Annotated in this window: 62 protein-coding genes; 47 read left to right on the top strand and 15 right to left on the bottom strand. The window is 69.6% G+C overall.

The annotated features are described in order from the left end of the window. Nucleotides 1-119 precede the first annotated feature (119 nt). From rpsH to rplO, 6 genes are read left to right on the top strand one after another with little or no spacing between them, the layout of a single operon-like run. Nucleotides 120-518 carry a 30S ribosomal protein S8 gene (gene rpsH, locus ACWGKT_RS28680; RefSeq protein ID WP_235456328.1) on the top strand — a complete coding sequence of 133 codons (399 nt, stop codon included), beginning with the start codon at nt 120-122 and terminating at the stop codon, nt 516-518. Nucleotides 519-542: 24 nt separating this feature from the next. Then, the gene (rplF, locus tag ACWGKT_RS28675; RefSeq protein ID WP_235456326.1) at nt 543-1,082 is read left to right on the top strand and encodes a 50S ribosomal protein L6; all 540 of its coding nucleotides are present in this window, start codon (nt 543-545) and stop codon (nt 1,080-1,082) included. Between the two features lie 3 nt (nt 1,083-1,085). Continuing rightward, nucleotides 1,086-1,469 carry a 50S ribosomal protein L18 gene (gene rplR / locus ACWGKT_RS28670; protein ID WP_073901437.1) on the top strand — a complete coding sequence of 128 codons (384 nt, stop codon included), beginning with the start codon at nt 1,086-1,088 and terminating at the stop codon, nt 1,467-1,469. 39 nt (nt 1,470-1,508) lie between these two features. Beyond that, a complete protein-coding gene (gene rpsE, locus ACWGKT_RS28665; protein ID WP_009190144.1) occupies nt 1,509-2,114 on the top strand; it encodes a 30S ribosomal protein S5 in 606 nt (201 codons plus the stop codon). Beyond that, entirely contained in the window at nt 2,114-2,296 is a 183-nt protein-coding gene (gene rpmD, locus ACWGKT_RS28660; protein ID WP_003974250.1) for a 50S ribosomal protein L30, read from the top strand. The genes rpsE and rpmD overlap by 1 nt, the downstream gene beginning before the upstream one ends. Before the next feature lie 2 nt (nt 2,297-2,298). Beyond that, nucleotides 2,299-2,754 carry a 50S ribosomal protein L15 gene (rplO, locus tag ACWGKT_RS28655; RefSeq protein ID WP_023547373.1) on the top strand — a complete coding sequence of 152 codons (456 nt, stop codon included), beginning with the start codon at nt 2,299-2,301 and terminating at the stop codon, nt 2,752-2,754. 172 nt (nt 2,755-2,926) lie between these two features. Here the strand turns inward: rplO and ACWGKT_RS28650 are convergent, their stop codons facing one another. Beyond that, on the bottom strand, nt 2,927-3,340 hold the full coding sequence (locus ACWGKT_RS28650) for a hypothetical protein (RefSeq protein ID WP_356148666.1): 414 nt from the start codon (nt 3,338-3,340) through the stop codon (nt 2,927-2,929). A 332-nt stretch (nt 3,341-3,672) separates the two neighbouring features. Here ACWGKT_RS28650 and secY point away from each other — a divergent pair, with 332 nt between their 5' ends. The 15 genes from secY (at nt 3,673) to ACWGKT_RS28575 (ending at nt 17,867) form a co-directional block, all read left to right on the top strand. Further along, complete coding sequence (secY, locus tag ACWGKT_RS28645) at nt 3,673-4,986, top strand: preprotein translocase subunit SecY (protein WP_235456324.1); 1,314 nt, start codon at nt 3,673-3,675, stop codon at nt 4,984-4,986. Then, a complete protein-coding gene (locus ACWGKT_RS28640) occupies nt 4,986-5,651 on the top strand; it encodes an adenylate kinase (protein WP_356148662.1) in 666 nt (221 codons plus the stop codon). The genes secY and ACWGKT_RS28640 overlap by 1 nt, the downstream gene beginning before the upstream one ends. 125 nt (nt 5,652-5,776) lie before the next feature. After that, nucleotides 5,777-6,613 carry a type I methionyl aminopeptidase gene (gene map, locus ACWGKT_RS28635; protein ID WP_356148660.1) on the top strand — a complete coding sequence of 279 codons (837 nt, stop codon included), beginning with the start codon at nt 5,777-5,779 and terminating at the stop codon, nt 6,611-6,613. A gap of 213 nt (nt 6,614-6,826) precedes the next feature. Next, nucleotides 6,827-7,048, top strand: coding sequence for a translation initiation factor IF-1 (infA, locus tag ACWGKT_RS28630; protein WP_003948620.1), 222 nt, complete (start codon nt 6,827-6,829; stop codon nt 7,046-7,048). A gap of 61 nt (nt 7,049-7,109) precedes the next feature. Further along, entirely contained in the window at nt 7,110-7,223 is a 114-nt protein-coding gene (rpmJ, locus tag ACWGKT_RS28625; protein WP_003998809.1) for a 50S ribosomal protein L36, read from the top strand. A 189-nt stretch (nt 7,224-7,412) separates the two neighbouring features. Next, on the top strand, nt 7,413-7,793 hold the full coding sequence (rpsM, locus tag ACWGKT_RS28620; protein ID WP_116148529.1) for a 30S ribosomal protein S13: 381 nt from the start codon (nt 7,413-7,415) through the stop codon (nt 7,791-7,793). 65 nt (nt 7,794-7,858) lie between these two features. Then, nucleotides 7,859-8,263, top strand: a complete 405-nt coding sequence (gene rpsK, locus ACWGKT_RS28615; RefSeq protein ID WP_003956432.1) for a 30S ribosomal protein S11 — start codon at nt 7,859-7,861, stop codon at nt 8,261-8,263. 151 nt (nt 8,264-8,414) lie between these two features. Further along, nucleotides 8,415-9,437, top strand: a complete 1,023-nt coding sequence (locus tag ACWGKT_RS28610; protein WP_003966937.1) for a DNA-directed RNA polymerase subunit alpha — start codon at nt 8,415-8,417, stop codon at nt 9,435-9,437. A 125-nt stretch (nt 9,438-9,562) separates the two neighbouring features. Beyond that, complete coding sequence (gene rplQ, locus ACWGKT_RS28605; protein ID WP_235456320.1) at nt 9,563-10,054, top strand: 50S ribosomal protein L17; 492 nt, start codon at nt 9,563-9,565, stop codon at nt 10,052-10,054. An 87-nt stretch (nt 10,055-10,141) separates the two neighbouring features. After that, nucleotides 10,142-11,005, top strand: coding sequence for a tRNA pseudouridine(38-40) synthase TruA (gene truA, locus ACWGKT_RS28600; protein ID WP_453275979.1), 864 nt, complete (start codon nt 10,142-10,144; stop codon nt 11,003-11,005). A gap of 382 nt (nt 11,006-11,387) precedes the next feature. Continuing rightward, nucleotides 11,388-12,803, top strand: a complete 1,416-nt coding sequence (locus ACWGKT_RS28595; RefSeq protein WP_453276017.1) for a glycosyltransferase family 2 protein — start codon at nt 11,388-11,390, stop codon at nt 12,801-12,803. 2 nt (nt 12,804-12,805) lie between these two features. Continuing rightward, nucleotides 12,806-13,828 carry a glycoside hydrolase family 26 protein gene (locus tag ACWGKT_RS28590; protein WP_453276016.1) on the top strand — a complete coding sequence of 341 codons (1,023 nt, stop codon included), beginning with the start codon at nt 12,806-12,808 and terminating at the stop codon, nt 13,826-13,828. Next, nucleotides 13,825-15,660 carry an ArnT family glycosyltransferase gene (locus ACWGKT_RS28585; protein WP_453275978.1) on the top strand — a complete coding sequence of 612 codons (1,836 nt, stop codon included), beginning with the start codon at nt 13,825-13,827 and terminating at the stop codon, nt 15,658-15,660. Before ACWGKT_RS28590 ends, ACWGKT_RS28585 begins: the two co-directional genes overlap by 4 nt. Before the next feature lie 128 nt (nt 15,661-15,788). Further along, the gene (locus ACWGKT_RS28580; protein WP_453275977.1) at nt 15,789-17,090 is read left to right on the top strand and encodes a UDP-glucose dehydrogenase family protein; all 1,302 of its coding nucleotides are present in this window, start codon (nt 15,789-15,791) and stop codon (nt 17,088-17,090) included. A 3-nt stretch (nt 17,091-17,093) separates the two neighbouring features. After that, entirely contained in the window at nt 17,094-17,867 is a 774-nt protein-coding gene (locus ACWGKT_RS28575; RefSeq protein WP_453275976.1) for a polyprenol monophosphomannose synthase, read from the top strand. Nucleotides 17,868-17,906: 39 nt separating this feature from the next. Here the strand turns inward: ACWGKT_RS28575 and ACWGKT_RS28570 are convergent, their stop codons facing one another. After that, nucleotides 17,907-18,791 (bottom strand): hypothetical protein, encoded by an 885-nt coding sequence (locus ACWGKT_RS28570; RefSeq protein WP_356154166.1) that lies wholly within the window; start codon nt 18,789-18,791, stop codon nt 17,907-17,909. Between the two features lie 423 nt (nt 18,792-19,214). On the opposite strand from ACWGKT_RS28570, the gene rplM reads away from it, so the two are divergent. The 3 genes from rplM (at nt 19,215) to glmM (ending at nt 21,804) form a co-directional block, all read left to right on the top strand. Continuing rightward, the gene (gene rplM, locus ACWGKT_RS28565) at nt 19,215-19,658 is read left to right on the top strand and encodes a 50S ribosomal protein L13 (RefSeq protein WP_235456314.1); all 444 of its coding nucleotides are present in this window, start codon (nt 19,215-19,217) and stop codon (nt 19,656-19,658) included. A gap of 42 nt (nt 19,659-19,700) precedes the next feature. Beyond that, the gene (rpsI, locus tag ACWGKT_RS28560; protein ID WP_235456313.1) at nt 19,701-20,222 is read left to right on the top strand and encodes a 30S ribosomal protein S9; all 522 of its coding nucleotides are present in this window, start codon (nt 19,701-19,703) and stop codon (nt 20,220-20,222) included. A gap of 223 nt (nt 20,223-20,445) precedes the next feature. Beyond that, a complete protein-coding gene (glmM, locus tag ACWGKT_RS28555) occupies nt 20,446-21,804 on the top strand; it encodes a phosphoglucosamine mutase (RefSeq protein ID WP_356154163.1) in 1,359 nt (452 codons plus the stop codon). Here the strand turns inward: glmM and ACWGKT_RS28550 are convergent. The 5 genes from ACWGKT_RS28550 to ACWGKT_RS28530 form a co-directional block, all read right to left on the bottom strand. Next, nucleotides 21,801-22,748, bottom strand: a complete 948-nt coding sequence (locus ACWGKT_RS28550; protein ID WP_453275975.1) for a DUF389 domain-containing protein — start codon at nt 22,746-22,748, stop codon at nt 21,801-21,803. The two genes, glmM and ACWGKT_RS28550, sit on opposite strands and share 4 nt — an antisense overlap. Nucleotides 22,749-22,779: 31 nt before the next feature. After that, nucleotides 22,780-23,748: a type I pantothenate kinase gene (coaA, locus tag ACWGKT_RS28545; protein WP_453275974.1), complete on the bottom strand. Its 969-nt coding sequence runs from the start codon at nt 23,746-23,748 to the stop codon at nt 22,780-22,782. Nucleotides 23,749-23,901: 153 nt separating this feature from the next. Then, a complete protein-coding gene (locus tag ACWGKT_RS28540; RefSeq protein ID WP_453275973.1) occupies nt 23,902-24,504 on the bottom strand; it encodes a hypothetical protein in 603 nt (200 codons plus the stop codon). A 14-nt stretch (nt 24,505-24,518) separates the two neighbouring features. Further along, nucleotides 24,519-24,854: a hypothetical protein gene (locus ACWGKT_RS28535; protein WP_453275972.1), complete on the bottom strand. Its 336-nt coding sequence runs from the start codon at nt 24,852-24,854 to the stop codon at nt 24,519-24,521. Between the two features lie 207 nt (nt 24,855-25,061). Continuing rightward, entirely contained in the window at nt 25,062-25,484 is a 423-nt protein-coding gene (locus ACWGKT_RS28530) for a hypothetical protein (RefSeq protein WP_453275971.1), read from the bottom strand. A 145-nt stretch (nt 25,485-25,629) separates the two neighbouring features. Here ACWGKT_RS28530 and glmS point away from each other — a divergent pair, with 145 nt between their 5' ends. Further along, nucleotides 25,630-27,477 carry a glutamine--fructose-6-phosphate transaminase (isomerizing) gene (gene glmS, locus ACWGKT_RS28525; protein WP_356154160.1) on the top strand — a complete coding sequence of 616 codons (1,848 nt, stop codon included), beginning with the start codon at nt 25,630-25,632 and terminating at the stop codon, nt 27,475-27,477. Here the strand turns inward: glmS and ACWGKT_RS28520 are convergent. Together ACWGKT_RS28520 and ACWGKT_RS28515 are read right to left on the bottom strand one after the other, a co-directional pair. Further along, a complete protein-coding gene (locus ACWGKT_RS28520; RefSeq protein WP_453275970.1) occupies nt 27,438-27,662 on the bottom strand; it encodes a DUF397 domain-containing protein in 225 nt (74 codons plus the stop codon). The two genes, glmS and ACWGKT_RS28520, sit on opposite strands and share 40 nt — an antisense overlap. A 7-nt stretch (nt 27,663-27,669) precedes the next feature. Then, nucleotides 27,670-28,521 (bottom strand): DUF5753 domain-containing protein, encoded by an 852-nt coding sequence (locus ACWGKT_RS28515; protein WP_453275969.1) that lies wholly within the window; start codon nt 28,519-28,521, stop codon nt 27,670-27,672. 171 nt (nt 28,522-28,692) lie between these two features. Here ACWGKT_RS28515 and ACWGKT_RS28510 point away from each other — a divergent pair, with 171 nt between their 5' ends. From ACWGKT_RS28510 to ACWGKT_RS28470, 9 genes are all read left to right on the top strand, one after another. Next, nucleotides 28,693-29,172, top strand: a complete 480-nt coding sequence (locus ACWGKT_RS28510) for an ATP-binding protein (protein WP_453275968.1) — start codon at nt 28,693-28,695, stop codon at nt 29,170-29,172. Then, on the top strand, nt 29,169-30,095 hold the full coding sequence (locus ACWGKT_RS28505) for a hypothetical protein (protein ID WP_453275967.1): 927 nt from the start codon (nt 29,169-29,171) through the stop codon (nt 30,093-30,095). The genes ACWGKT_RS28510 and ACWGKT_RS28505 overlap by 4 nt, the downstream gene beginning before the upstream one ends. Before the next feature lie 9 nt (nt 30,096-30,104). After that, the gene (locus tag ACWGKT_RS28500) at nt 30,105-30,476 is read left to right on the top strand and encodes a holo-ACP synthase (protein WP_235456298.1); all 372 of its coding nucleotides are present in this window, start codon (nt 30,105-30,107) and stop codon (nt 30,474-30,476) included. A 46-nt stretch (nt 30,477-30,522) separates the two neighbouring features. Continuing rightward, entirely contained in the window at nt 30,523-31,953 is a 1,431-nt protein-coding gene (locus ACWGKT_RS28495; RefSeq protein ID WP_453275966.1) for an NAD(P)H-hydrate dehydratase, read from the top strand. A gap of 153 nt (nt 31,954-32,106) precedes the next feature. Continuing rightward, on the top strand, nt 32,107-32,973 hold the full coding sequence (locus ACWGKT_RS28490; RefSeq protein WP_453276015.1) for a L,D-transpeptidase family protein: 867 nt from the start codon (nt 32,107-32,109) through the stop codon (nt 32,971-32,973). A 48-nt stretch (nt 32,974-33,021) separates the two neighbouring features. After that, the gene (gene alr / locus ACWGKT_RS28485; RefSeq protein WP_453275965.1) at nt 33,022-34,206 is read left to right on the top strand and encodes an alanine racemase; all 1,185 of its coding nucleotides are present in this window, start codon (nt 33,022-33,024) and stop codon (nt 34,204-34,206) included. Nucleotides 34,207-34,313: 107 nt separating this feature from the next. Further along, entirely contained in the window at nt 34,314-35,567 is a 1,254-nt protein-coding gene (locus ACWGKT_RS28480) for an alpha/beta fold hydrolase (RefSeq protein ID WP_356154137.1), read from the top strand. Continuing rightward, complete coding sequence (gene tsaE, locus ACWGKT_RS28475; protein WP_235456292.1) at nt 35,533-36,054, top strand: tRNA (adenosine(37)-N6)-threonylcarbamoyltransferase complex ATPase subunit type 1 TsaE; 522 nt, start codon at nt 35,533-35,535, stop codon at nt 36,052-36,054. The genes ACWGKT_RS28480 and tsaE overlap by 35 nt, the downstream gene beginning before the upstream one ends. A gap of 131 nt (nt 36,055-36,185) precedes the next feature. Then, nucleotides 36,186-36,353, top strand: a complete 168-nt coding sequence (locus ACWGKT_RS28470) for a hypothetical protein (protein ID WP_356154133.1) — start codon at nt 36,186-36,188, stop codon at nt 36,351-36,353. 23 nt (nt 36,354-36,376) lie between these two features. On the opposite strand, the gene ACWGKT_RS28465 is transcribed toward ACWGKT_RS28470, so the two are convergent. Next, nucleotides 36,377-36,934, bottom strand: a complete 558-nt coding sequence (locus ACWGKT_RS28465; protein ID WP_453275964.1) for a hypothetical protein — start codon at nt 36,932-36,934, stop codon at nt 36,377-36,379. A gap of 113 nt (nt 36,935-37,047) precedes the next feature. Here ACWGKT_RS28465 and tsaB point away from each other — a divergent pair, with 113 nt between their 5' ends. The 7 genes from tsaB (at nt 37,048) to ACWGKT_RS28430 (ending at nt 42,927) form a co-directional block, all read left to right on the top strand. Next, nucleotides 37,048-37,704, top strand: a complete 657-nt coding sequence (gene tsaB / locus ACWGKT_RS28460; protein WP_356154128.1) for a tRNA (adenosine(37)-N6)-threonylcarbamoyltransferase complex dimerization subunit type 1 TsaB — start codon at nt 37,048-37,050, stop codon at nt 37,702-37,704. Beyond that, nucleotides 37,701-38,213 (top strand): ribosomal protein S18-alanine N-acetyltransferase, encoded by a 513-nt coding sequence (gene rimI / locus ACWGKT_RS28455; protein ID WP_453275963.1) that lies wholly within the window; start codon nt 37,701-37,703, stop codon nt 38,211-38,213. Before tsaB ends, rimI begins: the two co-directional genes overlap by 4 nt. Further along, nucleotides 38,206-39,309, top strand: a complete 1,104-nt coding sequence (gene tsaD / locus ACWGKT_RS28450; protein ID WP_453275962.1) for a tRNA (adenosine(37)-N6)-threonylcarbamoyltransferase complex transferase subunit TsaD — start codon at nt 38,206-38,208, stop codon at nt 39,307-39,309. The genes rimI and tsaD overlap by 8 nt, the downstream gene beginning before the upstream one ends. Then, on the top strand, nt 39,306-39,560 hold the full coding sequence (locus ACWGKT_RS28445; RefSeq protein WP_453275961.1) for a hypothetical protein: 255 nt from the start codon (nt 39,306-39,308) through the stop codon (nt 39,558-39,560). The genes tsaD and ACWGKT_RS28445 overlap by 4 nt, the downstream gene beginning before the upstream one ends. A gap of 450 nt (nt 39,561-40,010) precedes the next feature. After that, nucleotides 40,011-41,072, top strand: coding sequence for an LCP family protein (locus tag ACWGKT_RS28440; RefSeq protein WP_356154113.1), 1,062 nt, complete (start codon nt 40,011-40,013; stop codon nt 41,070-41,072). 160 nt (nt 41,073-41,232) lie between these two features. Next, complete coding sequence (locus ACWGKT_RS28435) at nt 41,233-41,589, top strand: YciI family protein (RefSeq protein ID WP_453275960.1); 357 nt, start codon at nt 41,233-41,235, stop codon at nt 41,587-41,589. Between the two features lie 66 nt (nt 41,590-41,655). Beyond that, entirely contained in the window at nt 41,656-42,927 is a 1,272-nt protein-coding gene (locus ACWGKT_RS28430; protein ID WP_453275959.1) for an RNA polymerase sigma factor, read from the top strand. A 35-nt stretch (nt 42,928-42,962) separates the two neighbouring features. Here ACWGKT_RS28430 and ACWGKT_RS28425 read toward each other — a convergent pair whose 3' ends face one another. After that, nucleotides 42,963-44,198, bottom strand: coding sequence for a class I SAM-dependent methyltransferase (locus tag ACWGKT_RS28425; RefSeq protein WP_453275958.1), 1,236 nt, complete (start codon nt 44,196-44,198; stop codon nt 42,963-42,965). Between the two features lie 111 nt (nt 44,199-44,309). Between ACWGKT_RS28425 and ACWGKT_RS28420 the strand changes: the two genes are divergently transcribed. From ACWGKT_RS28420 to groL, 4 genes are all read left to right on the top strand, one after another. Next, nucleotides 44,310-45,251 (top strand): polysaccharide deacetylase family protein, encoded by a 942-nt coding sequence (locus tag ACWGKT_RS28420; RefSeq protein ID WP_453275957.1) that lies wholly within the window; start codon nt 44,310-44,312, stop codon nt 45,249-45,251. Further along, nucleotides 45,248-46,090, top strand: coding sequence for a polysaccharide deacetylase family protein (locus ACWGKT_RS28415; RefSeq protein WP_453275956.1), 843 nt, complete (start codon nt 45,248-45,250; stop codon nt 46,088-46,090). Before ACWGKT_RS28420 ends, ACWGKT_RS28415 begins: the two co-directional genes overlap by 4 nt. A 203-nt stretch (nt 46,091-46,293) precedes the next feature. Continuing rightward, complete coding sequence (gene groES / locus ACWGKT_RS28410; protein WP_006130737.1) at nt 46,294-46,602, top strand: co-chaperone GroES; 309 nt, start codon at nt 46,294-46,296, stop codon at nt 46,600-46,602. A gap of 122 nt (nt 46,603-46,724) precedes the next feature. After that, nucleotides 46,725-48,353, top strand: coding sequence for a chaperonin GroEL (groL, locus tag ACWGKT_RS28405; protein WP_453275955.1), 1,629 nt, complete (start codon nt 46,725-46,727; stop codon nt 48,351-48,353). Nucleotides 48,354-48,485: 132 nt separating this feature from the next. Here the strand turns inward: groL and ACWGKT_RS28400 are convergent, their stop codons facing one another. The 3 genes from ACWGKT_RS28400 to ACWGKT_RS28390 all read right to left on the bottom strand — a co-directional run bounded on the left by ACWGKT_RS28400 (nt 48,486) and on the right by ACWGKT_RS28390 (nt 50,826). Continuing rightward, nucleotides 48,486-49,193 (bottom strand): ester cyclase, encoded by a 708-nt coding sequence (locus ACWGKT_RS28400; protein WP_453275954.1) that lies wholly within the window; start codon nt 49,191-49,193, stop codon nt 48,486-48,488. Between the two features lie 94 nt (nt 49,194-49,287). Beyond that, entirely contained in the window at nt 49,288-50,061 is a 774-nt protein-coding gene (locus ACWGKT_RS28395; RefSeq protein ID WP_453275953.1) for an SDR family NAD(P)-dependent oxidoreductase, read from the bottom strand. 96 nt (nt 50,062-50,157) lie between these two features. Further along, nucleotides 50,158-50,826, bottom strand: coding sequence for an MOSC domain-containing protein (locus tag ACWGKT_RS28390; protein WP_453275952.1), 669 nt, complete (start codon nt 50,824-50,826; stop codon nt 50,158-50,160). Nucleotides 50,827-50,906: 80 nt separating this feature from the next. On the opposite strand from ACWGKT_RS28390, the gene ACWGKT_RS28385 reads away from it, so the two are divergent. Further along, a complete protein-coding gene (locus ACWGKT_RS28385) occupies nt 50,907-51,806 on the top strand; it encodes a LysR family transcriptional regulator (protein WP_356154091.1) in 900 nt (299 codons plus the stop codon). Nucleotides 51,807-51,915: 109 nt separating this feature from the next. Here ACWGKT_RS28385 and ACWGKT_RS28380 read toward each other — a convergent pair whose 3' ends face one another. Further along, nucleotides 51,916-52,245: a WhiB family transcriptional regulator gene (locus ACWGKT_RS28380; RefSeq protein ID WP_235459677.1), complete on the bottom strand. Its 330-nt coding sequence runs from the start codon at nt 52,243-52,245 to the stop codon at nt 51,916-51,918. Nucleotides 52,246-52,626: 381 nt separating this feature from the next. Here ACWGKT_RS28380 and ACWGKT_RS28375 point away from each other — a divergent pair, with 381 nt between their 5' ends. Beyond that, nucleotides 52,627-53,238 (top strand): response regulator transcription factor, encoded by a 612-nt coding sequence (locus tag ACWGKT_RS28375; protein ID WP_003948568.1) that lies wholly within the window; start codon nt 52,627-52,629, stop codon nt 53,236-53,238. Nucleotides 53,239-53,314 lie beyond the last annotated feature (76 nt).

The raw sequence follows: 53,314 nt of genomic DNA, 5'->3' as shown, positions 1-53,314 counted from the left end.
ACGGTCGCCCGTACGACTTACTACGCCGTAGGTCCACCGCGCCGCACCCGTCCCGTCTCGGATCGGGGAGAGGGATGGCGCACCAGGAAACCCCGGCGAGAGAGGCCGAAGGCCAATTCATGACCATGACTGATCCGATCGCAGACATGCTTACGCGTCTGCGGAACGCGAACTCGGCATACCACGACTCCGTGACGATGCCGGCGTCCAAGATCAAGTCTCACATCGCGGAGATCCTCCAGCAGGAGGGCTTCATCACGGGCTGGAGCGTCGAGGACGCCGAGGTTGGCAAGAACCTCGTCCTCGAGCTGAAGTTCGGCCCGAACCGTGAGCGCTCCATCGCGGGCATCAAGCGGATCTCCAAGCCCGGTCTCCGGGTGTACGCGAAGTCCACCAACCTGCCGAAGGTGCTCGGCGGCCTGGGCGTGGCGATCATCTCCACGTCGCACGGGCTCCTCACCGACAAGCAGGCCGGCAAGAAGGGCGTGGGTGGGGAAGTCCTCGCCTACGTCTGGTAGCGGAAGGGAACGGAGGAAACAGCTATGTCGCGTATTGGCAAGCTCCCCATCACGGTTCCCGCCGGCGTGGACGTCACCATCGACGGCCGTACGGTCTCGGTCAAGGGCCCCAAGGGCACGCTGACCCACACCGTCGTCGCGCCGATCGACATCGTCAAGGGTGAGGACGGCGTGCTCAACGTCACCCGTCCGAACGACGAGCGTCAGAACAAGGCCCTCCACGGCCTGTCCCGCACGCTGGTGGCGAACATGATCACCGGCGTGACCCAGGGTTACGTGAAGAAGCTCGAAATCAGCGGTGTCGGTTACCGCGTGACGGCCAAGGGCTCGAACCTCGAGTTCGCGCTCGGCTACAGCCACCCGATCGTCGTCGAGGCGCCCGAGGGCATCACCTTCAAGGTGGAGAACCCGACCCGCTTCCAGGTCGAGGGCATCGACAAGCAGAAGGTCGGCGAGGTTGCGGCCAACATCCGCAAGCTGCGCAAGCCCGACCCGTACAAGGCCAAGGGCGTCAAGTACGAGGGCGAAGTCATCCGCCGCAAGGTCGGAAAGGCGGGTAAGTAAGCCATGGCATACGGGCAGAAGATCCTCAAGGGCGACGCCTACAAGCGCGCCGCGATCAAGCGCCGTCACATCCGGATCCGTAAGAACCTTTCCGGTACGGCGGAGCGTCCCCGTCTGGTCGTGACCCGCTCCAACCGCCACATCGTGGCGCAGGTGATCGACGACCTCAAGGGCCACACCCTGGCGTCCGCGTCCACCCTGGACGCGTCCGTCCGCGGTGGCGAGGGCGACAAGTCCTCGCAGGCCAAGCAGGTCGGCGCCCTGGTCGCCGAGCGTGCCAAGGCCGCCGGTGTCGAGGCTGTCGTGTTCGACCGTGGTGGCAACCAGTACGCCGGGCGCATCGCCGCCCTGGCGGACGCCGCCCGCGAAGCCGGGCTCAAGTTCTGAGCCTGCCGTAGCTAGCGGAAACAGAGAGAGGTAATTCCAATGGCTGGACCCCAGCGCCGCGGTGGCGGTGCCGGTGGCGGCGAGCGGCGGGACCGGAAGGGCCGTGACGGCGGCGCTGCTGCCGCCGAGAAGACCGCGTACGTTGAGCGCGTTGTCGCGATCAACCGCGTCGCCAAGGTTGTGAAGGGTGGTCGTCGCTTCAGCTTCACCGCGCTGGTCGTGGTGGGCGACGGTGACGGCACCGTGGGTGTCGGTTACGGCAAGGCCAAGGAGGTGCCGGCCGCCATCGCCAAGGGCGTTGAGGAGGCCAAGAAGCACTTCTTCAAGGTCCCCCGGATCCAGGGCACCATCCCGCACCCGATCCAGGGTGAGAAGGCTGCCGGCGTCGTGCTGCTCAAGCCCGCGTCCCCCGGTACCGGCGTTATCGCCGGTGGCCCGGTGCGTGCCGTGCTCGAGTGCGCCGGTATCCACGACGTGCTGTCGAAGTCGCTCGGCTCCGACAACGCGATCAACATCGTGCACGCGACCGTGGAGGCCCTGAAGGGTCTGCAGCGTCCCGAGGAGATCGCGGCCCGCCGTGGTCTGCCCCTGGAGGACGTCGCCCCCGCGGCCCTGCTGCGTGCGCGTGCCGGGGCGGGTGCGTGATGGCTCAGCTGAAGATCACGCAGGTCAAGTCCTACATCGGTAGCAAGCAGAACCACCGCGACACCCTGCGCTCCCTTGGTCTCAAGGGCATCAACACGCAGGTCGTCAAGGAGGACCGCCCCGAGTTCCGCGGCATGGTGCACACCGTCCGCCACCTCGTGACGGTCGAGGAGGTCGACTGATCATGGCGGAGCAGAACCCGCTCAAGATCCACAACCTCCGTCCCGCCCCGGGCGCCAAGACCGCCAAGACCCGTGTCGGTCGTGGTGAGGCGTCGAAGGGTAAGACGGCCGGTCGTGGTACCAAGGGCACGAAGGCCCGTTACCAGGTTCCGGAGCGCTTCGAGGGTGGCCAGATGCCCCTCCACATGCGCCTCCCGAAGCTGAAGGGCTTCAAGAACCCGTTCAAGACCGAGTTCCAGGTCGTGAACCTCGACAAGCTGGCCGCGCTGTACCCCGAGGGTGGCGAGGTCACCGTCGAGGGTCTGGTGGCCAAGGGTGCCGTTCGCAAGAACAGCCTCGTCAAGGTCCTCGGCCAGGGCGAGATCTCCGTGGCGCTGCAGGTGACGGTCGACGCCGTCTCCGGCTCCGCCAAGGAGAAGATCACCGCCGCCGGCGGTACGGTCACCGAGCTCGTCTGAGCCCGGGCGGCCCTGCCGCTCAAGCACCTGGGCCGGGCAGTTCCCTTCGGGGAGCTGCCCGGCCTTGCTGTATATCCGCCGGATGCCGGTGTGCGGCCCGTACGCGCACACGAAAGCCGGTGTCCGACGCTGACCGCGCGGACACCGGCTTTCGGTGGTCAGACCTGCCCGCTCACGCCTTGGCGGTGGTGGACTTGCAGTACTTCAGCCGGCCGTGGGCGCCCTTCTGGAGGCACACGGTGAGCGTCACCTTCTTCTCCTCCGGGATGTTGACGTCGTCGCGGAGCTTGCACTCGCCGTCGTTCTCGCCCTTGTCGGTCACGCTGTGCTTGTGACCGCCGTCCCAGGAGATCGTGGTCACGGTCCAGTAGCCGTCGTTGCGGTGGTCGCAGGCATTCCAGCGCTCCTTGGAGCTGCTGGGGCTGGCGTCGCCCGCGAAGTTGCCCATGCCGGCCTTGTGGCCCTCGGTGGTGTAGACCGACGCGTTGGTCGACGCGAAGGCGGGCGTGCCGGTGGCGGCCACGCCGAGCGTCGCGGTCACGGCGACGGCGGCCGTCGCCAACAGCTTGTGCGTCACAGTGCGCATGATGGAACCTCCCCGTTCCTGTGCGGGAGATCCTCCCGCACAAGATCATTTTTTCGATCCCCGGGAAACTATTCGGGTCGTTCGAACGTTGTCAAAGGTGTTTGAGTGGCTTGAGGGAAGATCCAGCCATCCGTGAGCGCCGTCGACCGGCCTTACGGGCAGGCGAACTTCACCAGGCTGCGTACGCACTGTTAGAGTCCTTGAGGTCCACCTGTGTCCGCGCGTGATGCGTCGTAGGGCGACGGGGTGGTAGAAAACATCGTTCGGCCCGCTGGGCCATGTTGATACGACTAGTCCCTGTCGCGCGCGCCGCGGGGGTCGCAGGAGGAACCGTGCTCACCGCGTTCGCCCGGGCGTTCAGGACGCCCGACCTGCGTAAGAAGCTGCTCTTCACGCTCGGCATCATCGTGGTGTATCGGGTCGGCACCCACATTCCGATCCCGGGCGTCGACTACAAGAACGTGCAGACGTGCATCGAGCAGGCCAGTGGTAACCAGGGCCTGTTCGGTCTCGTGAACATGTTCAGTGGCGGGGCGCTGCTGCAGATCACGATCTTCGCGCTCGGCATCATGCCGTACATCACGGCGAGCATCATCCTGCAGCTGCTGACCGTGGTGATCCCGCGCCTGGAAGCCCTCAAGAAGGAGGGCCAGGCCGGCACCGCGAAGATCACGCAGTACACGCGCTATCTGACGGTGGCGCTGGCCATCCTGCAGGGCACGGGCCTGGTGGCCACCGCCCGCAGTGGTGCCCTGTTCTCCGGCTGCCCGACCGCGAGCCAGATCGTTCCGGACCAGTCGATCTTCACCACGATCACGATGGTCATCTGCATGACCGCCGGTACGGCCGTCGTCATGTGGCTCGGTGAGCTCATCACCGACCGCGGTATCGGCAACGGCATGTCGATCCTGATGTTCATCTCGATCGCCGCCACCTTCCCGACCGCCCTGTGGGCCATCAAGAAGCAGGGCACCCTGGCCGGAGGCTGGATCGAGTTCGGCTCCGTGATCGCGGTCGGCCTGGTCATGGTCGGCCTGGTGGTCTTCGTCGAGCAGGCTCAGCGTCGCATTCCGGTGCAGTACGCCAAGCGCATGATCGGCCGCCGGTCCTACGGCGGAACGTCGACGTACATCCCGCTCAAGGTGAACCAGGCGGGTGTGATTCCCGTCATCTTCGCCTCGTCGCTGCTCTACATTCCCGCACTGGTCGCCCAGTTCGCGGGGGGCAAGTCGGGCTGGAAGACCTGGGTCGAGCAGAACCTGACCAAGGGCGATCACCCGATTTACATCGCTTCGTACTTCTTGCTCATCGTTTTCTTCGCGTTCTTCTATGTGGCGATCTCCTTCAACCCCGAGGAAGTCGCCGACAACATGAAGAAGTATGGTGGCTTCATCCCGGGCATCCGGGCTGGCCGACCGACCGCTGAGTACCTGAGCTACGTGCTCAACCGGATCACCTGGCCGGGTTCGCTGTATCTGGGTCTGATTGCTCTCGTTCCAACAATGGCGTTGGTCGGGTTCGGGGCGACGAACAACTTCCCCTTCGGTGGCACCAGCATCCTCATCATCGTGGGTGTCGGTCTTGAGACGGTGAAGCAGATCGAGAGCCAGCTCCAGCAGCGCAATTACGAAGGGTTCCTCCGCTGATGCGTATCGTCCTCGTCGGGCCGCCGGGTGCCGGTAAGGGAACGCAAGCCGTTCGCCTCGCCGAGAAGCTGAAGATCCCGCACATCTCCACGGGCGACCTGTTCCGGGCCAACATCAGCCGACAGACGGATCTCGGAAAGCTCGCGAAGTCCTACATGGACGCCGGAAACCTCGTCCCGGACGAGGTCACCATCGCGATGGCCAAGGACCGCATGGAGCAGCCGGACGCCGAGAACGGCTTCCTGCTCGACGGCTTCCCGCGCAACGTCTCGCAGGCGGAGGCGCTGGACGAGCTGCTCAGGACCGAGGGCATCAAGCTCGACGCGGTGCTCGACCTGGAGGTCCCCGAGGAAGAGGTGGTCAAGCGCATCGCCGGCCGCCGCATCTGCCGCAAGGACTCCAGCCACGTCTTCCACGTGACGTACAGCCCGGCCAAGAAGGAAGGCGTCTGCGACGTCTGCGGCGGCGAGCTGTACCAGCGCGACGACGACTCCGAGGAGACCGTCCGCAAGCGGCTGGAGGTCTACCACACGCAGACCGAGCCGATCATCGACTACTACAAGGCGCAGGGCTTGGTCGTCACCATCTCCTCGCTGGGTCCGGTGGACGAGATCACGCAGCGGGCGCTGGCGGCGCTCACGCGTGACGAGAACGACGAGAAGTAGATCTCGGGCCGTACCGGCCGCGGTGCCCTTCTCCCGGACCTGGTCCGGGGGGACCCCAGGGTGTCGCGGCCGTACTGTTGTGTACGTAATCGGTTGACGTGAGTGACGGAGAGCGCAGGCCCCCCATGGTGCAGATCAAGACCCCCGAGCAGATCGCGAAGATGCGGGCGGCGGGACTGGTCGTCGCCGCGATCCACGCGGCCACCCGGGAGGCCGCGGTGCCCGGAGCCTCCACCAAGGACCTGGACGAGGTCGCCCGCAAGGTGATCGCGGAGCACGGCGCCAAGTCGAACTTCCTCGGCTACGGCGGTTTCCCCGCGACGATCTGCACCTCGGTGAACGACGTCGTGGTCCATGGCATCCCGTCCGACGACGTCGTCCTCAAGGACGGCGACGTCATCTCCATCGACGCCGGCGCGATCGTCGACGGCTGGCACGGCGACGCCGCCTTCACCGCCTTCGTGGGCTCCGGTCACGCTCCGGAGCTGGTCGAGCTCTCCCGGGTGACCGAGGAGTCGATGTGGGCCGGCATCGCGGCCATGAAGCAGGGCAACCGGCTCGTCGACGTCTCCCGGGCCATCGAGACGTACATCCGCCGCCAGCCGAAGCCCGGCGGCGGCCGCTACGGCATCATCGAGGACTACGGCGGCCACGGCATCGGCACCGAGATGCACATGGACCCGCACCTGCTCAACTACGTCGACCGCCGGCGCGGCAAGGGCCCCAAGCTGGTGCCCGGCATCTGCCTGGCGATCGAACCGATGGTCTCCCTCGGCACCCCGAAGACCGAGGTCCTCGAAGACGACTGGACGGTCATCACCACCGACGGCACCTGGTCCTCCCACTGGGAGCACTCGGTGGCCCTCACCCCCGAGGGTCCGCTGGTCCTCACCGCCCCGGACTGCGGCAGGGCCAAGCTCGCCGAGTACGGCGTCACGGCGGCCCCCGACCCGCTCGCCTGACGAGGCCCCCGGGTCAAGGTTCGGGCCCGGCATCGCACCGGGCCCCTTTTCCCGTGCATACCGATCTTGTATGCCGGGCAGACTCCCCCGATTCGTGTTTCAGGGTGCGCTGACGTAGACTGACTCGTCGGCTCTCGTGCATCCGCATGTCCGCATGCGCCCGCAAGGGAAAGCAGGAGAGTCGATCAAGGTAGTCGATTCGAAGGGCGAAGCGTGGCCAAGAAGCAAGGTGCCATCGAGATCGAGGGCACTGTCGTCGAGTCTCTGCCGAACGCCATGTTCAAGGTCGAGCTCCAGAACGGCCACCAGGTCCTGGCACACATCAGCGGCAAGATGCGTATGCACTACATCCGCATCCTCCCTGACGACCGGGTCGTGGTGGAGCTGTCTCCGTACGACCTGACGCGTGGCCGGATCGTCTACCGCTACAAGTAGATCTTGCCCACGTCCCGTGTGAGCGGGGCTGCCGGCAACTGACCCGGAGAACCTCAATCCCATGAAGGTCAAGCCGAGCGTCAAGAAGATCTGCGACAAGTGCAGGGTGATCCGCCGTCACGGTCGGGTCATGGTCATCTGCGAGAACCCGCGCCACAAGCAGCGCCAGGGCTGACGCACGACCGATCCCTCTGCATCCATCGCAGAGATTCGCGCGACGCAAGCTGAATTTGTTCATACGCAGGGCCCAAGCCGTCACGGCTTGACACCCCCGGTCCGGAGGCCGGGGACCCAGTTCGTACCTGGTACGGCGACTGGGATCCGGTCCTGTGGAAGACCTCCGAAGATCACCAGGAGCCATTGAATGGCACGCGTTTCCGGTGTTGACATCCCGCGCGAAAAGCGCGTGGAGGTCGCCCTCACCTACGTGTTCGGCATCGGCCGGACGCTCTCGCAGGAGACGCTGGCTGCGACCGGCGTCGACCCGAACACCCGTGTTCGCGACCTGACCGAAGAGCAGCTGGTCGCCATCCGCGAGTACGTCGACAACAACATCAAGACCGAGGGTGACCTCCGTCGCGAGATCCAGGCCGACATCCGCCGCAAGGTCGAGATCGGTTGCTACCAGGGTCTGCGTCACCGTCGCGGTCTGCCCGTCCGCGGTCAGCGCACCAGCACCAACGCTCGTACCCGCAAGGGCCCGCGTCGCGCCATCGCCGGCAAGAAGAAGCCGGGCAAGAAGTAGTCCGCAGCGGACACCTGTCCACGGTCTTCGCTGTAGGACCGACCACCTCCCGTAGGAGTTAGTAGATGCCCCCCAAGGGACGTCAGGGCGCTGCCAAGAAGGTGCGCCGCAAGGAAAAGAAGAACGTCGCTCACGGCCACGCGCACATCAAGAGCACGTTCAACAACACGATCGTCTCGATCACGGACCCGTCCGGCAACGTGATCTCCTGGGCCTCCGCCGGCCACGTCGGCTTCAAGGGCTCCCGGAAGTCCACGCCGTTCGCCGCGCAGATGGCCGCCGAGTCGGCTGCCCGCCGCGCCCAGGAGCACGGCATGCGCAAGGTCGACGTGTTCGTCAAGGGCCCGGGCTCCGGTCGTGAGACCGCGATCCGCTCCCTGCAGGCCACGGGTCTTGAGGTCGGCTCCATCCAGGACGTCACCCCGACCCCGCACAACGGCTGCCGTCCGCCGAAGCGCCGCCGCGTCTGACGCACGGCCTTCGTCTGGCTCAGGGTCCGGGCGGTACGGCTCCGTAGGGGCCGTGCCGCCCGTACCCTTGCAGTACCCGCACTTTTCACGGGTGCGGTTTCCGTAGGGCGTCAAATAGCGGGCGTCCACGAAAGAAGGATCTGATCCACACATGCTGATCGCTCAGCGCCCCTCGTTGACCGAAGAGGTCGTAGACGAGTTCCGCTCCCGGTTCGTGATCGAGCCGCTGGAGCCGGGCTTCGGCTACACCCTCGGCAACTCCCTTCGCCGTACCCTCCTGTCCTCGATCCCGGGTGCCGCTGTCACCAGCATCCGCATCGACGGTGTCCTGCACGAGTTCACCACCGTGCCGGGCGTCAAGGAGGACGTCACCGACCTGATCCTCAACATCAAGCAGCTGGTCGTCTCCTCGGAGCACGACGAGCCGGTCGTGATGTACCTGCGCAAGCAGGGTCCGGGTCTGGTCACCGCCGCCGACATCGCGCCCCCGGCCGGTGTCGAGGTGCACAACCCCGACCTGGTCCTCGCCACGCTCAACGGCAAGGGCAAGCTGGAGATGGAGCTGACCGTCGAGCGCGGTCGCGGCTACGTCTCCGCCGTACAGAACAAGCAGGTGGGCCAGGAGATCGGCCGTATCCCGGTCGACTCCATCTACAGCCCGGTGCTCAAGGTCACGTACAAGGTCGAGGCCACGCGTGTCGAGCAGCGCACCGACTTCGACAAGCTGATCGTCGACGTCGAGACGAAGCAGGCCATGCGTCCGCGCGACGCCATGGCGTCGGCCGGCAAGACCCTGGTCGAGCTGTTCGGTCTCGCCCGCGAGCTGAACATCGACGCCGAGGGCATCGACATGGGTCCGTCCCCGACGGACGCCGCCCTGGCCGCCGACCTGGCACTGCCGATCGAGGAGCTGGAACTCACCGTTCGGTCGTACAACTGCCTCAAGCGTGAGGGCATCCACTCCGTGGGTGAGCTCGTCGCCCGCTCCGAGGCCGACCTCCTCGACATTCGCAACTTCGGTGCGAAGTCGATCGACGAGGTCAAGGCGAAGCTGGCCGGCATGGGCCTGGCCCTGAAGGACAGCCCGCCCGGATTCGACCCCACGGCCGCTGCCGACGCCTTCGGCGCCGACGACGACGCGGACGCGGGTTTCGTGGAGACCGAGCAGTACTGATCCGGTACTGAGCGTGTTCCACCTCCGGGGCCCGGAAGGGCCCCGGATCTCTGACAGACAACCGTCTGCTCAGATACTGACCCCGGTACCTGGTACGGCCGGGGCAGACACACAGGAGAAGAACAATGCCGAAGCCCACCAAGGGTGCCCGTCTGGGCGGCAGCGCCGCGCACGAGAAGCTGCTCCTCGCGAACCTGGCGAAGAGCCTCTTCGAGCACGGCCGTATCACCACCACCGAGGCGAAGGCCCGCCGCCTGCGCCCGTACGCCGAGCGTCTGATCACCAAGGCGAAGAAGGGTGACCTTCACAACCGCCGCCAGGTGCTCCAGGTCATCACGGACAAGGGCATCGTGCACACGCTCTTCACCGAGATCGGCCCGCGCTACGAGAACCGTCCCGGTGGCTACACCCGCATCACCAAGATCGGTAACCGCCGTGGCGACAACGCGCCCATGGCTGTCATCGAGCTGGTCGAGGCGCTGACGGTCGCCCAGCAGGCGACCGGTGAGGCCGAGGCCGCCACCAAGCGTGCGGTCAAGGAGGCCGAGGAGGCCAAGGCCGAGGAGACCCAGGTCGAGGAGACCGAGGCTCCGGCCGAGGAGTCCAAGGACGCCTGAGGCTCTGACGCGGGAAGCGGGTTCGCCCTTCGGGGCGGGCCCGCTTTCGCGTACCGGGGAGCGGTCAGAGCTTGAGAGGATCTGAAGGTGAGTGAAGTGAAGCCCGGCCACGTCCGCATCCGCCTCGACCTGTCGTACGACGGCGGCGGCTTCCACGGCTGGGCCAAGCAGGCCGGCGGCAGGCGGACCGTGCAGGGGGAGATCGAGGACGCCCTGCGTACGGTGACCCGTACCAGGGACACGATCTACGAGCTGACCGTGGCCGGACGCACTGACGCGGGTGTGCACGCCCGCGGCCAGGTCGCGCACGTCGACCTGCCCGCCGAGCTGTGGGCGGAGCACCACGAGAAGCTGCTGAAGCGGCTCGCCGGGCGGCTGTCCAAGGACGTACGGATCTGGCGCCTCGGCGAGGCCCCCGAGGGCTTCGACGCGCGCTTCTCGGCGATCTGGCGGCGCTACGCCTATCGCGTCACCGACAACCCGGGAGGCGTCGACCCCCTGCTGCGCAACCACGTCCTGTGGCACGACTGGCCGCTCGACGTGGACGCCATGAACGAGGCTGCCCGCGCCCTCCTCGGCGAGCACGACTTCGCCGCCTACTGCAAGAAGCGTGAGGGTGCCACCACCATCCGTACGCTCCAGGAGCTGAGCCTGGTGCGGGGCGAGGACGGGATCATCAGCGCGACCGTCCGGGCGGACGCCTTCTGCCACAACATGGTGCGGTCGTTGATCGGCGCGCTGCTGTTCGTGGGGGACGGGCACCGGGGACCGGAGTGGCCGGGCAAGGTGCTGGCGGCGGGCGTCCGGGACTCGGCCGTGCATGTCGTACGGCCGCACGGGCTGACGCTGGAGGAAGTCGGCTACCCCGCCGACGAACTGCTGGCCGCGCGGAACAAGGAGGCGCGGAACAAGCGGACGCTGTCCCGTTCGTCGGGCTGCGAAACTTGTTAGTTACCCCGCATTTCGCGGCAGTTATGCCCCATGTCGGGACTTACCCGGCGTAACGGGGTCGTTGATCTCTTAACAGTTTCCTACCTCTCGGATAAAGTTGCGTGTCCTGGCCATCTGTTCGCATGGGGTGGCCGGGGTTGGCTGGGGGGTCAACGGGCCGCAACGGTCCGGGGTAGGAAAATCAATGAGTTCAGTGGGTCCCGTGGGGACCGGGGGTCGTCGTGCCGTGCGCCAGAACGGCGGGCGGCGACGAGCAGGACGCGGTCAGAACGCCTCGCTGGGGCTGTTGCCGCTGCCGCCGACGGACAAGGAGAAGTACTCCTACGCACGCCGGAATCTGTGGATCCTGACGATCAGCTCGCTCGTCAGTTTCTGCTGTCTGGTGGTGAGCCAGTTCAAGCTGGCGCAGTCCACGCCGGTGCTGTGGATCTACACGCCGCTCCTCGTCTTCACCGTCGTCTACTACCTGGTGTCGCTGCGGGTGAACGGCTTCACCCGGGACTTCGACATCGCGTACCACCGGCAGCTGGTCCAGAACTGGCGGCCCGAGGTCTACCCGACGGTCGACGTGTTCCTGCCGGTGTGCGGCGAGCCCATCGAGGTGCTGCACAACACCTGGCGGCACGTGCGGGCGATGGCCGACCGGTACCCCGGTGTCTGCGTGCCGTTCGTCCTCGACGACGGCGCCAGCCCCGAACTGGAGGCGATGGCCCGAGACTTCGGGTTCCGCTACGGCACCCGGGACAACCGCGGCTGGTTCAAGAAGGCCGGCAACCTGCACTTCGGCTTCGGCCAGTCCGACGGTGAGTTCATCCTCATCCTGGACGCCGACTTCACCCCGCGCGCCGACCTGCTCGAAGAACTCCTGCCGTACATGCAGGACGACCCGCGCATCGGCATCGTCCAGTCGCCGCAGTACTTCCGCGTGCTGGACTCGCAGAACTGGATCGAGCGCGGCGCGGGCGCGGTGCAGGAGCTGTTCTACCGGTCCGTGCAGGTCTCCCGGCAGGGCAGCGACGGCGCGATCTGCGTCGGCAGCTGCGCCATCTACCGCCGGGCGGCCCTGGAGACCAACGGCGGTACGACGCTGATCGAGCACTCCGAGGACGTGCACACCGGCTTCGACCTGCGCGGTCTCGGCTGGGACCTGCGTTATGTGCCGGTCGCCGTGTCCACCGGCGTGTGCCCGGACACCGCGGGCGCCTTCTTCAACCAGCAGTACCGCTGGTGCTCGGGTTCGATGAGCCTGCTCGGCAGCCGGAAGTTCTGGCAGCGCAAGATCAAGTTCTCCAGCCGTCTGTGCTACATGTCCGGGTTCTTCTACTACATCCACACGGCGCTGTTCACCTTCGCGGCGCCGGTGATCCCGATCGTGCTGCTGCTGATGATGCCGGAGAAGCTCAAGGTCGAGCATCTGCTCCTGGTGCTGCCCAGCATCCTCTACACCACGATCATCTTCCCGATGTGGCACAAGGCGCCCTACCGCCTGGAGGCCTGGGCGGCCCGCATGATGTACGGCTGGGCGCACGTCTTCGCCATCTGGGACATCCTGCGCAAGAACCGCATGGGCTGGCAGCCGACCGGTTCCTCCGGCGCCAAGAAGAACAAGACCCGGCGCTTCTGGCTCGGCATGTGGGTCTGGAGCGGCGGCACGGCCCTGATCTGGGTCACCGCGGCGGTGTACCGGACGTTCACCATGGACGCCCCGAACTTCGCCCTGATCCTGTCCTCCGGGCTCTTCTACGCCCTCGTCGTGGGCCGCGTCCTGGTCCAGCCCCGGTCCGAGGTGACCGCTTGATGATGGCGAAACGTTTCTTCGGAATGCGGGCGCTGCTCGCGGTCTGCCTGCTCACCGTGCTCGCCCTCACCGGCTGCTCCCTGCTCGGCTCCGACGACGGCTCGTCCGGGACCGGGCACGGCACGTCCGGCGGGGCGGATCCCTCCGCGAGCGCGGACGCCGACCTCCCCTACGACGTCGTACCCCTGCTCAAGCCCGCCAAGAAGTACTTCGGGGCGGCCGTCGCCGGCGCGCCGACCTCCATGAAGTCCGTCGACGCGTACACGGAGATGGTCGGCAAGCGGCCCAACCTGATCGAGTACTACGCGGGCTGGGGCGACGGCTTCGACGCCAGCGGGGTGCGCCGCGCCTGGGCCGAGGGCGCGCTGACGCTGATGTCCTGGGAGCCCTTCGACACCCCGATCGCCGACATCGCCGCCGGGAAGTCGGACGCGTACATCAAGAAGTACGCGACGGCGGTCCGGAAGCTGAACCTGCCCGTGGTGATCGACTTCGCGGACGAGTTCAACGGCCACTGGGAGAAGTGGGGGACGCAGAGCACGACCCCCGCGCAGTACGTGGCCGCCTGGCGGCACATCCACAAGACGTTCCTGGACGCCGGCGCCTCCAACGTCATCTGGGCCTGGGCGCCGAACATCGTCAACCCGGTGCCGGACGTGCGGCTGAAGCCGTACTACCCGGGCGACGCCTATGTCGACTGGATCGGTCTGGTCGGCTACTTCACGACGGGCGAGGACAACGCGTTCGACAGCGTGTTCGGGCCCACTCGGAAGCAGATCCGCACCTGCACCAAGAAGCCGATGCTCCTGCTGGAGACCGCCGCCATGCCCGGCGAGCGGCGCCGTGCCGACGTCCGCAACCTGTTCGCGGGCGTCGAGGACGACGACGACATGATCGGCTTCATCTGGTTCAACCACAGGAAGCGCGCCGACTGGCGGCTGGAGGCGAGCCCGCTGGCGCTGAAGGAGTTCAAGCGCCTGGCCGCCGACGACCGGTTCGGCTTCGACGTACGGAAGCCGGCATGAACTCGCGCCCCGAGCACTACACGCCTCGGCCCTACGACCCCTACTCCGACGACGACAACGCGGCCGGCGGATGGTTCAACTCCGACGGGTACGTCCCGCGGCAGCAGCCGGGCCACGACGGTCAGGGCGTCCACGGCCACCAGGGCCATGACGTCCACCAGGGCCATGACGTGCCTGAGAGCTACGACTACGACCCCCGGGTCTACCCGTACCAGCAGCTGGACGACCAGCCGACCTTCGCGCTGCGCACGGTCGCGGAGCCGGAGCCTGAGCTGGAACCGGCGGAACCGGGTTACCACATCCCCGAGACCCCGGACGCGGGCTGGGACGACACCCCGAGCCGGCGCCGGGCCTGGGTCAGCCGCGGGGTTCTGGGCATCCTCCTGATCATCCAGACGCTCCTGTCGCTCAGGCTGTCCAACACGGCGTTCCAGGACGAGGCCCTGTACCTGGCGGCGGGCCACAACATCCTGGAGCACTGGGCGAGCGGCACCCCGCTGCACAGCGGCTACGAGTCGTACTTCTCCGGCTCGCCGATGCTCTACCCCGTGGCCGCGGCCTTCGTCGACGGCTGGTTCGGCCTGTCCGGGGCCCGGGCGCTCAGCCTGCTGTGCATGCTCGGCGCCACCGTGCTGCTCTACTCCTTCACCCGTCGCCTGTTCAACGAACGGGTCGCGCTGGTGGCGGCCGCGCTGTTCGCGGTCACCCAGCCGACGATCGTGCTCGGCTGGTTCGCCACGTACGACGCCCCGGCGATCTTCCTGCTGGCACTGTCCGCGTGGATCATCGTCCGCACCAACCGCGCCCCCGTGTTCGCCGTACTGCTCGCGGCACCGGTCATGGTGCTGGCGGTGGCGGTGAAGTACGCCTCCGCGCTCTACGTGCCCACCCTGATCGTCCTCGCGGCGCTGACCGCCTGGCACCACCGCGGGTGGCGCTGCGTCCCGCGTGCGCTCCTGCTCGGCGTCGGCACCGCCGCGCTGGCCGGGATCGGCCTCATGTACACCGACGTGCTCGCCGGTGTGCGGCAGACCACCACCAACCGTGCCCACGGCACCGACACCGCCTCGGCGCTGCTGGAGAAGTCCGCGCAGTGGGGCGGGCTGATGTTCGCCACCGCCGTCGCGGGCGCCGTCGCCTACGCGCTGCGCGGCCGGATGAACGAGTCTCCGCGCTCCTACGGTCTGAACGGCCCCGGCTGGCGCTGGCGCGCGCTGCTCGGCGTGACGCTGGCCGGGACCGCGCTGCTGGCACCGGCGTACCAGATCCATCTGCACACCGTGGTCTCGCTCTACAAGCACCTCGACTTCGGTCTGCTCTTCGCCGCCCCGATGGCGGGCGTCGGCGTGATCCGGCTGGTCGGCAAGCACTTCCGCTACCCGCAGCTCGGCATCATGATCTGGGTCAGCGCGCTGTGCCTCGGCGTCTCGCAGTCCGAGTGGCGGTTCGGGCTGTGGCCCGACTCCTCGGGCCTGGTCCAGGCGATCGAGCCGTACATGGAGCCCGGCGGCCGCTACCTCGGCGAGACCTACGAGGTGCCCGTCTACTACCTGCGGGACAAGACGAAGCACTCGCAGTGGACCTCCACCTACGGCATCGGTTACCCCGACAAGAAGGGCGTCGTCCACCACGGGAACGAGGGGTACCGCCTCGCCCTCAAGGACGGCTACTTCGACCTCGTCGTCCTGGACGGGGTGGCGACGCCGGGGCTGGACGCGTACATCGAGCGGCAGGTCACCAAGAGCGGCCACTACCGGCTGATCGGCAAGATCCCCTTCCGGCTCAGCTCGGGCGGCACCGGCGCCTACCGGGTCTGGGTGAAGACCGCCTGACGCCGCTCGCCTCCTCTTTTCGCCACTTTTCTCCACCCCTGAACAGGGGTCTTCTCCCCCCTTGGCAAGGGCTTTCTCCATCCCCGAGCAATCCCTGAGCAAGGGCCTGAACACGAAAGGCCGTATCCATGCGGCTCACCGTCATCGGCACCGGCTACCTCGGTGCCACCCATGCCGCCTGCATGGCGGAGCTCGGCCACGAGGTGCTGGGCGTCGACGTCGACCCCGACAAGGTCGCCGCGCTGCGGGCCGGGCGGGTGCCCTTCCACGAGCCGGGGCTGCCCGAGCTGATCGCCGAGCACACGGCTAGCGGCCGGCTGCGCTTCACCACCTCCTACGAGGAGGCCGGGGCCTTCGGCGAGGTGCACTTCGTGTGCGTCGGCACCCCGCAGCTCAAGGACTCCGAGGGCGCGGACCTGACGTACGTGGACGCCGCCTTCGCGGCCATCGCGCGCCACGCGGCGCCGGACGCCCTGCTCGTCGGCAAGTCGACCGTGCCGGTGGGGACGGCGGCGCGGCTGGCCGCGGTGTGCGACGCCGAGGTGGCGTGGAATCCGGAGTTCCTGCGGGAGGGCTTCGCCGTCGAGGACACGCTGCGGCCGGACCGGTTGGTGTTCGGGGTGGAGTCGGACCACGCCGAAACGATTCTGCGCAGGGTGTACGAGCCCGTCCTCGCCGCCGGGACCCCGGCCGTGACCGCCGACTTCCCGACCGCCGAGCTGGTGAAGACGGCCGCGAACGCCTTCCTCGCCACCAAGATCTCCTTCATCAACGCGATGGCCGAGGTCTGCGAGGCGGCCGGCGGGGACGTCACCCGGCTCGCCGAGGCGCTGGGCCACGACGACCGGATCGGCGGCCGCTTCCTGCGCTCCGGCGTCGGCTTCGGCGGCGGCTGCCTGCCCAAGGACATCCGCGCCTTCGCGCACCGCGCCGACGAACTGGGGGTCTCGCTGGCGTTCCTGCGCGAGGTGGACGCGATCAACATGCGGCGCCGGGACCGGGTGGTGGAGCTGGCGCGCGAGCTGTGCGGGGGAGACGTCCTGGGCGCCCGGATCACGGTTCTGGGCGCCGCCTTCAAGCCCGACTCGGACGACATCCGCGACTCGCCCGCGCTGAACGTGGCCGCCCGGCTGCGGCTCGACGGGGCCGACGTCACGGTGTACGACCCCGCCGCGACGGACAACGCCCGCAAGGCGTTCCCGCTGCTCGGGTACGCGCTGTCGGCCGAGGAGGCGCTGCGCGGGGCCGATCTGGTCCTGCATCTGACCGAGTGGCCGCAGTTCCGGGAGATCGACCCGGAACCGGCGCGGTCGCTGGTGCGCCGTCCGCGCATCGTGGACGGCCGGGGGGTGCTCGACGCGGACCGCTGGACCGCGGCGGGCTGGCGGTTCCGGGCGCTGGGTAGACCCGCGCCCCATGGGGAGGAATAAGGAATGGACGAGTCCTACCGGAACGCTCGGGTCACCGTGGTGATGCCGACGTACAACGAGGCGGCGAACCTGCCGCGGATGGCCGAGGCGGTGCTGGGTCTGCCGCTGGACGGCCTGCATCTGAAGATCGTCGACGACTCCAGTCCGGACGGCACCGGCCGGATCGCCGAGGAGCTGGCCGAGAAGTACAACACCGACGGCGCGCGCCGGATGAGCGTGCTGCACCGGACCGAGAAGGACGGGCTGGGGCGGGCGTACACGGCGGGCATGAGCGCCGCGCTGGAGGAGGGCGCCGAGTACGTCGTCCAGATGGACGCCGACGGCAGCCACCCCGTGGAGGCGGTGCCGCGGATGCTCGACGTGGCGGTGACGTCCGGGGTGGGCCTGGTGGTCGGCAGCCGGTACGTCGAAGGGGGGTCGCTGGACGAGGACTGGGGGGTCCACCGCGTCCTGCTGTCCCGCTTCGCGAACGCCTACGCCCGGGCCGTGCTCGGCACCCGGATCCGGGACATCACGGCGGGCTTCAACCTGTGGTCGGCACTCACCCTGCGGGACGTGGACCTGTCGTCCCTGGACAGCGCGGGCTACAGCTTCCAGGTCGAGCTCAAGTACAAGGCGGTCCGGGCCGGACACGACGCCGTCGAGATCCCGATCCGCTTCGAGGAGCGGACCGAGGGGGTCTCGAAGATGACGCTGCGCACGCAGCTGGAGTCGGCGGTGGTGCCGCTCCGGCTGCGCATCAAGCGCGGCTCCTGGAAGAGCTCCGCCAGGCCCTGACCGGGCCTGGCGGGGTCCGGGGGCGTGCGCGCCCCCGGCTCAGCCGTTCGCCGCGGCCGACGCCTGGGCCTCGCCCCGGCGGCGGATCTGCCGGAACGTGAACTCGGCCAGGTCGTCGCCGGTCGAGAAGACCTTCGTGTCCTTGGTCGTCACGTCCTTGCCGTTGGTGAAGCCGGCGACGGTGAAGTAGGCGTAGCGGCCGTAGAAATTGGTCGTCGACCGGCAGATCGCCGCGTTGCAGAAGGACTTCACGCCCTTGCCGTCGAGCGACTTCACGAAGCTCTTCCGGTCGGCCTGGCCTTTGGCCTTGGCGGCCTTGGCCTCGGTGTCGAAGACGGCGACGCCGACGGTCACCGCCACGCCGTCCTTGATGTAGCTGACCCGCAGCACGCGGGTGCAGCCGTTGGTGGTGAGGACCTTCGGGAGGCTGCCCCGCGTGGCCGAGGCGCAGTCCTTGGTGTCGGCCGTCGGGCCCTTCTTGTAGACCGTCTCGCCCATGGTCAGCTGGGTGCCCGGGAAGAGGGTCTCGGCGCTCAGCGGTGCCGTGTCCTTCTTCACGTCGGAGATGAAGTCCTTCGGGTCCAGCGGCGGCGGGGCGCTGGTCGGGTCGAAGGACGGCGCCGGATCGGAGGTGTCGCTCGGCAGCGAGGCGCTCGCGGGCAGGTTCGACGGCTGCCCCGACGCGTTGTTGTCGCCGTTCGCGGACACCATGGCCATGGCGACGGCGGTGCCTATCGCCACCGTCGCGAGCGCGCCGCCGCCGATGAACAGCACTCGGCGCCGCTTGTTGCGCGTCTCCGAGGCCTCGGCGAGCGCGGCCCAGTCCGGGGTCTGGTCGCTGCCGCTGCCGCTGCTCCAGGGCTGCTGTGACTGCGGTTTCCAGGGATCCCACTGGGACTGGGGTCCCCCCTGCCCATAACTCATGGGGCGCATCTTAGACGGGGTCCTGGGGGGACGGGTGCGCCTCTACTACGGGCGATAGGGGACTTATCAGTACTGGTCGGCGCATCTCAACCGGCCGGCATCCGAGGTCGAGGCCGTCCGGGCCGAAGCGGGGTACTGAGGGCGGCAGCCCCCAGTGACGGCGCCCTACACTGGGTGCACGGACAGGCGGAACCTGGCACGCATCGGCACCGTTTTGACCCAGCCGAGGCACCGCAGGTATTCTGCTTCTTCGTTGTGTATTGGCTTGGCTCTTCTCACGGACCTGGCCCTTACACCGGTCCACCGGGCCGATGACCAGCGACCTGCACGCGGTTTGCGTCACCGCAGTGCGGTCAGGGCTGTCGTGATCGTCTTCGGTGACCTTGTCAGGACCATTCACTGAAGAAGCGAAGGCTACGAACCGTGCGTACGTACAGCCCCAAGCCCGGCGATGTGACGCGCCAGTGGCACGTCATCGACGCCCAGGACGTTGTCCTGGGCCGTCTCGCCACCACCGCAGCGACCCTCCTCCGGGGCAAGCACAAGCCGATCTACGCCCCCCACGTCGACACCGGTGACTTCGTCGTCATCATCAACGCCGACAAGGTGCACCTCTCCGGCAACAAGCGGACCCAGAAGATGGCGTACCGCCACTCCGGCTACCCGGGTGGTCTGCGCTCCGTCCGCTACGACGAGCTGCTCGCCAAGAACCCCGAGAAGGCCATCGAGAAGGCCGTCAAGGGCATGCTCCCCAAGAACACCCTGGGCCGTCAGATGCTCTCCAAGCTGAAGGTCTACTCGGGCGACCAGCACCCGCACGCTGCCCAGCAGCCGGTGCCGTTCGAGATCACCCAGGTCGCGCAGTAAGTCCGGCCACCCCCTAAGACCGAAGAGAATCTGAGGAGAATCGTGGCCGAGACCACTGCCGAGCAGCCGCTCGAAGAGACCGAGCTCGTCGACATCGACAGCTACACCACCGAGTCCGAGGTTCCCGTCGAGGGCGAGTACACCTCGGAGTCCCTGGCCTCCCGCTTCGGCGAGCCCCAGCCGGCCGCCGGCCTGGGCCGTCGCAAGAACGCCATTGCCCGCGTCCGGATCGTTCCGGGCACCGGCAAGTGGAAGATCAACGGTCGCACCCTCGAGGACTACTTCCCGAACAAGGTGCACCAGCAGGAAGTCAACGAGCCCTTCAAGGTGCTGGAGCTCGAAGGCCGCTACGACGTCATCGCCCGTATCGCGGGTGGCGGTGTCTCCGGTCAGGCCGGTGCGCTCCGTCTGGGTGTCGCCCGTGCGCTGAACGAGGCGGACGTCGACAACAACCGCGGCCCGCTGAAGAAGGCCGGCTTCCTCAAGCGCGACGACCGTGCGGTCGAGCGCAAGAAGGCCGGTCTGAAGAAGGCCCGCAAGGCCCCGCAGTACAGCAAGCGCTGATCTCGCTGCCTGCTCGTACTCCGAACGCCCCGGCGGCACGCCACAGTGCCGCCGGGGCGTTCGTTTATCACACATCTTTGGGTCTAATGGCACAAGACGCTCAAAGGCTTGTGTGATCGGATGTTCAGGCATGGAATGCCTGGGATGCGGAGCCGAACCGACCGGGCATCGAACCAGCGAATGCCCGACGGCTTCCGAAACTGACGCTTCCTCAGGAGGACAAGTGGGACGACTCTTCGGCACGGACGGCGTGCGCGGTGTCGCCAACGCGGACCTGACGGCCGAGATGGCGCTCGGCCTCTCTGTCGCGGCGGCCCACGTACTGGCCGAGGCGGGCACTTTCGAGGGCCACAAGCCGACGGCGGTGGTCGGACGGGACCCGCGCGCGTCCGGGGAGTTCCTGGAGGCCGCCATGGTCGCGGGCCTGGCGAGCGCGGGCGTGGACGTGCTGTGCGTCGGCGTGCTGCCGACGCCCGCGGTGGCGCATCTCACCGGCGCGCTCGGCGCGGACCTCGGCGTCATGCTCTCCGCCAGCCACAACGCCATGCCCGACAACGGGATCAAGTTCTTCGCCCGCGGCGGCCACAAGCTCGCCGACGAGCTGGAGGACAGGATCGAGGCCGTCTACGAGTCGCACCGGCACGGCGAGCCCTGGGAGCGGCCGACGGGCGCGGGCGTCGGGCGGGTGCGGACCTACGACGCGGGCTTCGAGCAGTACGTCACCCACCTCCTCGGCGTGCTCCCGAACCGTCTCGACGGCCTGAAGATCGTCCTCGACGAGGCGCACGGCGCGGCCGCCGGCGTCTCCCCTGAGGCCTTCACGCGGGCCGGTGCCGAGGTCGTCACCATCGGTGCCGAGCCGGACGGCCTCAACATCAACGACGGCTGCGGCTCCACCCACCTGGACAAGCTCAAGGCCGCCGTCGTCGAGCACGGCGCCGACCTCGGCATCGCGCACGACGGCGACGCCGACCGCTGCCTGGCCGTGGACCACACCGGCGAGGCCGTGGACGGCGACCAGATCCTGGCCGTGATCGCGCTGGCGATGCGGGAGCGTTCCGCACTGCGCTCCGACACCGTCGTCGCGACCGTGATGTCGAATCTGGGCTTCAAGCTGGCCATGGAGCGCGAGGGCATCCACCTCGTGCAGACCGCCGTCGGCGACCGCTACGTCCTGGAGGAGATGAAGCAGCACGACTTCGCCCTCGGCGGCGAGCAGTCGGGCCACGTCATCATCCTCGACCACGCCACCACCGGCGACGGCACCCTCACCGGCCTGCTGCTGGCCGCCCGCGTCGCCGAGACCGGCCGTACCCTCCGGGACCTCGCCTCGGTCATGGAGCGGCTGCCGCAGGTGCTCATCAACGTCCCGGACGTCGACCGGACCCGCGTCGGCACCTCCGCCGACCTGGCGGCCGCGATCACCGAGGCCGAGCGCGAACTCGGCTCCACCGGCCGGGTGCTGCTGCGCCCGTCGGGCACGGAGCCGCTGGTGCGCGTGATGGTCGAGGCCGCGGACATCGACCAGGCCCGCACGGTCGCGGGCCGCCTGGCCGACGCCGTGAAGTCGGCTCTCGGCTAGAACCGCGGCGTCCTCGCCGTACGTTCCCGTTGCCTGGCCCAGAACCACTTCTGGGCCAGCAGCGTGAGCGTTCCGGCCAGAACGATGCCCAGCAGGTTCAGCAACAGCTGCTCCGTGGAGCCCCAGGCCTGCCGGTACTCGGTGAAGGCGAAGGCCACGGCGGCGTTCGCCGCCGCCGGAACGGTCGTCACCGAGATCGCCACGCCCACCAGGGCACCCGACTTCGCCGAAGTGAGCGACAGGGTGCCGGCGACACCCGCCAGGACGGCGACGACGAACGAGAACGCGTCCGGCCGGTAGATGAAGTTGGTGTTCGGCCGCTCGGCCTCCAACTGGACCTTGGTGAACAGGCCGACGGCGTCCATGAAGTATGTGAAGCCGACCGTCACCAGCAGGGCCACCGCGAAGCCCACGAGCAGCGCGTTCAGCGAGCGCGCCGCCAGCCGCGGGGCACGCTGGACGAGCGCCGTGCACAGGCCCGCGAGCGGCCCGAACTCCGGCCCGACCGCCATGGCACCCACGATCAGGATCGCGTTGTCCAGCACCACACCGCAGGCCGCGATCATCGTGGCGATGGTGAGGAAGGCGACGTAGGTGGCGGACAGCGTCGACTCCTCGTGTGTCGCGTCCTCCAGGTGCTCCCACAGCACCGCGTCAGCGCCCTCGCCCGGCGCCTCCTCCTCGGCCTTGTCGGCCCGCCTGGACAGCGACAGGTCGATGTTCTCGACCGCGATCGAGCCCTTCTCGTCGATGCCCAGCGTCCGCAGCGCCCCGAGGAGCTCGTCGCCCGCCTCCCGCGCCACGTCGCACATGACGACGTCTCCGGCCGGGTTGCGCGCGGCACCCAGCACCACCACGAGGTGAGTCGTACCGACCGTGCGCTCGATGAGTCGGACCACCTCGTCGGTGCGGTCGGCCGGGATGATCAGACGCAGATGCAGCATGACGCCTTTTTAACAGGCCTCCATGAACACGTCACAGCTTGCGCAGGCGCAGCCGCTGCACCTTGTGGTCCTGGCCCTTGCGGACGACCAGGGTGGCGCGGCCACGGGTGGGGGCGATGTTCTCGACCAGATTCGGCTTGTTGATCAACCGCCACTGCGTCCGGGCGTAGTCGAGGGCCTCCTCCTCGGAGACCTGCGTGTATTTGCGGAAGTACGAGTCCGGGTTCTGGAAGGCCGTTTGGCGCAGCTTCTTGAACCGGTTGAGGTACCAGCGCTCGATGTCCTCGGCGCTCGCGTCGACGTACACGCTGAAGTCGAAGTAGTCCGCGAGGCCGACCCGGGTGCGGCCGTCCTTGCCGGGCAGGGCCGGCTGGAGGACGTTCAGGCCCTCGACGATGAGGATGTCGGGGCGGCGGACGGTGAGCTTCCTGTCCGGGACGATGTCGTAGATCAGGTGGGAGTAGACGGGGGCCGTCACCTCGTCCTTGCCGGCCTTGATGTCGGCGACGAAGCGGGTGAGCGCGCGCCGGTCGTACGACTCGGGGAATCCCTTGCGTGACATCAGACCGCGGGCCTCCAGCTCCTTGGTGGGCAGCAGGAAGCCATCCGTAGTCACCAGTTCGACGCGCGGATGTTCGGGCCAGCGGGAGAGCAGGGCCTGGAGCAGACGGGCCACCGTGGACTTCCCGACCGCCACCGAGCCGGCGACTCCTATGACGAACGGGGTGCCCGATTGGGAGCCCTGCTCGCCGAGGAACGTGTTCAGCGCCCCTCTGAGTCCGTCGGTGGCACCGACGTAGAGATTGAGCAGCCGGGACAGCGGCAGATAGATGTCCCGCACCTCGTCGAGGTCGATGACATCGCCGAGACCACGCAGTTTCTCGACCTCCTCGGCGGTGAGTGGCAGCGGCGTCTTGTCGCGCAGCGCGCTCCACTCGGCACGGGTGAGGTCGACGTAGGGAGTCACCTCCGGCCGGGACCGGTGGGCGCTCCGGGGCATCGAGGAGACCGGAGAGATCACAGTCCATTGTTAACGGAGTTTGAACGGGGGTGCGGGTGGGGTGCGTCACGTGCGCTTGCCTACTGCGTACCGTGGCAGGCAAGCCGGACGGCGTTCCCCTCCGATGTGGTCTTGGAGAGGAACGCCGTCCTGCTATTGCTGTTCGACCAGGTACCTGACGAAGTCCACGACGAATTCGCCGTACTGGAGAGCCGATCCGATGGCTTCCAGCCTCGCGTACTGCTCGGAGGACAGCGAGGCGTCAGGGGCACTTCTGATGGCTCTCAGCAACACCCGGAACGCCAGCTCCGGGGTGCAGCGGCTCGCGCAGTCGGTGAGCGCCGCACGCACCTCGGCCGCCAGGAACTGCGCCCCCTCGATCTCGGCGACGACCGCGTCGAGGCATGCCATGCCGTCCTCCGTGTCCGCCCCCGTGAGCGGGCGCACATCCGGGTTCGCCGACAGCCGCGCGTCACACAGGGCGACGACCGTCCGCGTCCACTCGGCTCCTCCTCCAAGACTTTCGAATCTCGGTATGTACTGCGCTCCGGCTTCCCACAGCACCTCCAAAGTCGGTGACGGAAGGTTGCCGAGAATCCGTGCGTCACGGCGTACTGCCAGAGCCTCCTCGTCGACCGACTCCGCGAGATGTTTGGCGACGACGTCGGCAGCCGTGTCACCGTCGTGGGTCCAGTCCTGGTGGAAGAAACCCATCACCCACGACACACCGAAGTCGAAATCTGTGAAGCGTGGCATCGCGACTTACCTCCTCACGTCGGATAGCAATCCTGTACGTAGTAGCCGTTCGGGGGTCCCGGGGCTCGCACGAGCTTGATGTAGTACGCGTTGCCCGCCTCCTTCCAGGTCCCGTCCGGGTAGTAGGCCTTGCCAAGAGAGTTTCTCGTCCCGAAATATGCCTCCCAGTCCAGGTCCGGCCTCCTGGTCTTCTGAAGCCAGTTCCTGATTCGATTCGCATTTTTGGCCAATGCGTAGTCGACGACCTCCTCGACGGCGGCCAGCGCGCTCGTGCTGGGAATCGGGTCCCAGCGCGGGCTGATGCTCACATCTGTCAGGAGCGGTGTCGCCTCCCGCACCACCGGCAGCACGGCGTCCCGCAGATCGGTCCGCGAAGGGGGGCGGCACGGCGGTACCGGGGGCGACCTCTCTCAGGTGCTAGAGAATGCCGTACTGCTCACGCTGTCTCGCCATCGTGGGTTGCCCTGCCTTCGAAAGACGTCGGCGGGTGGACCCGCTCCGTCGCAGGGACGGGCCCACCCGCGGTGGATGTCGGCCGTTCACGCCGTGTCTCTCGGTCAGGCAGGCCGTGGTCCGATCAGGGCGGCCTCCACGGCGTCACCCGTCATCTCGATCAGTACGGCTTTTTCCCGCATGCCTGCGGGAAGGCGCGCATGCGCTTCGGTGCCGCAGAGGAATACACCCTCGCCCGGTTCGAAGATCACCGCTTCCAGCCGTGAGGCAAGTTCGGCCACGATGGCGAATACGCCGGGACCGGAATGCGGACGCTCCACCTGGATGCCGGTCTCGTCGACGAAGATCTCGGCCTCACTACGGTCCACGGCCCGGACCCAGTACTGCAGGCGTCCGTCCTCCATCACCGTGAGTGTCGGGTCACCGATGTCGTAAGGATCGAGAACCGCCCGAACGACATCCTTGTCCAAGGGGACGGGCGCGTCGCTGCCTTCGACGAACTTGTGGATCGACGGGCTGTAGCTCACAGAAGGCCTCTCTCTGTACTGGGTTGTTGGTCCCAGGGTCTCCTACGTCCCGCGCACCGGCGGCTTTCGTACTCTGGTGGGAATTTCCGATTTCGGGCACGCGGCGGCTACTTTCACACCGGCGTCGGCCCCTAGGCTGCGGCACATGTGCGGAATCGTGGGATACGTGGGGGCGCAGTCGGCGCTCGATGTCGTGATGGCCGGGCTGAAGCGGCTGGAGTACCGGGGATACGACTCGGCGGGCGTGGCCGTGCTCGCGGACGGTGGGCTGGCCGGTGCGAAGAAGGCCGGCAAGCTGGTCAACCTGGAGAAGGAACTGGTCGAACGGCCGCTGCCGACCGGTACGACGGGTATCGGGCACACCCGCTGGGCCACGCACGGCGGTCCGACCGACGCCAACGCCCATCCGCACCACGACAACGCGGGCCGGGTCGCGGTCGTGCACAACGGGATCATCGAGAACTTCGCGCTGCTGCGGGCCGAGCTGGCCGAGCGCGGCCACGACCTGACGTCCGAGACCGACACCGAGGTGGTCGCCCACCTGCTGGCCGAGGAGTACTCGTCCTGCGCCGACCTCGCGGAGGCGATGCGGCTGGTGTGCAGGCGGCTGGAGGGCGCGTTCACCCTCGTCGCGGTGCACGCCGACCAGCCCGACGTGGTCGTCGGCGCGCGGCGGAACTCGCCGCTGGTGGTGGGCGTTGGAGAGGACGAGGCCTTTCTCGCCTCGGACGTCGCCGCGTTCATCGCCCACACGCGCGCGGCGATCGAGCTGGGTCAGGACCAGGTGGTGGAGCTGCGCCGGGACGGCGTGAGCGTCACCGGCTTCGACGGCAGCGCCGCCGAGGTGCACTCCTACCACGTCGACTGGGACGCGTCGGCAGCGGAAAAGGGGGGTTATGACTACTTCATGCTCAAGGAGATCGCCGAGCAGCCCAAGGCGGTCGCCGATACGCTCCTGGGCCGCATCGACGCGGCCGGCTCGCTGACCCTGGACGAGGTCCGCATCAGCGCGGCCGAACTGCGCGAGGTCGACAAGGTCGTCATCGTCGCCTGCGGTACTGCCTTCCACGCCGGGCTGATCGCCAAGTACGCCATCGAGCACTGGACCCGGATCCCGTGCGAGGTGGAACTGGCCAGCGAGTTCCGCTACCGCGACCCGATCCTCGACTCCCGCAGCCTGGTCATCGCCATCTCGCAGTCCGGCGAGACCATGGACACCCTGATGGCCCTTCGGCACGCCCGCGAGCAGGGCTCCAAGGTGCTGGCGATCTGCAACACCAACGGTTCGACGATCCCGCGCGAGTCGGACGCGGTGCTGTACACGCACGCCGGGCCGGAGGTCGCGGTCGCCTCGACCAAGGCGTTCCTGACCCAGCTGGTGGCCTGCTATCTGGTCGCGCTGTACCTCGGCCAGGTGCGGGGCACCAAGTGGGGCGACGAGATCCGGGCGGTGATCCGCGACCTCTCGCAGATCTCCTGCCAGGTCGAGCGCGTGCTTCAGACGATGGAGCCGGTGCGGGCGCTGGCGCGGTCCCTGGCCGGCAAGAACACGGTGCTGTTCCTCGGCCGGCACGTCGGCTACCCCGTGGCGCTGGAGGGCGCGCTCAAGCTGAAGGAGCTGGCGTACATGCACGCCGAGGGCTTCGCGGCGGGCGAGCTCAAGCACGGGCCGATCGCGTTGATCGAGGAGGACATGCCGGTGGTGGTGGTCGTGCCGTCGCCTCGGGGCCGGTCCGTCCTCCACGACAAGATCGTCTCCAACATCCAGGAGATCCGGGCCCGGGGCGCGCGGACGATCGTGATCGCGGAGGAGGGGGACGAGGCGGTGGTGCCGTACGCCGACCACCTGATCCGCATCCCGGCGACCCCGACCCTGCTGCAGCCCCTGGTGGCGACGGTGCCCCTGCAGGTCTTCGCCTGCGAACTGGCTACTGCCCGGGGCAACGAGGTGGATCAGCCTCGGAACCTGGCGAAGTCGGTGACGGTGGAGTAGCCGGGGTTCTTCAGGGCTTCTATGAAGGTGGCGAAGGCTCCGCTCGGGAAGGTGAGGGTTGCCCTGGCCGGGGCCTTCGAGTCGCGGACGGCTATGTGGATGTCCAAGTTCGCGATCTCGACGCAGTCGTTGCCCTCACCTCCGCCGGAGAAGGACGACTTCTGCCACTCGGTGGAGGTGGTCATGCTGTCCTCACAGTTCCTTCGCCAACTGGTGGATGAAGTCACGTGACTGCTCTGCCGGAAGCGACGCTTCCTTCACCCTACGGAAGAGCTTTCGAAAGTGCTTCAGTTGGGCTTCGGAGTCGACGAAGGCCGTGCCGTGCGGAGCATCGCGCACCACGGTGTCCAGGCGAGAGACTGCTCCCCCCAGGTGCACCATGGCGCTTCCGGCTCCTGCGAAGTCGTCCAGTGCGAAGGGGACGACCCCGACCGTGACGTGGTCCGCATCCGACATTTCCAGGATGCGCGCCAGCTGAGCTCGGGTGGCGACACGTCCGGCCACCTTGATGCGAAGCGCCGCTTCGTGGATCACGGCCTCGTACGGAATGGGGTCGGCACCCTCGATAATGATCTTCCGCTTCATCCGGTGATCCACGCGGAGTTCCACCTCGCTGTCCGGGAACTCGGGGTTCATGTAGGCGAAGAGGGTCCGTGCGTACTCCGCCGTCTGGAAGAGCCCTGGTACGTGGATGACCGCCACGTCGTGACGGAAGGTCGCGTGGTGATCCAGCTCGGCGAGGTCCAGATAAGCGGCGGGAAGGATGCCTCGGTACTCCTCCCACCAGCCTCGGGTTCGGTCGGTCGCCAAGTTCACCAGGGCATCGATCAACGCGCCGTCGGAGCAGGCGTAGTTGGCGGCCAAACAGCGGAGCCGCTTCTCGCTCACGCCTGCGAGGGCTGCCTCGATCTGGCTGATCTGGGCTGGGCTCACGCCGAGCAGCGCTGCGGCTTCGCGGGCTGCCAGGCCTGCCGCATCGCGGAGCCGGCGCAATTCGACCCCCAGGCGCATCTGGCGCGCTGTTGGCTCCTGCCTCAATGCCATCGAATGCTCCTCCCAATGCCCCTGTAAGTGCGACTCGTTCGGGGGCCAGGCTATGCGATCGGCTTGCGAAACTTAAAAAACTAGGTCTACCGTCAGTGACGCGACGCACACGCTGCGGAATTCCGGGGCGCCGGAAGCGCACCACTCCGTCCTGCCGCGACGGATGTGGCAATGCCACCGCCCGCAACCCGCAGATCTCCGAAACCCCCACCAACGAACCGGAGCTGCCCCACGCCCGAAAACGAATCCGAACCGTGGGAGTACTCCCTGTACATCCCGAACGACCCCCGAGCCGTCACCGTCAGCCGCCGTACCCTCCGCCTGATCCTCACCATGCACGGCCTGATCGGGCTCGTGGACACCGCGGAACTCCTCGCCACGGAGCTGGTGGGCAACGCCGTACGCCACACCAAGGGGCCCGCCGCTCTGCGCGTGCGCTGGTCACCACCCGGCGTGCTGCGCATCGGGGCGTGGGACGCCGACCCGGAACCGCCCGAGCCCCCGCGACCGCTCGGCCGCCTCGTCGACGTGGAAGAGGGCCGGGGTCTGTCGCTGGGACGGGCCTGCTCCGACCTCTGGGGCTGGCAGCCGCTGTCCCGATTCGGCAACCGGGGCAAGTACGTGTGGTGTGAGCTGACTTCGGCGGCGTGAACGATACTTCGCCACTCGCAACCTTCCAGGAGCGGCCCGAGATCTTGTCACCCGTGTTCGGGGTGCTGGGTGTCCCGTTATCCGCAAAGGCGACCGTGGACGCCGTCTCCACGGACGTGACGGAGGCCCGGCCGCTGGAGCGACGCGTGGACACCGTGCTGTGTGTCGGTCCGTCCGACGGTGAGGACTTCCTGCTCGCCATCGAGTCGCAGTCGGGTAAAGACGAGGGAAAAGCGTCGAGTTGGGCGTACTACGTCGCCTACCTCCGGGCGAAATACCGCCTGCCCGTGCTGCTCCTCGTGGTCTGCCAGGACAGGGCCACGGCCAAGTGGGCGACCGGCCCCTTCGTCTGCGGCGCGCGCGGCTGGACGGCTCAGCGGACCTATCCGCTGGTCGCGGGGCCGGACAATCTGCCGAAGATCACGGATGTCAGGACCGCGGTGAAGAACCCCGCACTGGCGGTGTTCTCCGCCCTGGCACACGCCCGCAGCGCCGACTGTGAGGCCATACTGAGGGCAATCACAGCTGCCCTTCAGGAGATCCGGGAAACGGACCCCGAGACCGCCGACTACTTCTACGACTTCCTGGAAATCAGCCTGGGTAACAGCCCGGCCGGACAGAAACTGAAGGAAATCATGTCGTTCGTCAGCTACTTCCCCGGCCGGGGGACGGTCCGTGAGACGGCCTATCTCGAAGGCAAGGTTGAAGGCAAGGTCGAAGGCGAGGCCAAGGGAGTCCTGCGCGTGCTGGAAGTACGTGGCCTTCCGATCTCCGACGAGGTCCGTGAACGCATCACCGCCTGCACCGACCTCGACCGCCTCAACGACTGGCTCGACCGGGCCGGAACCGTGGCGTGCGCGGAAGAACTCTTCAGCGAACACCCGGAAGTTCCGGGAAGTCTCCGGTCGCCGGAAGGATCGTAGAGTGCCCGGATGAGCATCATCGGGGTTGGTATCGACGTGGCCGAGATCGACCGGTTCCGGGCGTCGCTGGACCGTACACCCGGGCTGGCCGGGCGGCTCTTCCTGGACAGTGAGCTGTACCTGCCGAGTGGGGAACGCCGAGGCGTCGCCTCGCTCGCGGCGCGGTTCGCGGCCAAGGAGGCCGTCGCCAAGGCGCTCGGCGCGCCGCCGGGCATGCACTGGACGGACGCCGAGGTGTTCGTCGAGGACAGCGGGCAGCCGCGGTTGCGGGTGAAGGGGACGGTCGCGGCACGGGCGGCCGAACTCGGGGTCAAGGCGTGGCACCTGTCGCTGAGCCATGACGCGGGCGTCGCCTCGGCCATGGTCGTGGCCGAGGGCTGACCGGATCGGGTGCGGCCCCCGCGTCTTTCGGGAGAGACTCGACCGCATGCGGACTGCGTACAGCGTGGAGACGGTGCGGGCGGCCGAGCGCGAGCTGATGGCCAGGCTTCCGGAAGGCGCCCTCATGCAGCGCGCCGCCGCCGGACTGGTCGCCGCGTGTGCCGACCTGCTCGGGCGGGTCTACGGCGCCCGGGTGGTCCTGCTCGTGGGCAGCGGCGACAACGGCGGCGACGCCCTGTACGCCGGGGCCCGGCTCGCCCGGCGCGGGGCCGGCGTCGCGGCGGTGCTGCTGAACCCCGAGCGCGCGCACTCCGGCGGGCTCGCCGCGCTGCGCCGGGCGGGTGGCACGGCCGTCCTCCCGGACGCGGCCGAGGGCCTGATCGCCCGGGCCGATCTCGTCGTCGACGGCATCGTGGGCATCGGCGGGAAGGGCGGACTACGGCCCGAGGCCGCCGCCCTCGCCGCACTGGCCGAGCGGTCCGCGGCCGCCGTCGTCGCCGTGGACCTGCCGAGCGGGGTCGAGGCGGACACCGGTGAGGTGCGCGGCGACGCCGTCCGGGCCGATCTCACGGTGACCTTCGGGACGCACAAGCCGGGGCTGCTGGTCGATCCGGCGCGCGAGTACGCCGGGACGGTGCGGCTCGTCGACATCGGGCTCGACCTGCCCGCCGAGGCCGAACTGGAGGCCCTGCAGCACGCGGACGTGGCCCGGCTGTTGCCGATGCCGGGGGCCGAGAGCGACAAGTACCGGCGCGGTGTCGTCGGCATCGCCGCCGGCTCGGCGCGGTATCCGGGCGCGGCGGTGCTCGCCGTCGCCGGGGCGCTGCGCGGCGGGGCGGGGGCCGTGCGGTACGTGGGGCCCGCCGGGGACGCGGTGATCGCCCGCTTCCCCGAGACGCTCGTCTCCGACCGGGGCCCGCACAAGGCCGGCCGTGTGCAGGCCTGGGTCGTGGGGCCGGGGGCCGGGGACGACGCGGCGACCGTGGCGGAGGTGTTGCGCGAGGAGGTGCCGGTGCTGGTCGACGCGGACGGGCTGCGCCTCGCGGAGCGGGACGCGGTGCGCGCACGTACGGCACCGACGCTGATGACCCCGCACGCCGGCGAGGCGGCCGCGCTGCTCGGCGTGGACCGGGCGGAGGTCGAGGCCGCGCGGCTGGCGTCGGTCCGCGAGCTGGCGGCGCGCTACCGGGCGACCGTACTGCTGAAGGGGTCGACCACCCTGGTGGCGGACGCCCGGGGCGGAGCCGTACGGGTGAACGCGACCGGCACGTCCTGGCTCGCCACGGCCGGCAGCGGCGACGTGCTCTCCGGGCTCACGGGCTCGCTGCTGGCGTCCGGGCTCCCGGCGCGGGACGCGGGCAGCGTGGGGGCGTATCTCCACGGCCTGGCCGGGCGGTACGCGGCGGACGGGGCGCCGGCCGGGGCGCATGACGTGGCGTCGATGATCCCGGAGGCCTGGCGGGACGTACGGGACTGACGCGGGGTCCACCCGTCGGGTGACCTGACCGCGCGGCTCCCGGGATCCGCGGCGGCGGCACGTTTGTCTGATCGCGTGATGAATGGACACATCGCGCTCCACAGACGAATCGCCCACCGAAGCCTCGCCCGATGCGTCACCTCAAGCCTGGCCGTGCTGCTCGTCGCCGTGACCGTCCTGCCCGCGGCCGGTACCGCGACGGCCGCCACACCGACGCCCCAGGCCCCCGGCGGCTCCGGCCCCGAGGCCGAGTTGGTGCCCGGCGTGGCGCCGGGGCCGGCGCAGCCCTGGCAGATCGACACGCCCGACCAGGTGCTGCCGCCGAAGGTGTACACGCCCAGTGCCAAGGAGGACGCCGTCGAGCCGCGGGACGCCCCGCGCGGGACGTACGACCTCATCGAATACGTGCCGTTGACCGACGCCGTCGCGAAGGTCGCGTGCAGCAGACAGGCCGGGCCCTACCAGCGGCAGGTCGAGCGGTGGCTGAAGCGGAAGGCGGACGGGAAGCAGTCCGCCGCCGACTGCAAGGCCATCCGGGCCTTCCAGAAGAAGCACAAGATCAAGCCCGCCACCGGCTTTGCCGGACCCGTGACCTGGGCGCAGATGATGCTCCTGTCGGCCCGGAAGAATCCCAACGCGGCCAAAAAATGCCCTATTCGGACGTATCGGGTCGCCTGCGTCGATCTCGACCGGCAGGTCACCTGGGTGCAGAAGGGCGGCAAGGTGGTCTTCGGGCCGGTGTCGATGCGCAGCGGGCGCAAGGGCCACGCGACTCGCGGCGGCTGGCACACCGTTTACTGGCGGCACAAGAACCACTGGTCGACCCTGTACAACTCGCCCATGCCCTACGCTCAGTTCTTCGACGGCGGACAGGCCTTTCACGCCGTCTACGGCAGCATCTACACCACCATCGGGTCCTGGGGCTGCGTCAATCTCAAGCTGGCCGACGCGCGCAAGCTGTGGGGTGTGCTGAAGAAGGGGGACCGGGTATTCGTCTGGGGCCGCAGGTCCGGGAGCTAGGGCCTGAGCCGCGGCGCTGTCGGACCGCTCTGAGACACTGGGGGCGCGATGACTGAGACAGCACCTGCGCCGACCGCGCCCCTGCGCGCCCGCGCCGAGATCGATCTGGCCGCCCTGCGGGCCAACGTGCGTGCCCTGCGCGCCCTCGCGCCGGACGCGGCGCTGATGGCCGTGGTGAAGTCCGACGCGTACGGCCACGGGGCGGTGAGGTGTGCCCGCGCGGCCGTCGAGGCGGGGGCCACCTGGCTCGGCACGGCCACGCCCGAGGAGGCCCTGGCGCTGCGCGCCGACCCCGGGCTGCCGTCGGACGTGCGGATCATGTGCTGGCTGTGGACGCCGGGCGGGCCCTGGCGGGAGGCGGTCGAGGCCGACCTCGACGTCTCGGTCAGCGACCCGTGGGCGCTGCGCGAGGTGACGGAGGCGGCCCGGCGCGCGGGCAGGCCCGCGCGCGTGCAGCTCAAGGCCGACACCGGGCTCGGGCGCAGCGGCTGCCAGCCCGCCGACTGGCCCGAGCTGGTCGCCGGGGCGCTGCGCGCCCAGTCCGAGGGGCTGTTGCGCATCACCGGACTGTGGTCCCACTTCGCCTGCGCCGACGAGCCCGGCCATCCGTCCATCGCCGCCCAGCTCGCCCTCTTCCGGGAGTTGGTGGCGTACGCGGAGGAACAGGGCGTACGCCCCGAGGTGCGGCACATCGCCAACTCGCCCGCCACGCTGACCCTTCCCGAGTCCCATTTCGACCTGGTACGCACCGGTATCGCCCTGTACGGCATCTCGCCCAGCCCCGAACTCGGCACCCCGTCCGACTTCGGCCTGCGCCCGGTGATGACACTTTCGGCGTCGCTGGCACTGGTGAAGCACGTTCCGGGGAATCACGGCGTCAGTTATGGGCATCACTACGTCACACCGGGCGAGACGACACTCGGTCTCGTGCCCGTCGGCTACGCGGACGGAATTCCCCGGCACGCCTCCGGGACCGGTCCGGTCCTGGTCGGCGGGAAGTGGCGGACGGTCGCGGGGCGCGTCGCGATGGACCAGTTCGTGGTCGACCTCGGGGGGGACGAACCCGAGGTCGGCTCCGAGGCGGTCCTGTTCGGGCCCGGCGACCGGGGCGAGCCCACCGCGGAGGACTGGGCGCAGGCCTCGGGCACCATCGCGTACGAAATCGTCACGCGGATCGGAATGCGCGTTCCTCGCGTCTATGTGAACGAGGAACAGGACGGGCGGGACGAGTAACCGCCCCGGGGGGGCGCCTGCGGCATCGGCGGCAACACCTGTTACGACTGCACCTACACCCGCACCACCCACCCAGCGAACTGCAGTACGGCGAAGAGGAGCGGTACGTGAGCGAGAGCAGTGCGGAGGTCGTCGCGGAGGTCGCCACGTCGGCCGTCGTCGCCTCCGCCACGGGGGCGGCCGGCAACTGGCGCAGGGCGACCGGCATCGCCGGCACCGCGATAGGCGTGCTCGCGGCAGGCGCGGCCGCCGGTGTCGCGATCGAGCGGATGACCGTCGGCCGCGGGATGCGCCGCAAGGCGCGGCTCGCCCTGGACTCCACCGGGCCGTACGGCGCGCTGCGCGGCACGCCGGGCAAGGCGTACGCCGACGACGGCACCGAGCTCTACTACGAGGTCGACGACGTCGAGCCCGAGGGCGGCTCGGCACCGCGCCGGCGCCGGCTCTTCGGCCGCAAGGCGCCCGCCCCGGTCACCGTCGTCTTCAGCCACGGCTACTGCCTCAGCCAGGACTCCTGGCACTTCCAGCGCGCGGCGCTGCGCGGCGTGGTGCGGACCGTGCACTGGGACCAGCGCAGCCACGGGCGCTCCGGACGGGGCGTGGCCCAGCTCCAGAACGACGTGCCGCTCACCATCGACCAGCTGGGCCGCGACCTGAAGGCGGTCATCGACGCTGCCGTGCCGGAGGGGCCGATCGTGCTCGTCGGGCACTCCATGGGCGGGATGACGATGATGGCGCTGGCTGCGCAGTTCCCCGAGCTGATCCGCGACCGGGTGGTGGCCACCGCCTTGGTCGGCACCTCCTCCGGGCGGCTCGGCGAGGTCAACTTCGGGCTGCCGCTGGCCGGCGTCAACGCGGTGCGCCGGGTGCTGCCCGGCGTACTGAAGGCGCTCGGCACGCAGGCGGCGCTGGTGGAGAAGGGGCGCCGGGCCACGGCCGACCTGTTCGCCGGGATCATCAAGCGGTACTCGTTCGCCACCCGGGACGTCGACCCGGCGGTGGAGCGGTTCGCGGAGCGCATGATCGAGTCCACGCCGATCGACGTGGTCGCCGAGTTCTACCCGGCCTTCACCGACCACGACAAGACCGAGGCCCTCGCCTTCTTCCGGGACATGCCGGTCCTGGTCCTGGCCGGGGTCAAGGATCTCGTCACGCCCAGCGAGCACAGCGAGGCCATCGCCGACCTGCTGCCGGACGCCGAACTGGTGCTGGTCCCGGACGCCGGGCACCTGGTCATGCTGGAACACCCGGAAGTGGTCACCGACCGGCTCGCCGACCTTCTCACCCGCGCGGGGGCCGTCCCGGCAGGGGCTACGGTAAGTGGCTATGGAAGCACCAGCAGCGCCGCACGACCCGGCTGACCGCACCGCCGTAGAGATCACGATCAACTCTCCCGAGCAGATGCGGGAGTTGGGCCGCAAGCTCGCCAAGCTGCTGCGCTCGGGCGATCTCGTGATGCTCAGCGGGGAGCTCGGCGCGGGCAAGACGACCCTCACCCGCGGGCTCGGCGAGGGGCTCGGGGTGCGGGGCGCGGTCACCTCGCCGACCTTCGTGATCGCCCGGGTGCACCCCTCGCTCGGCGACGGTCCGCCGCTCGTCCATGTGGACGCCTACCGGCTGTCCGGCGGCCTCGACGAGATGGAGGACCTCGACCTCGACGTCTCGCTGCCCGCGTCGGTGATCGTCGTGGAGTGGGGCGAGGGCAAGGTGGAGGAGCTGACCGACGACCGGTTGCAGGTCGTGATCCACCGCGCCGTGGGCGACACCACGGACGAGGTACGGCACGTCACGCTCTTTGGGCTGGGGGAGCGGTGGGCCGAGGTGGACCTCGGGGTACTGGCCGCCTGAGCGGACCGGTGAAGATTCCGACAAGCCGTCGGCAAGATATTGCGCCGGACCTCAAAGGCGTGGTCACATGGTATCCAGCCCGTGGTTAGGTGTGCCTAACTACGCCCGCCCCCGCTCGTCAGGAGGCGTTCATGTCCGCTTCTCAGCCCGCGGTGCCGCCCGTGCCGTATCCGGCGGCCGGGGTGTCCATGCGCGATCTGCTGGCCTCGTGCGCGGCCGCGGACGCGGTCTCCAGACCGCCGCGGGAACCGGAGCCCCAGAAGCCCGAGCCGGTACGGGAGCACCCCGAGGCGGCGTAGCGCCGGCGGATCACCTCGTACCGCTAGCGGATCACGACGACCGGTACCCCGATCGTCGCGAACTTCCACATCTCCTCGCCGTCCCGGCGCTCCTCCCGGATGCCGCCCGTCTTCACGGACGGATCGGGCGCCGACACCGTCTCGCCCACGGCGGCGCTGAAGCCGACGACCACGTCTCCCACGCTGGTGAACCGCACGACGTGCTCGACGGGGGTGCCGTCGGTGCCGGTGATCGCGTTCGAGCGGGACGTCACCTCGTACGTGTCCGGCGGCGGATCGACACTGCCCGGACGCACCCGGAACGTGTGCTGGACCCTGCCGTTCGGCCCGACCAGCCACACCCGGTCGTCGTCCACCGAGTACACGACCCGTTCACCCCTGCCGGAGCCGGCGGGCAGGGCGGTGGGGTTGCGCTTGTCCCGGGGAGCCTTGGTCGCCGCCACCGCGGGCGACGCGGTCGGCCCCGGCAGGCCCCGAAGGTTCGCCGGTGCGGCCGCCGAGGCCTGGTAGGCCAGGAATCCCACCGCGCCGACGGCCGCGGCGGTGAGCCCGGCCACGATTCCCGCGCTGGTCCCTGCCACGTGCGCCCACCTCTGCCTCGGGTCATATGTCGTACTTCGTACAGACGGTAGCAGTCGGTGACGGCCCGACCCGGGCGGCCGTGCTCAGCGCGCGAGAGCCGTAGGCTGTTTGCGTGCTCTTGCTCGCTCTGGATACCGCCACCCCCGCCGTCACCGTCGCCCTGCACGACGGTGAGGCCGTCATCGCCTCGTCGAGCCAGGTGGACGCGCGCCGGCACGGAGAGCTGCTGCTGCCGGCCGTCGACCGCGTCCTCGCCGAGGCCGGACTCAAGCTGGACGCCGTCACCGCGCTCGTCGTCGGCATCGGCCCCGGCCCCTACACCGGTCTGCGCGTCGGTCTGATGACCGCCGACACCTTCGGGCTCGCGCTCGGCGTCCCCGTGCACGGCCTGTGCACGCTCGACGGCCTCGCGTACGCCTCCGACATCGAGAAGGGCCCCTTCGTCGTGGCGACCGACGCCCGGCGCAAGGAGGTCTACTGGGCGACGTACGCGGACTCCCGCACGCGCCTGACCGACCCGGCCGTCGACCGTCCCGCCGACATCGCCGACCGGGTGGCGGGTCTGCCCGCCGTCGGCGCGGGCGCGCTGCTCTACCCCGACACCTTCCCGAGCGCGCACGAACCCGAGCACGTCTCCGCAGCCGCCCTCGCCTCCCTGGCCGCCGAGAAGCTGGCCGCGGGCGAGGAACTGCCCGCACCCCGGCCGCTGTACCTGCGCCGTCCCGACGCCCAGGTGCCCAAGAACTACAAGGTGGTCACCCCCAAGTGACCGAACCCGTGAAGCCCGCGCTGCGCGAGATGCGCTGGTGGGACATCGACTCCGTACTGGAGCTGGAGAAGGACCTCTTCCCCGAGGACGCCTGGTCGCGGGGGATGTTCTGGTCCGAGCTGGCCCATGCCCGGGGAGCGGACGCCAGCCGGCGGTACGTCGTCGCCGTCGAGGGCCACCGGATCGTCGGTTACGCCGGCCTGGCCGCCCAGGGCGAGCTGGCCGATATCCAGACCATAGCGGTCGCCCGCGAACTGCAGGGCACCGGTCTGGGCGGGCTGCTGCTGACCGAGCTGCTGCGCGCGGCGACCGCCTTCGAGTGCGCCGAAGTGTTGCTGGAGTGCCGGGTCGACAACGTCCGCGCGCAGAAGCTGTACGAGCGCTTCGGCTTCGAACCCATCGGCTTCAGACGCGGTTACTACCAGCCGGGGAACGTGGACGCCCTGGTGATGCGCCTGACCGACCCCTCCACCTCCACCTCTGTGCAAGGAACCGAGATCAATGGCTGACGAACCCCTGGTTCTGGGGATCGAAACCTCCTGCGACGAGACCGGCGTGGGCATCGTCCGCGGCACCACCCTGCTCGCGGACGCCGTCGCCTCCAGCGTCGACGAGCACGCCCGCTTCGGCGGGGTCGTGCCGGAGGTGGCGTCCCGGGCCCACCTGGAGGCGATGGTCCCGACGATCGACCGCGCCCTGAAGGAGGCCGGGGTCAGCGCCAGGGACCTGGACGGCATCGCGGTCACGGCGGGCCCGGGCCTGGCGGGCGCGCTGCTCGTCGGCGTCTCGGCGGCGAAGGCGTACGCCTACGCGCTGGGCAAGCCCCTCTACGGCGTGAACCACCTGGCCTCCCACATCTGCGTGGACCAGCTGGAGCACGGGGCGCTGCCGGAGCCGACGATGGCGCTGCTGGTGAGCGGCGGCCACTCGTCCCTGCTCCTGTCCACGGACATCACCTCGGACGTACGCCCCCTGGGCGCGACGATCGACGACGCCGCGGGCGAGGCCTTCGACAAGATCGCCCGGGTGCTGAACCTGGGCTTCCCGGGCGGCCCGGTCATCGACCGCTACGCCCGCGAGGGCGACCCGGCGGCGATCGCCTTCCCGCGCGGTCTGACCGGCCCGCGGGACCCGGCCTACGACTTCTCCTTCTCCGGCCTGAAGACGGCGGTGGCCCGCTGGATCGAGGCCCGGCGGGCGGCGGGCGAGGAGGTCCCGGTGCGGGACGTCGCCGCGTCCTTCCAGGAGGCGATCGTGGACGTGCTGACCCGCAAGGCCGTACGGGCCTGCCGCGACGAGGGCGTCGACCACCTCATGATCGGCGGCGGTGTGGCGGCCAACTCCCGGCTGCGCGCCCTGGCCCAGGAGCGCTGCGAGGCGGCCGGCATCCGCCTGCGCGTCCCGCGGCCCAAGCTGTGCACGGACAACGGGGCGATGGTGGCCGCGCTGGGGGCCGAGATGGTCGCCCGCAACCGGGCCGCCTCCAGCTGGGACCTGTCGGCGGACTCCTCGCTGCCGGTGACGGACCCGCACGTGCCCGGAGGGGATCACAGCCACGACCACGACCACGTGCACGAGGTCAGCAAGGAGAACCTGTACTCGTGACGGTCGCCCTGATGTGGGAGGCGCGGGCGGTCGAGGGACGGGGCGAGGACCTGCTTTCCTGGGCGCGGCGACAGGAGCTCTCCGGGCCGCCGCCCCTGCGCCGGGAGACCTTCCGGGCTCCCCAGGACCGCGTCCTGGTCATCACCTGGTGGGACGCGCCCTACGACGCCGACTTGCCCGAACTGCCTGAACCCGGCGCGGAATTGGTGACGCGCCCGGTGCATCGGTGGCGGTTCGAGTCGATGGGCTGAACAACGCGACTGCCGGTGCGCCGAGTTGTGTCGAATTGACTCGTTTTTCACGCAACTCACAGGAAACACGGGTCAGTTCAAGATTCAGCCACTCGGAATCAAACCTTCCTGCGTCCGCGCCAGAGCCAGAGTCCCGGCCCGAACGGCGGCCGGCTGCTGGCGGACACCCTCTACGACGAGCGCGGTCTGACGTCGAAGGAGTTCCTGACCTACTACGACAAGGCCAAGCCCTCGACCACCCTGGTCAAGCCGCAGGACGCGCTGGCCGTGGAGACGCAGAACCGGTACACGTACGACGGCTTGGGCCGGCAGCGCGAGTACCGCGGCGCCCGCGGCCGGAGGGTGACCGAAACTTTCGGAGCCACCCGCAACATGAGATTTTCCGAAGAAGACCGTCTCGCCCCTGTTCTCCTAACAGTCCCCTAATAATTCGGACTTACGTTCCTGTCCGTGACCGGACACGAGGAGAACGGCGACGCGGGAAGACGGACGGGCCGGCGGTCGGTGGTGCTGAGGGCCGCCGGTCTCACCCTGGCGGGCGCCCTGGTGCTCGGCGTCGCGGCGGCGGGCTGGGCCTACTGGCACCTGAACGACAACATCAGGAGCGTCGACATCGACAGCGCGCTCGGCGACGACCGGCCGGCCCGGGCGAGAGCGGTGCCGACCCCGTCGGCCGACGCCTCGGCCGTCGCGTCCCCGTTGCCGACCAAGGCCCTGAACATCCTGGTCCTGGGCTCGGACTCGCGCGGCGGCAAGGAGAACCAGCGGCTCGGCGGCGGCAGCAGCTCGGGCGCGCGCTCCGACACGGCGATGGTCGTACACCTCGACGCGGGCCGCACCGGTGCCACGGTCGTCAGCATCCCGCGCGACACCCTGGTCACCCGCCCGTCCTGCCCGCTGGCGTCCGGGGGCGCCACATCGGTGGCCTACAACGCGATGTTCAACAGCGCCTACTCGGTGGGCGGACCGGTGTGCGCGGTGAAGACCGTCGAGTCGCTCACGAACGTCCGCATGGACCACTACATCGAGATCGACTTCTCCGGCTTCGCGAAGCTGGTGAACGCCCTCGGCGGGGTCGACGTCACCACCGACCAGGACATCGACGACGACATGAGCCATCTGCACCTCAGCGCCGGTGCCCACCACCTGGACGGCACCCGGGCCCTGGCCCTGGCCCGCACCCGCCACGGCATCGGCGACGGCAGCGACCTCGGCCGAATAGGCCTCCAGCAGAAGCTGGTCAAGGCCCTCCTGGAGCAGATGGCCGCCACCGACCTCCTCACCGACCCCACCAAGCTCTACAAGATCGCCGACGCGGTCACCTCCAGTCTCACCACCGACACCGGCCTCGACTCCCTGAACGAACTGACCCGCCTCGGCCAGAGCCTGAAGAACCTGTCCGCGGACCACGTGCGGACGGTGATGATGCCGGTGGTCCCGGCCCCGTCCGACCCCAACCGAGTGATCCCGAAGGAAGGGGCGGCGAGCGAACTGTGGGCGTCGCTGCGCTGAGGAAACGCCGTTCGACCTGCGAAAACGCCCGCGAGACCGGCGCGGGGAAAAACCTTCGAAGAATTTTGGGGCGTGTGTCGATCCGGGTGTCCGCCGTTCGACGCATGGGTGAGAGGCGGGGACAGGCCCCGCCGCTCGGGAACGAGACCGAGGAGTCACCATGCCCCGTTACCTGTCGCTCGTGCAGATCGACGAGTCCTCCGCCCCGGCCGAGGGGCCGAGCCCGGAGCTGATGCAGCGGATGGGTGAGCTGATCGAGGAGGTCACCAAGGCCGGCGTCATGCTCGACACCGCCGGGCTGACCCCCTCAGCCCAGGGCACCCGGGTGCGCTGGGAGGGCGGCAGGATCTCCGTCACCGACGGACCGTTCACCGAGGCCAAGGAGGTCGTCGGCGGCTACGCGATCATGCAGTGCAAGGACATGGCCGAGGCCCTGGAGTGGACCAAGCGGTTCCTGAAGGTGCACGAGGAGTTCTGGACCGTGACCTGCGAGGTGCGGGAGATTGCCGAGGGCTGAGCCCGACCGCCGTACTCCCGGTCTTTGCTTGGCGTGGACGCGGGGCGGGGTGTTGCATGGTGGGTTGTGGAACCGCAGCCCACCGAGCAGCCCAGCGCCGAGCACGCCATCGAGACCGTCTTCCGTCTGGAGTCCCCGCGCATCATCGCCGGCGTCGCCCGTATCGTCCGGGACGTCGGCATCGCGGAGGAGCTCGCACAGGACGCCCTGGTCGCGGCGTTGGAGCAGTGGCGGCGCGACGGCGTGCCGGACAACCCGGGCGCCTGGCTCATGGCCACCGCCCGCCGCCGCGCCGTCGACCTGATCCGGCGCCGGGAGAACTACGCCCGCAAGCTCGCGGAGATCGGCCGCGACCTGGAGACCACGGTCCCGCCGCAGGAGCCCGCCGACCCGGAGGACATCGACGACGACCTGCTCCGGCTGGTCTTCACCGCCTGCCACCCGGTGCTGTCCGCGGAGGCCCGCATCGCGCTCACCCTGCGCCTGCTGGGCGGTCTGACGACGCCCGAGATCGCCCGCGCGTTCCTCGTCCCCGAGCCGACGATCGCCCAGCGGATCGTGCGCGCGAAGAGAACACTGGCGACGAAGAACGTCGCCTTCGAGGTCCCGTACGGCCCCGACCGCGAGGCCCGCCTCGACTCCGTGCTGGACGTCATCTACCTGATCTTCAACGAGGGGTACGCGGCCACGGCCGGCGACGACTGGCTGCGCCCCGCCCTGTGCGAGGACGCCCTGCGCCTGGCCCGCGTCCTGTCCTCCCTCATGCCGAAGGAGCCGGAGGTCCACGCGCTGACCTCCCTCCTCGAATTCCAGGCGTCCCGCGCCGCCGCCCGCACCGGCCCCGACGGCGCGCCGGTCCTCCTCAAGGACCAGAACCGCCGCCGCTGGAACCGCATGCTCATCGCCCGAGGCATCAAGGCCCTGGGCCGCGCGGACGCCACAGCCCCCGGCGCCCCCGGCCCGTACGCGCTCCAGGCCACGATCGCCGCCTGCCACGCCCACGCCTACTCCTACGAGGAGACCGACTGGAGGACCATCGCGACCCTCTACGGCCTGCTCGCAGCCCGTGCCCCGTCCCCGGTCGTCGAACTCAACCGCGCGGTCGCCGTCTCCATGGCCGAGGGCCCGGGCCCGGCCCTGACGATCGTCGACACCCTCGCCGCCGAGCCCGCCCTGCGCGACTACCACCTGCTGCCCAGCGTCCGCGGTGACCTGCTGGCCCGCCTCGGCCGTACGACGGAGGCGCGCGCCGAGTTCGCCCGGGCCGCCGAACTCACCGGCAACGCACGGGAACGCGAGCTGCTGGCCGCCCGGGCGCGGGAACTCGGCGGGCCGTGACGGCTCCGTGAAGCCGTTGAGCCGTTCGAGGCCGTTCAGCCGTGCGCGGGTGACCCGATCAGCATCGTCGGGGCACCCGCGACGCGCGTGAGGAACACCGTGGCCGAGCGGGGCCCCTGCGGCTTCACCTTGCGCCGCAGCTCCTCCGGCTCCACGGCCGACCCGCGCTTCTTGACGGTCAGCGTGCCGACCTCCCGCTCCCGCAGCAGCGCCTTCAACTTCTTGACGTTGAAGTGGAGTTGGTCGGTGATCTCGTACGCGGACGCGTACGGCGTCGGCCGCAGCTCGTCCGCCGTGACATAGGCGATGGTCGGGTCGACGAGCCCGCCGTCGAGTGAGTCGGCGACCTCGGCGACCAGATGCGCCCGGATGACGGCGCCGTCCGGCTCGTACAAGTACCGCCCCACGGGCCGTACTTCGGGATCCGGCAGCCCCCGGCCGAGCAGGGAGCGCGGCCCCGGCAGCAGCGTGGCCCGCACGGTGCCGGGCTGCACGCCGGCCCCGAACCACAGCACCGCCTCCTTCACGTCCCCGCCGTCGGAGATCCACTCGGCCTCGGCCTCGGCCGGGATCGCCTCGTGCGGGATGCCGGGGGCGATCTTCAGCGCGGCCACCCGAGCGGCCGTCGCCGCGCCCACCGCCCAGGACAGCGGCGGCGAGTACGCCTCCGGGTCGAAGATCCGCCCGCCCGTCGCCCGGTCACCACCCCTCGACGACGCGCTTCGCGCGGCCCCTCCTGGTCTGCCGCCACGCCGCGCGGGGTCCACGAACACGGCGTCGTACGCGGCCGTGTCGACCTCCGTGACGTCCGCCTCCCGCACCTCGATCAGGTCGCCCAGCCCCAGCACGTCGGCATTGGCCCGCGCCACCTGCGCGGTCAGCGGATCCCGGTCGACCGCCAGCACCCGGATGCCGGCCCGGGCGAGCGCGATCGCGTCCCCGCCGATGCCGCAGCACAGGTCGGCCACGGAGGTGACGCCCAGTTCGCGCAGGCGGCCCGCGCGGTACGTCGCCACGCTCGCGCGCGTCGACTGCTCGACCCCGTTCGGCGTGAAGAACATCCGCTCCGCGTCCTCGGCGCCGAACTTCGCCGCCGCCCGCTGCCGCAGCCGGGCCTGGCCGAGTGCCGCCGAGACGAGGTCGGCGGGGTGCTCCCGGCGCAGCCGGGTGGCGACGGCGAGCTCGTCGGCCGGGTCGGTGCCGCGCACCTCGTCCAGGAGGGCGTGGCCCTCGGGGGTGAGCAGTGAGCGGAAGGGGAGGACGTCGTTCACCTTGTCATTGTCGGCCAGCTACCAGGCGCTGTGGGCCAGTCGGTGGACGGTGCGCCCGCGGTGGTGGTGTCGGCCGGGGTTCGAGGCGGGGGCCTGCCAGGATCCAGCACCATGCGAGTAGTCGTACAAACCGATAAAAATAGGACACGCTTGGCATTTGGCAGGGCGGGTGTGCGCGGTGGTGCGGCCGCGCTCGCCGTCGCCGCCGTCCTCTCCGGCTGTACGGCGCCGGACGCGGACTCGGGCGTACGACCGGCCCCCGGTCAGCAGCGCCTGCAGGCACCCCCCGCCCGCGCCCTGGACTCCTACGCCGGCCGCCTCCGCGCCGACCATGCCGCGCTGGTGGCCGCCGCCCGGCACTGGGGCTTGGACGGGGTTCCGCTGATGCCCCCGCGGCCCCCGGCCCACAAGCCGAAGATCACCGCTCGCGCCGGCTTCGAGGTCGACGGACAGGAGGAGGAGCACCTGCCGCCGGTCTTCACCACGATCCCCACCCGGCAGAAGGTCGTCTTCCTCACCATCGACGACGGCTCCGAGAAGGACCCGGCGTTCCTGCGCATGATGAGCGACCTGAAGGTCCCGTACACCGCCTTCCTCAGCAACTACCTGATCCAGGACAACTACGGGTACTTCCGGCAGATGCAGGCCGAGGGCGTCACCCTCGACAACCACACGCTCCACCACCCGTATCTGCCGGGTCTGTCCTACGAGGAGCAGAAGAACGAGATCTGCGGCATGCAGGGCGTGATGGAGAAGTGGTTCGGCAAGGCCCCCACCGTCTTCCGCCCGCCCTACGGCAACTACAACGGGGACACCCTGCGTGCCGCCAAGTCCTGCGGCATCAAGTACGCGCCGATCTGGGACGAGGAGGTCTTCGTCGACCACTGGGAGTACCGCGAGGACGACGAGAGCCTGCACCCCGGCGACATCGTGCTCACCCACTTCCGGGGCCGCAGCGACTGGGACGGCACGATGGTCGACGACATGCGCCGGTTCCTGAACAAGGTCACCCGTGAGGGGTACGCGGTGGCCCGCCTGGAGGACTACCTGTGAGGCGGCCGAGGGGGCCGAAACGGAGCGGGACGGCGACCTCCGCCGTCCTCCTCGTGGCCCTCCTGCTGCCCTCCCTCCCCGGCTGCGCCCAGTCCGTCGACCCGATCGAGCGACTGGGCAAGAAGGCGGCCCAGCGGGTGAGGACGCACGCCCCGGTGGTGCGGCAGGCCTACCGCCAATGGGGCCTGCGGGCCCCGCTGGCCCCCGCCCCGAGCCCCCCGGCCCGCCGCGCGGTCTCCAGTGGCAGGGCACCCGGGCTCCCCCCGGTCCTGGACCACGTCCGCACCCGCGACCCGGTCGTCTTCCTCACCTACGACGACGGCGCCGAGCGGGACCCCCGCTTCGTCGACATGGTCCGCGAACTGCGGCTCCCGGTCAGCGTGTTCCTCACCGACAGCGTCGTCGGACCGGGCTACGGCCACTTCGCCCGCCTGCGCGCCGTCGGCGCGGACATCCAGAACCACACCCTCGACCACCCCGCCCTGCGCGGGCTGCCGTACGCCGGCCAGCGCGCCGAGATCTGCGGTCAGCAGGACAAACTCCGCGCCCGCTTCGGCATCCGCCCGCGCCTGTTCCGCCCGCCCTACGGCACGTACGACACCACGACCCTGCGCGCGGCGGCCGACTGCGGCGTCGCGGCGGTCGTCCTGTGGCGCGCCGCGATGACGGCCGACGACGTCACCTACGCGCACGGCGACCGACACCTGCGCCGCGGCGACATCATCCTGGTCGGCCCCGACGAGTCCACGGGCCCCACCCTGCGGGAACGCACCGCGCGCCTGCTGCGCAGAGTCCAGTCCCGCGGCCTGACAGTGGCCCGCCTGGAGGACTACGTCTGAGGAACCCCCGGCTGACGCGCCGCACGGCAATTGGCACTCCGCTTGACCGAGTGCTAATCGCAGTCATAGTCTCGGCTTTGGCACTCCCCCCTGGAGAGTGCCAACAACGCGACGGGCAGGTCCGGCACCCGCGACGACGGATCGACCTGGTCGCCACCTCAGACAGTTAACCCCGTGAGATCTCCGAAGGGGGAGGTCGGATCGTGACGACCGCCAGCTCCAAGGTTGCCATCAAGCCGCTTGAGGACCGCATCGTGGTCCAGCCGCTCGACGCCGAGCAGACCACGGCTTCGGGCCTGGTCATTCCGGACACCGCCAAGGAGAAGCCCCAGGAGGGCGTCGTCCTGGCCATCGGGCCGGGCCGCTTCGAGGACGGCAAGCGCGTCGAGCTCGACGTCAAGGTCGGTGACGTCGTTCTCTACAGCAAGTACGGCGGCACCGAGGTGAAGTACAACGGCGAGGAGTACCTCGTCCTCTCGGCTCGCGACGTGCTCGCGATCGTCGAGAAGTAATTCACCCGAAAGCACACTTCGTTGCTTTGAGCTGCGCCCTTGGCCCCCGCGACCCATAAGAAGCAGGGCGTCGGGGGCGCAGTTTTCGTTCACCCAAGATTTCCGAGAGGGCTCACGCTGTCATGGCGAAGATCCTGAAGTTCGACGAGGACGCCCGTCGCGCCCTTGAGCGCGGCGTCAACAAGCTGGCCGACACCGTCAAGGTGACCATCGGCCCCAAGGGCCGCAACGTCGTCATCGACAAGAAGTTCGGCGCGCCCACCATCACCAACGACGGCGTCACCATCGCCCGCGAGGTGGAGATCGAGGACCCGTACGAGAACCTCGGCGCCCAGCTGGTGAAGGAGGTGGCGACCAAGACCAACGACATCGCTGGTGACGGCACCACCACCGCCACCGTGCTGGCCCAGGCGCTCGTGCGCGAGGGCCTGAAGAACGTCGCCGCCGGCGCCTCCCCGGCCGCCCTGAAGAAGGGCATCGACGCCGCCGTCGCCGCCGTCGCCGAGGAACTCCTCGCGTCGGCCCGCCCGATCGACGAGAAGTCCGACATCGCCGCCGTGGCCGCGCTGTCCGCCCAGGACCAGCAGGTCGGCGAGCTCATCGCCGAGGCGATGGACAAGGTCGGCAAGGACGGTGTCATCACCGTCGAGGAGTCCAACACCTTCGGTCTGGAGCTGGACTTCACCGAGGGCATGGCCTTCGACAAGGGCTACCTGTCGCCGTACTTCGTGACGGACCAGGAGCGTATGGAGGCCGTCCTCGACGACCCGTACATCCTGATCACCCAGGGCAAGATCTCCGCCATCGCGGACCTCCTGCCGCTCCTCGAGAAGATCATCCAGTCCAACGCCTCGAAGCCGCTGCTGATCATCGCCGAGGACGTCGAGGGCGAGGCCCTGTCGACCCTGGTCGTCAACAAGATCCGCGGCACCTTCAACGCCACCGCCGTGAAGGCCCCCGGCTTCGGCGACCGCCGCAAGGCGATGCTGCAGGACATGGCCGTCCTCACCGGCGGCACCGTGATCTCCGAGGAGGTCGGCCTCAAGCTCGACCAGGTCGGCCTGGACGTGCTCGGCTCCGCCCGCCGCGTCACCGTCACCAAGGACGACACCACGATCGTCGACGGTGCCGGCAACTCCGCGGACGTGCACGGCCGCGTCGCGCAGATCAAGGCCGAGATCGAGAACACCGACTCCGACTGGGACCGCGAGAAGCTCCAGGAGCGCCTCGCGAAGCTGGCCGGCGGCGTGTGCGTGATCAAGGTCGGCGCCGCCACCGAGGTGGAGCTGAAGGAGAAGAAGCACCGTCTGGAGGACGCCATCTCCGCGACCCGCGCCGCGGTCGAGGAGGGCATCGTCTCCGGTGGTGGCTCCGCGCTCGTCCACGCCGTGAAGGTCCTGGAGGGCAACCTCGACAAGACCGGCGACGAGGCCACGGGTGTTTCGGTCGTCCGCCGCGCCGCCGTCGAGCCGCTGCGCTGGATCGCCGAGAACGCCGGCCTGGAGGGCTACGTCATCACCTCCAAGGTCGCCGAACTCGACAAGGGCCAGGGCTTCAACGCCGCCACCGGCGAGTACGGCGACCTGATCAAGGCCGGCGTCATCGACCCGGTGAAGGTCACCCGCTCCGCCCTGGAGAACGCCGCCTCCATCGCCTCCCTGCTCCTCACGACCGAGACCCTGGTCGTCGAGAAGAAGGAAGAGGAGCCGGCCGAGGCGGGCCACGGTCACGGTCACGGCCACGCCCACTGACGCACGTCAGCGCCGGCACACACCGGCAGTGAGGCCCGGCACCCCGAGGGTGCCGGGCCTTCGCGTCGCCCGCACCGCCTCGGGGCGCGGTGCCAGGGCCCGCGAGCCCGGCATGATCCCAAACGAGCGGCCCTAGGTCTCCAGCTCGTCCAACGCCCCCAACTGCGCCATCAGTCCGAGTCGGTCGTACTGCCACCAGCCCTCGGCGATCTTCCCGTCCTCGCCGAAGCGGAAGACGGTCGTGCCGGTCATGGTGACCTGCCGGCCGGTGTTCGGCAGCCCCAGGAACTCGCCCTTGTGGATGCCGCGCCAGGTCCAGCGGGTGCACACGCGCTCGCCCTCGCCGATCTGGTCGTCGAGGTCGAAGCGGTAGTCGAAGGCGCCGCGCCACATGGTGATCTCCCGGCGTATCGCGTCCATCCCCAGGATGTCCTGCTCGTTGGCCGGGTCGTGGTCGTGGTAGTGCTCGGTCAGCAGGCCGTCCAGCGGCGGCAGTTCGCCGGGGGCCGAGATCGCCTCGAAGAACTGGCGCGCGTTGGCCTCGTGCAACTGCTCGTCCCGTACGACGTCCAGGTCCGTGAACGTCGGCATCTCGTCGCACAGGGCGACCAGGTCCCGGTATATCCGGTGGGTCTCCGGGAGGTTCGAGTTCCGCATCGCCTCCTCGTACGACGGGAACTCCACGATCTCGATGAAGTGCTCGCCGTCGGACCGGTCCCGCCCGACCATGTCGTGCCGCGCGGTCCGCCGTCCCCTGGTCTGCTCGACCCACTTGTCCATCAGCTGGTCCATCTCGTCGAACCGGCTGGTCCTGCACTCGATGAGCTGCACGAACGTCATGACACCGCCTCCGGCCCCCCTGGGTCCGGTACCGTCACGCCCATTTTCCCACCGGAGCGGCGGCGTCACCGCGTCGTGAGCGGCTCCTCGCGCGTCACTGCGGACCGTACTTGCGCCCCGTCTTCGAGGTGATCCCGCCCAGCAGCCCGCGCGGCGCCACCTTCGCCAGTCCCATCAGCGTCTTGTACCGCGGGTCCGGGATCGACAGCGACTTCCCGCGCGCGAGGTCGGCCAGCGCCGCCGCGACCAGCTTGTCCGCGTCCAGCCACATCCAGCCGGGGATGTTGTCCGTGCCCATCCCGGCCCGCTGGTGGAACTCCGTGCGCACGAAGCCCGGGCACAGCGCCATCAGCCGCACCCCGCTGCCCGCGAGGTCCCGCGCCGCGCCCTGCGTGAACTGCACGACCCACGCCTTCGACGCCCCGTACGTGCCGCGCGGCACGAACGCCGCGACCGAGGCGACGTTCACCACCCCGCCGCGCCCGCGCTCGCTCATCGCCTCCGTCGCCGCCGCCGTCAGCCGCAGCACCGCCTCGCAGTGCACCTTGAGCATCCGCAGCTCGTCCGCCATCGGTACGTCGGGGAAGCGGCCCTTGTTGCCGAAGCCCGCGTTGTTGATCAGCAGGTCGACCGGGTTCCTGCGGTCGCCGAGGCGGGCGGCCACCGCCTCGATGCCGGTGTCCTCGGCGAGGTCGGCCGTCAGCACCTCCGCCTCGATGCCGTGCCGGTCGTGCAGCTCGGTCGCCTGCTCGCGCAGCCGTTTGGTGTCCCGCGCCACGAGGACGAGGTTGTGCCCGTCCGCCGCCAGCCGCCGCGCGAACGCGGCACCGATTCCCGCGGTCGATCCCGTAATCAGAGCCGTTGTCATGGCCCAAGGGTAGTTACCCGGACTGACGGCGTCCGCTGCGCGCACGAGCCATCCGCATGCTGAAACGCCCTTGCGTCCCGCCCGGGTGACAGGACTTCAGGCCCCGTACTTCGCCACGTACTTCCGGGCCGTCTCCAGTGTCTCCGGGTGCAGGGCGCTGCCCGCCACGAGCACGCGCGGCAGCAGGTCGCGCCGGGTCGTCTCGGCCCGGAACTGCAGCGCCACCGTCACGTCGTGGTCCGGCCGGTGCACGATCTCCACCGGATCGCCGGCCCGGATCTCGCCCGGTTCGATCACTCTGAGATACGCCCCGGGCGCACCCTTCTGCGTGAATCTCTTCACCCAGCCCCGTTCCCCCAGATGGGCCTGGAAGGTGCGGCAGGGGATGCGCCCGCTGGTGACCTCCAGGACGAGAGCGGCGCCGATGCGCCAGCGTTCGCCGATCAGGGCGCCGGACACGCCCAGGCCCCGGGTCGTGAGGTTCTCGCCGAAGGAGCCGTTGGCGAGCGGGTGCCCCAGCTCGCGCTCCCAGTCGTCGAGGTCCTCGCGCGCGACCGCGTACACGGCCTGGTCGTCGCCGCCGTGATGGCGCAGGTCGCACACGGCGTCCCCGGCGAGCCCGCTGCCGGCGGTGCCCTTCGGGCCGGGCGCGGTCACCCGCACGGGGCCGTCCACGGGGCGCTTGTCGATGCCGGTCAGGCCCTGCGGCTGGTCCGTGTACGGCACGGCCCGCGCACGGCCCAGGTTCACCGAGAGAACGTTCATGCTTCGCACGGTACGGGACCGACCTCAAAGCGTCGAACGATTATCGGGCGGCTGATCCAAGGAAGGCTTATGATTGGCGGGTGATAGAGGCCCGTCATCTCCGCGTCCTGCGCGCCGTCGCCACCACCGGCTCCTTCTCCGCGGCGGGGCGTGAACTGGGCTGCACACAGCCCGCCGTCAGCCAGCAGATGAAGGCCCTGGAGGCCTCGGTCGGCACCCCGCTGCTGGTCCGCAGCGGTCGCGAGATGCGCTTGACCCAGGCCGGCGAGGCGCTCGTGCGGCACGCCTCCGGGATCCTCGCCGGACTCACGGCGGCCGAGGAGGAGGTCGCCGCCATCGCCGGACTGCGCGCGGGCCGGGTCCGGCTGGTCTCCTTCCCGAGCGGCAGCTCCACCCTCGTCCCCACCGCCCTCGCCGCGCTGCGCGCCGCGCACCCCGGCACCCGGGTCTCCCTGGAGGAGGCCGAGCCCCCTAGGTCGGTCGAGCTGCTCCGCGAGGGCGACTGCGACGTGGCCCTCGCCTTCCGGTACGAGGGGGCGGCGGGCGCCGAGGAGTGGGACGACCTCGTGGTGCGGCCGCTGCTGACGGACCGGCTGGTCGGCCTGGTGCCGGAGCGGCACCGGCTCGCGCGCGCGGAGTCGGTCGCCATCGGGGAGCTGGCCCAGGAGCCCTGGATCGCGGGCTGTCCGCGCTGCCGCGGACACCTGGTGGAGGTGTGCGAGGGCGCGGGCTTCACGCCCCGCATCGACTTCGCCACCGACGACTATCCGGCGGTGGTCGGCCTGGTGGGCGCGGGTCTCGGCGTCGCCGTCCTGCCCCAGCTCGCGATCGAGTCCGTACGCCCCAGGGGCGTGCGCACGGTGGCGCTGGAACCGGCGGTGCGGCGGGAGATCGTCGCCCTCACCCTGCCCGACCTGGCCCAGGTCCCGGCGGTGGCGGCGACGCTGGAACAGCTGGGACGGGCGGCCCGCCGGCCGTGAAGGGCACGCGCGCGTGCCCTGAGGTGTCCCGGGCGCGCGGGCGCACGCCGAACAGAACTCAGGCACGCGGGTGCGTGCCCAAGTGCGGAGAAGTCGCAGAAACGTTCCTTCAGGCGTTCGAGGCGGTGTCACCGCCGGCGGACGACGCCGACACCAGTCGGTTGCGCGCCCGCCCCATGAGCTCTTCGCGCTCGTCCTCGGTCAGGCCGCCCCACACTCCGTACGGCTCGCGCACCGCCAGCGCGTGCGCCGCGCACTCCGCACGGACGGGGCACCTCATGCAGACCTCCTTGGCCGAGTTCTCGCGAGCACTCCGAGCCGCCCCGCGCTCACCCTCCGGGTGGAAGAAGAGCGAGCTGTCGACCCCACGGCAGGCAGCCAGGAGCTGCCAGTCCCACAGGTCCGCGTTCGGTCCGGGAAGGCGGGAGAAATCTGCCATTACGTGACCCCTTGTAGCCGTTCTGGGCGGATCCGGTGCCAACGACCGTACATCTCCGATCTAAGGAGATGAAAATATGACTCATTGCGAATCTAGCCCCAGACACCGTGAAACGGGAAGAAAAGGGGCTAAATGGGGCATAGGTTGTGATGAAAAGTTGAGAGTCTGACGAGCATGTCTCCACCGTGTCCGCACCCTCACGTAGAGTGCCGAAGATGGCACGCAGCCCCGTAACTCTTTCGAGTGACCGTCGTTGAGAGTGCGGAGGCGGTTGAAAACACAAGCGCTCGGGCAGGCGTCCGAGACGGTCGACCGCACAGGTGACGATTCCGTACCAGCCTGGAGGCTCAAGGTGACGCGCATCAGCTGCGGAGGGCGGCCATGACATCCGTCCTCGTCTGCGACGACTCCCCGCTTGCCCGAGAGGCGCTCCGCCGCGCGGTCGCGACCGTGCCCGGCGTCGAGCGCGTGACGACGGCGGCCAACGGCGAGGAAGTCCTCCGCCGCTGGGGTGCCGACCGCTCGGACCTGATCCTTATGGACGTACGCATGCCCGGACTGGGCGGCGTCGAGACCGTGCGCCGGCTGCTGTCCGCCGACCCCGGTGCCCGCATCATCATGCTCACCGTGGCCGAGGACCTCGACGGCGTGGCCCTCGCGGTTGCCGCCGGCGCCCGCGGCTACCTGCACAAGGACGCCTCGCGCGCGGAGTTGCGCGCGACCGTCACCCAGGCGCTCGCCGACCCGACCTGGCGGCTGGCCCCGCGCCGGTTGCGCTCGGCCGAGATGGGAGCCGCGCCCACCCTCACCGCGCGGGAGATCCAGGTCCTGGAGGGCATGAGCCACGGCCGTTCCAACGCCGAGATCGGGCGCGAGCTGTTCCTCTCCGAGGACACCGTGAAGACGCACGCCCGGCGCCTGTTCAAGAAGCTCGGCGCCTCGGACCGTGCGCACGCGGTGGCGCTCGGTTTCCGGTGGGGCCTGGTCCGGTAGGACGGTGAGCCCCGGGCCCTGCCGTCGGCGAGACCCACCCCACCCCCGGCGGCGGGGGGGTGGCGCCCACCGCGCC

The organism is Streptomyces sp. NPDC054794 (genome assembly GCF_053611585.1).
Note: the sequence above shows the minus strand (reverse complement) of the source record. Positions and strands in the feature narration are given on the sequence as shown.

What these genes read in the sequence shown, in the direction of transcription:
- ACWGKT_RS28515 (WP_453275969.1), bottom strand. Translation starts at nt 28,521, where the DNA reads ATGGCATTGAGGCAGGAGCCAACAGCGCGCCAGATGCGCCTGGGGGTC.
- rpsK (WP_003956432.1), top strand. Translation starts at nt 7,859, where the DNA reads ATGCCCCCCAAGGGACGTCAGGGCGCTGCCAAGAAGGTGCGCCGCAAG.
- coaA (WP_453275974.1), bottom strand. Translation starts at nt 23,748, where the DNA reads ATGCCCCGGAGCGCCCACCGGTCCCGGCCGGAGGTGACTCCCTACGTC.
- ACWGKT_RS28470 (WP_356154133.1), top strand. Translation starts at nt 36,186, where the DNA reads ATGTCCGCTTCTCAGCCCGCGGTGCCGCCCGTGCCGTATCCGGCGGCC.
- groL (WP_453275955.1), top strand. Translation starts at nt 46,725, where the DNA reads ATGGCGAAGATCCTGAAGTTCGACGAGGACGCCCGTCGCGCCCTTGAG.
- ACWGKT_RS28510 (WP_453275968.1), top strand. Translation starts at nt 28,693, where the DNA reads ATGCCACCGCCCGCAACCCGCAGATCTCCGAAACCCCCACCAACGAAC.
- glmS (WP_356154160.1), top strand. Translation starts at nt 25,630, where the DNA reads ATGTGCGGAATCGTGGGATACGTGGGGGCGCAGTCGGCGCTCGATGTC.
- ACWGKT_RS28400 (WP_453275954.1), bottom strand. Translation starts at nt 49,193, where the DNA reads ATGACGTTCGTGCAGCTCATCGAGTGCAGGACCAGCCGGTTCGACGAG.
- ACWGKT_RS28420 (WP_453275957.1), top strand. Translation starts at nt 44,310, where the DNA reads ATGCGAGTAGTCGTACAAACCGATAAAAATAGGACACGCTTGGCATTT.
- ACWGKT_RS28640 (WP_356148662.1), top strand. Translation starts at nt 4,986, where the DNA reads ATGCGTATCGTCCTCGTCGGGCCGCCGGGTGCCGGTAAGGGAACGCAA.
- rpsE (WP_009190144.1), top strand. Translation starts at nt 1,509, where the DNA reads ATGGCTGGACCCCAGCGCCGCGGTGGCGGTGCCGGTGGCGGCGAGCGG.
- rplQ (WP_235456320.1), top strand. Translation starts at nt 9,563, where the DNA reads ATGCCGAAGCCCACCAAGGGTGCCCGTCTGGGCGGCAGCGCCGCGCAC.
- ACWGKT_RS28610 (WP_003966937.1), top strand. Translation starts at nt 8,415, where the DNA reads ATGCTGATCGCTCAGCGCCCCTCGTTGACCGAAGAGGTCGTAGACGAG.
- ACWGKT_RS28540 (WP_453275973.1), bottom strand. Translation starts at nt 24,504, where the DNA reads ATGCCACGCTTCACAGATTTCGACTTCGGTGTGTCGTGGGTGATGGGT.
- ACWGKT_RS28550 (WP_453275975.1), bottom strand. Translation starts at nt 22,748, where the DNA reads ATGCTGCATCTGCGTCTGATCATCCCGGCCGACCGCACCGACGAGGTG.
- ACWGKT_RS28495 (WP_453275966.1), top strand. Translation starts at nt 30,523, where the DNA reads ATGCGGACTGCGTACAGCGTGGAGACGGTGCGGGCGGCCGAGCGCGAG.
- map (WP_356148660.1), top strand. Translation starts at nt 5,777, where the DNA reads ATGGTGCAGATCAAGACCCCCGAGCAGATCGCGAAGATGCGGGCGGCG.
- ACWGKT_RS28585 (WP_453275978.1), top strand. Translation starts at nt 13,825, where the DNA reads ATGAACTCGCGCCCCGAGCACTACACGCCTCGGCCCTACGACCCCTAC.
- ACWGKT_RS28500 (WP_235456298.1), top strand. Translation starts at nt 30,105, where the DNA reads ATGAGCATCATCGGGGTTGGTATCGACGTGGCCGAGATCGACCGGTTC.
- ACWGKT_RS28435 (WP_453275960.1), top strand. Translation starts at nt 41,233, where the DNA reads ATGCCCCGTTACCTGTCGCTCGTGCAGATCGACGAGTCCTCCGCCCCG.
- ACWGKT_RS28580 (WP_453275977.1), top strand. Translation starts at nt 15,789, where the DNA reads ATGCGGCTCACCGTCATCGGCACCGGCTACCTCGGTGCCACCCATGCC.
- ACWGKT_RS28395 (WP_453275953.1), bottom strand. Translation starts at nt 50,061, where the DNA reads ATGACAACGGCTCTGATTACGGGATCGACCGCGGGAATCGGTGCCGCG.
- alr (WP_453275965.1), top strand. Translation starts at nt 33,022, where the DNA reads ATGACTGAGACAGCACCTGCGCCGACCGCGCCCCTGCGCGCCCGCGCC.
- ACWGKT_RS28375 (WP_003948568.1), top strand. Translation starts at nt 52,627, where the DNA reads ATGACATCCGTCCTCGTCTGCGACGACTCCCCGCTTGCCCGAGAGGCG.
- rpmJ (WP_003998809.1), top strand. Translation starts at nt 7,110, where the DNA reads ATGAAGGTCAAGCCGAGCGTCAAGAAGATCTGCGACAAGTGCAGGGTG.
- rpsM (WP_116148529.1), top strand. Translation starts at nt 7,413, where the DNA reads ATGGCACGCGTTTCCGGTGTTGACATCCCGCGCGAAAAGCGCGTGGAG.
- tsaD (WP_453275962.1), top strand. Translation starts at nt 38,206, where the DNA reads ATGGCTGACGAACCCCTGGTTCTGGGGATCGAAACCTCCTGCGACGAG.
- rplO (WP_023547373.1), top strand. Translation starts at nt 2,299, where the DNA reads ATGGCGGAGCAGAACCCGCTCAAGATCCACAACCTCCGTCCCGCCCCG.
- rpmD (WP_003974250.1), top strand. Translation starts at nt 2,114, where the DNA reads ATGGCTCAGCTGAAGATCACGCAGGTCAAGTCCTACATCGGTAGCAAG.
- ACWGKT_RS28520 (WP_453275970.1), bottom strand. Translation starts at nt 27,662, where the DNA reads ATGACCACCTCCACCGAGTGGCAGAAGTCGTCCTTCTCCGGCGGAGGT.
- tsaE (WP_235456292.1), top strand. Translation starts at nt 35,533, where the DNA reads ATGGAAGCACCAGCAGCGCCGCACGACCCGGCTGACCGCACCGCCGTA.
- rplR (WP_073901437.1), top strand. Translation starts at nt 1,086, where the DNA reads ATGGCATACGGGCAGAAGATCCTCAAGGGCGACGCCTACAAGCGCGCC.
- rpsH (WP_235456328.1), top strand. Translation starts at nt 120, where the DNA reads ATGACCATGACTGATCCGATCGCAGACATGCTTACGCGTCTGCGGAAC.
- rplF (WP_235456326.1), top strand. Translation starts at nt 543, where the DNA reads ATGTCGCGTATTGGCAAGCTCCCCATCACGGTTCCCGCCGGCGTGGAC.
- ACWGKT_RS28590 (WP_453276016.1), top strand. Translation starts at nt 12,806, where the DNA reads ATGGCGAAACGTTTCTTCGGAATGCGGGCGCTGCTCGCGGTCTGCCTG.
- ACWGKT_RS28650 (WP_356148666.1), bottom strand. Translation starts at nt 3,340, where the DNA reads ATGCGCACTGTGACGCACAAGCTGTTGGCGACGGCCGCCGTCGCCGTG.
- ACWGKT_RS28380 (WP_235459677.1), bottom strand. Translation starts at nt 52,245, where the DNA reads ATGGCAGATTTCTCCCGCCTTCCCGGACCGAACGCGGACCTGTGGGAC.
- ACWGKT_RS28575 (WP_453275976.1), top strand. Translation starts at nt 17,094, where the DNA reads ATGGACGAGTCCTACCGGAACGCTCGGGTCACCGTGGTGATGCCGACG.
- ACWGKT_RS28570 (WP_356154166.1), bottom strand. Translation starts at nt 18,791, where the DNA reads ATGAGTTATGGGCAGGGGGGACCCCAGTCCCAGTGGGATCCCTGGAAA.
- ACWGKT_RS28390 (WP_453275952.1), bottom strand. Translation starts at nt 50,826, where the DNA reads ATGAACGTTCTCTCGGTGAACCTGGGCCGTGCGCGGGCCGTGCCGTAC.